This is a genomic window from Flavobacteriales bacterium (assembly GCA_020635795.1).
Classification (GTDB): Bacteria; Bacteroidota; Bacteroidia; order Flavobacteriales_E; family Vicingaceae; genus Vicingus.
The window spans coordinates 1,232,622-1,290,292 of the sequence record JACJZD010000001.1; the positions used below are offsets into that span (position 1 = coordinate 1,232,622).

Sequence of the window (57,671 nt, forward strand, 5' to 3'; positions counted from 1 at the left end):
CAGTACGACTTCATTAAAGAGCTCCATTCGTTAGAAAAAGACAAGGCTTATTTTATTGAAGAACTTAAACAAACCAAGCAAGAACTGAATGATTTAACTACTAATCCAGTAACGCTTGAAAAATTTGCGAGAGAAAAGTACTTCATGAAAAAAGACAATGAAGAAATTTTTGTCTTTGAAGAAGAAAAATAACGCTGCTTTTAATCGTACAACCTTTAAGTAATATCAATCATTTTGTTAAATTTGTAGTTAAACAACTTATTTAGCATGGGGTTATTTGATGATTTTGATGAGGTTTCTCATCAACACTGGACGGAAAAAATTATTAAAGACTTAAAAGGAAAAGACTTTAATGAGAATTTGATTTGGAACTCGATTGAGGATATAGCCGTTCAACCTTTTTACAACCAAGAAAGCTTAACCAATAATCGTTCGAAGGACTACACCGTCCCAAACAATACAAACCATTGGAAAATAAGAAGCCAAGTAGATACTACAAACATTAGTGATGCAAATTCAAAAGCGTTGTTTCTATTGAGTAGAGGTTGTAATTCAATTCAGTTTAACGGACAAATTTCTTCTCAAAACGATTTTAATACCTTGTTAAAGGGAATTGATATTGACATCATTCATGTACATTTTTACAATTCAAACCCAACTCAAACACTTGTATTTTTGACTCATTTCTGCGAATTAAATAGGCTTAACCTGAAAGATATAAATTCTTCAGTTGGTTATGATTATTTAGGAGAGTTACTTCTATCAGGAAATTGGAATACCAATGAAAAAGAAGATTTAGAGCAGTTTTACCAGTTAAACCTTCAAAAAAATCAATTTAAAACAATCCTTGTTAACGGTTTGTACTTTAATAATGCAGGAGCAACCATTACACAAGAGTTGGCATATTCGTTTTCTCAAGCAGTATTTTACCTGAATACTTTATTGGAAAAAGGTATTGATATAAACGCTGTTGCAAATAAAATCAGTTTTAATTTTGGAATTGGTTCAAACTATTTTTTTGAAATAGCCAAAATAAGGGCAGCAAAAATACTTTGGAAACTAATACTTAACGAATATGGAGTGACTAATGCTGATGCACATATTCATGCTACAACATCATCAACTAACTACTCTAGTTTTGATGCACACAACAATATTTTAAGAGCAACTACAGAGGCTATGTCGGCAATTATTGGAGGAGCTAATTCCATTTCGGTTGTTCCGTTTAATGTAAACTATGAAAGTAGTTCTGATTTTTCTGAACGGATTGCCATTAATGTTCAACACATCCTTAAAGAAGAAGTTTTTTTAGATAAAGTTGCTGATGCTTCAAAAGGTGCTTATTATATCGAAAATTTAACCGACGAAATAGTAAATAAATCGTTAACACTTTTTCAAAATATAGAACAAAATGGAGGGTTCTTAGCCAACATTAAAAACGGTGTTATTCAAAATAGCATTCACAAAGTAGCTAATCAGAAACAAGAAGAATACAAAAAAGGAACCCGTATTTTATTAGGTGTAAATAAGCATCAAAATAAATCGACAAACAAACACATTTTATCTAAATCTAAAAGTTCAACTAATCAAACATTAATCACTGTATTAGAACAAGTTGTATTTGCTAATAAGATTGAATCTACTTTTCAAGCAACCAATGCTTAATTCGGTAAAAAATATCGAAATCATTGAATCTATACCATTGGATTTTGGAACTGTTGAGCTTAGATCGGATGATATTTTAACCTTTGAACCTGCAAAAGGAATTACTACCGTAAATAAACAACAATTAGAAGTGATGTTGGAAAATTTAGTAAAGCTTTCGAAAGGCAAACCTAAACCGTTTATAAGCGATAATAGAAACGTTAAGTCGTTCGGTTATGAAGAACGTGACTACGTTGCTAAAAACATCCATCTTTTTGCTACTGCTTCTGCAATTATTGAAGATTCGTTTGTGATTCGATTTATTACACACACCATAGTTACCATGTTTAAACCTCAAATTCCTTTAAAAATGTTTAAAACAAAAGAAGACGCTATAGCTTGGCTACATTCATTACATTAATCATTTTGACGAACAATCCAAACATACCACCAATAGTTACTGCTCTAAAAACCATTCAGCTGGATTTTGGAACAATCGAATTACGCTCCGACAACATTATTTCTTTTGAACCAATTGAGGGTTTGACCACTTTTACAATGGATCAATTAACTGTTATGTTAAATGTTTTTTTAGAAATTTCAGAAGGTGAACCTCGCCCCTATTTTTCTAACAACTACAACTTAAAATCATTAGGCGGCAAAGAAAGAATTTACATTACCGAAAATTTCCATCGTTTTGCTTGTGCTTTTGCTATGACAGAAAATTCTGCCGTTACACGATTTATCACACACACGTTTATGGCAATATCACGACCACAAATACCAGTAAAAATGTTTAAAGAAAAAGAACCTGCGTATGCTTGGTTAAGGACTTTTAATAAATAATTCAAATGAAACCAGATTTTTCTAAAATAACTTATCAAAAATCAACTGAGCAGCAGCAATCTACTCAAACAACTGATAATTGGTTAACTGCAGAGCAAATTGAAGTGAAACCTTCTTATTCGTATCAAGACATTGCTAATTTACGACACGTTAATTTTGGAGCAGGTTTAGCCCCCAATTTAAGAGGTCCGTATTCTACCATGTACGTAATGCAGCCTTGGACAATCCGACAATATGCTGGTTTTAGTACTGCCGAAGAATCGAATGCTTTTTATAGAAGAAATTTAGCAGCTGGACAAAAAGGTTTGTCGGTTGCTTTTGATTTAGCTACGCACCGAGGTTATGATTCCGACCACCCAAGAGTAGTTGGTGATGTTGGTAAAGCTGGAGTTGCTATCGACTCGGTAGAAGATATGAAAATCCTTTTCGACCAAATCCCATTGGATAAAATGTCGGTATCCATGACCATGAACGGTGCAGTTTTACCCATCATGGCTTTTTACATTGTTGCAGCAATCGAACAAGGCGTTAAACCTGAAGAATTGGCAGGTACCATTCAAAACGATATTTTAAAAGAGTTTATGGTGAGAAACACCTACATCTACCCTCCTCTTCCGTCCATGCAAATTATTGCTGATATTTTTAAATATACCTCGGCAAACATGCCAAAATTTAATTCAATAAGTATTTCAGGTTACCACATGCAAGAAGCTGGTGCTACTGCCGATATTGAATTGGCATACACACTAGCTGATGGTTTAGAATATTTAAGAACTGGAGTAAATTCAGGAATGGATATTGATGCTTTTGCTCCTCGATTATCGTTTTTCTGGGCTATTGGTATGAATCATTTTATGGAAATTGCCAAAATGCGTGCTGCTCGTATGTTATGGGCGAAGATTGTACGACAATTCAATCCAAAAAACGACAAATCGTTAGCATTACGAACACATTGCCAAACCAGCGGATGGAGCTTAACCGAGCAAGACCCTTACAATAATGTAGCTCGTACTTGTGTGGAAGCGCTCGCCGCTGCTTTAGGCGGAACACAATCCTTACACACCAACGCATTAGATGAAGCTATTGCTTTACCTACCGATGCTTCTGCCCGAATTGCTCGTAACACCCAAATTTACCTACAAGAAGAAACTGAAATTTGTAGAACTGTTGACCCTTGGGGTGGCTCGTATTATGTAGAAAGTTTAACCAACGAGATTGCTGAAAAAGCTTGGAAACTGATTGAGGAAGTAGAAGAAAATGGAGGGATGGCTAAAGCCATTGAAAAAGGTATTCCTAAATTACGTATTGAAGAAGCTGCTGCTCGAAAACAAGCTCGCATTGATTCTGGTAAAGAAATTATTGTTGGTGTAAACGAATATACTGTTGAAAACGAAGGTAATTTAGATATTTTAGAAGTCGACAACCAACAAGTTAGAAAAAGCCAAATTGAACGCTTAAACCAAATAAAAGCAACAAGAAATAACGAAAAAGTAAAAGCTGCGTTAAACAAGTTGACTGAAGTTGCTAAAAGTGGAAACGGAAACTTATTGGAATTGGCTGTTATCGCAGCACAAGAACGTGCTACTTTAGGCGAAATTTCTGATGCATTAGAGGAAGTTTACGGTCGTTATCAGGCACAAATTCGCTCTATTAGTGGAGTTTATAGTAATGAATCTATGGAAGATAAAGATTTTATAAAAGCCAAAGCATTGGCCGACCAATTTGCTGAATTAGATGGCAGAAGACCTCGAATTATGATTGCTAAAATGGGTCAAGATGGTCATGATAGAGGTGCTAAAGTAGTTTCTACCGCTTACGCCGATATGGGTTTTGATGTTGACATTGGACCATTGTTCCAAACTCCTGCCGAAGCTGCTAAGCAAGCCGTAGAAAACGATGTGCATATTCTTGGTATTTCTTCGTTAGCAGCTGGACATAAAACACTTGTTCCACAAGCAATTGAAGAGTTAAAAAAACTGGGTAGAGAAGATATTTTAGTCATTGTTGGTGGTGTTGTACCTCAGCAAGATTATGATTACTTATTTAAAGCTGGAGCAGTTGGTATTTTTGGCCCTGGTACTAAGATTAGTAAAGCAGCACAAGAAATTTTGCAGTTGATGATTGAAAGCTACGCTTAATTCCATTCCTGCGAAGGCAAGAATCTAGTTTTTTGTAACTAGCTCCAGTATTAAACTCAGGATGAGGATATTCCTACTTTTTGTAAGCATCTACGGCTTTTCGAACACTTCCATGTTTTAACAATAATTGGTTTGCTGTAGCGTAATCTACATCAATTTCTTTCATAATCATTTGTGTACCTCGGTCAACCAATTTGTCGTTGCTCAATTGCATGTCAACCATTTTGTTGCCTTTTACTTTTCCTAGCTTTATCATTACTGTAGTTGAAATCATGTTCAACACCAATTTCTGAGCTGTACCCGATTTCATTCGAGTACTACCAGTTACAAACTCAGGACCAACTACCACTTCTATTGGATATTTAGATACTTTAGCCAATTTGCTTCCTTTGTTACAAGTGATACAGCCTGTGGTAATGTGATTTTCGTTACACTTTTCTAAAGCACCTATTACATAAGGCGTAGAACCAGAAGCTGCAATTCCAATAACTACATCGTTTTCAGAAACATTATATTCCAACAAATCTTTCCAGCCTTGCCCCTTATCATCTTCAGCAAACTCTACCGCTTTTCGAATGGCTAAATCACCACCAGCAATTAAACCAACAACCAAACCATGTGGTACACCAAACGTTGGAGGGCATTCCGAAGCATCTACCACACCCAATCGTCCGCTTGTACCTGCTCCCATGTAAAACAGTCGTCCACCTATCTTTAATTTTTCTACAATTACGTTTACTAAGTTTTCGATAGCCTCCAATTCTTTTTCTACAGCAAAAGGTACCGTTTTATCTTCGTTATTAATGTTTTTGAGCAGTTCAATTGCACTCATTTTCTCTAATCCATCGTAATTAGAATCAGCCTCGGTTGTTTTAATTGTCATATTCGTCAATAATAAAAAACGAATTTACAAAATCTAGTTTTGCTTTAGCTTAATAATTACTAAATTTAGGGCAAACTTACTTTTATGTCTAAAAATTTAAGCGAATTATCTGGTAGAAAGGGCTTGACCAATAATTTATTCGAAAAAATTGGCAATGCTGCTCAAGAAACTGGTACTCCATCAACTGAAACATTAGAAAAACTAGCCAACGAATTTCTTATTGGTAAAGGAAACACATACGGAACTGCATCTTTTTACGATTTTACCAAAGAAGAAAACAAAGGTAAAAAAGTGTATATCTGTAACGGTAGTGCCTGTGTTTGTGCTGGAAAACAAGACGAGGTTAAAACCAAACTCGAAAAACAATTTAATAGTGATGAAATTGGTCACATGACTTGCTTGGGTCGTTGCTACGAGAACAGTGCTTTTTATTACAATGGTAAAAATTACTCTGGTGATGATATTAATGAGATAAAGAATATACTCACCACTCACCACTCAAAACCCCTATCTAGATACCATGTAAAAGCAACCAATGAGGTTCTTACTGCACCTTATGACGGTTTTGATAAACATTATTCGTTATTGAAAACTGCGTTAAATAAAAGCCCAGCAGAATTGTTAAACGAAATTAAAAAATCGAACATTCGTGGTCGTGGTGGAGCTGGTTTCCCCATGGCATTTAAATGGGAGGCTTGTAAAAACGAAAAAAGCGATACCAAATTTATTATTTGTAATGCCGACGAAGGCGACCCAGGAGCATATTCCGACCGTTATTTGTTAGAGGAACAACCACATTCCGTATTGTTTGGAATGATGATAGCTGGATACATTACAGGTGCCGAATGGGGAGTGTTGTACATCAGGGCAGAATACCCTGAAGCAGTTGAAATTGTACAAGCTGCCATTGATGAACTTCGAGCAGCAAAATTGTTAGGTAAAAACATTGCTAAATCAACGTTTAATTTTGATTTTAAAATTATAAAAGCACAAGGAGCATACATTTGTGGTGAAGAAACTGCTTTAATCAATTCTATTGAGGGGCAGCGACCAGAAGTTCGTACTCGCCCACCCTTTCCTACTCAACAAGGTTTGTTTAATAAACCAACTATTGTAAACAATGTAGAAACCTTGGCTGCCGTTTACGCTATTATTAAAAACGGTGGCGAGGCTTATGCTAAATTGGGTACTGAAAAATCGAAAGGAACGAAATTGGTTTGTTTGGATAGTTTCTTTAAAAACCCTGGTATTTACGAAGTAGAAATGGGCACTCCATTAGATACTGTGGTAAATAAATTGGGTGGTGGTTTTAAATCTCCTGTTAAAGCCATGCAAATTGGTGGTCCGTTAGGAGGAATTGTTCCTATTTCTAAAATTAAGGACTTGAGTATTGATTTTGAATCGTTTGCTCAAAACGGTTTTTTATTGGGCCATGCTTCTATCGTGTGTATTCCTACTGATTTTTCGATGATGAAATACATTGAACACTTGTTCGATTTTGCATCTTACGAAAGTTGTGGAAAATGTTTTCCTTGCCGATTAGGAACCAAACGTGGACACGAGTTAGCTACGAAAGCGATAAACGAAAACTACAAAATTGACCGTGAACTGTTTAACGATTTACTTACAACGTTACAACAAGGTTCGTTGTGTGCTCACGGCGGAGGAATTCCTTTGCCTGTAAGAAATGCTTTAGACTATTTTTACGACGAACTAAACCCTTATTTTATATAATTGTGGGATTTTTTTCGAAAGATATTGAAATAGACGACTTCTACGAAAGAGGAAAATATACGCTTGCTTTACGCTTGTGTTTTCTTTTTTCTGGTTTGTTTGCCTTGCTCACTATTTTTGAGTCGTTTAATTCTGTTAGAAACAGCATTGTTTATGCTATTTGCACCATTATACCAATAACAGAACTCATCTACCTTAAAAAAACTAAGAAGTATCGAATAGTTTACCTAACCCTTTGTTCTTTAGGAACAATTGTGGCATTTTACACCTTAAATTTTTTCGTTGAAGAAATCCATTATGGCGATTTATTATGGATGATACTAATTATACTACTGGCTTATTGGGGTGTAAGTATTAAAATGGGGGTGGTTTTCCTGATAATCAACTTATTGATAATTGCTAACTACTTTGCATTTAATATGCAAACCAACTTAACTTCGTTACGTGAATTTGATTTAATTTCTACCATATCTGTTTATGCCGAAGTTACGGTTGCTTTTATCTCTATAAGTGCCATTATTCATCAATTTGTACGATTTTACAAATATTCGTACGAAACCCTTTTAGAAAACAAATTAATGCTTGAAAAAAGCAACAAACTCATTTCTACAAAAAACGAGGAAAACATTGTGTTAATGAAAGAAGTACATCATCGGGTAAAAAACAACTTACAGATTATTACTAGTTTATTGCGTTTACAAAAACAAAACCTTACACCAGAAGTTCAGGAAAAATTTGATGAATCGATTAGCCGAGTAATGACTATGGCTTTGATACACCGAAAACTTTATCAATCGACCGATTTAACCAACGTAAATTTAGAATCGTACATCAATGATTTGGTAAATGAAATATTTGCGAGTCTTACCATGGACGACAATGTTAAAACAACCATACAATCGGATTACAACAACATTGGTTTAAAAACCATTGTACCACTGGGTTTATTGCTAAACGAATTGCTATCCAACTCGTTTAAACACGCTTTTAAACAAATCAACAACAATGAAATAAACATCCAAATTAGAAAATCAAACGATAACACCTTTGAATTAAAATACCAAGATAATGGTAACTGGAAAATCATCAACGACAACGACCATCATTTTGGATTAGAATTGGTAGAAACCCTTACAGAACAAATGGAAGGCAGTTATTATAGAGAGGATTCTAGTTACACTTTTACTTTAAAAAATTTAGACATTTAAATATCTCCTTATTATGAAGATAGCATACATCAATAACCAACCGTACCATTATAAAAATGGCGAAACCATTTTAAATTTTGTAAAACGTATTGAAGGAAAAAAATCCATTCCTACCCTTTGCGATGCGCCAAATCTTGATCCTTTTGGTGCTTGTAGGGTTTGTAGTGTTGATGTGGCTTTAGAAAAAGACGGTAACACCAGAACGGTAGCATCGTGCCATACACCAGTTACCGAAAACAGTTACATCTATCACGAAACGGAAAACGTACAAAAACTACGTAAAAACATCGTTGAATTAGTTATAACCGACCACCCACTCGATTGTTTAATTTGTGAAGTAAACGGCAATTGCGAGTTACAAGATGTGGCCGCAAGAGTTGGAATAACTGGCGTTCGTTATCCTGCTGGAGCAAACCACTTAGATAGAGAAAAAGACGTATCACACCCTTACATGCGTTCGGAACTTTCGAAATGTATCAATTGCTACCGTTGTGTAAGGGCTTGCGACGAAGTACAAGGAGAAATGGTACTAACCATGGCTGGTCGTGGTTTTGATGCACACATTGCAAAAAGTTTCGACAACTCTTTTATGGATTCCGATTGCGTGAGTTGTGGCGCTTGTGCACAGGCTTGTCCAACCAATGCTATTTCTGATGTTTTCCAATCTAAATCCATACAAGCTACCAAGAAAACCAGAACCGTTTGTACTTATTGTGGTGTGGGTTGTAACCTCGAAGTAGCAACGGTTAACGGTAAAATAAAATCCATTCAAGCACCTTATGACGCCGAAGTAAATGCTGGACACACGTGTTTAAAGGGCAGATATGCTTTTAAGTTTTACGACCATCCCGAAAGGTTAAAAACACCCATGATTCGTAAAAAAGGCAAGTTAGAACCTGTGAGTTGGGATGAAGTGTACGATTACATGGCAAAACAATTTACCAGCATAAAAAAAGAATTTGGACCAGATGCTATTGCTGGAATTTCGTCGGCACGTACCCCAAACGAAGAAAATTACTTGATGCAGAAGTTTATTCGTGCGGTAATAGGTACAAACAATATCGACTGCTGTGCAAGGGTTTGCCACTCTCCTACTGCTTTGGGCATGCAAAAAACTTTTGGTACTGGTGCAGCTACCAATTCGGTAATCGATTTAGAGTTTACCGATTGTATTTTTATTGTTGGAGCTAACCCAACTGATGCTCACCCAGTCACGGGAGCACGAATCAAACAAAAAATGATGAAAGGTGTAACCAGCATAGTGGTTGACCCTCGAAAAATAGAATTAGCAAAATACGCTACCTACCATTTACAATTACGTCCAGGAACCAATGTAGCCTTGTTAAACATGATGTTGTATTACATCATCAACGAAGGTTTGGAAGACAAAAACTTTATTACTTCTCGTTGCGAAGGCTATGAAGAGATGAAAGAAGAAATTCTAAAGCTCGACATGAACGAACTGGAATTGATTACTGGTGTAGACAAAGCCTTGGTTCGTGAAGCAGCAATGGCATACGCTAAAGCACATGCAGCCATGGAGTTCCACGGTTTGGGAGTTACCGAACACACACAAGGAACTTATACCGTTCAGTTGATTGGCGATTTAGCCATGATTACGGGTAACATTGGTAAAAAAGGTGCTGGAGTAAATCCGTTACGTGGACAAAACAACGTACAAGGGGCTGCCGACATGGGGGCTCAACCACATCAAGGTGCTGGTTATTTGGATGTTACCGATGCTAACGTAAACAAACAGTATAATGCTTTTTACGGTGCTAAAGTACCAAGCCATGTAGGTTATAAAATACCTGAAATGTTTGATGCAGCCATTAGTGGCGACCTGAAAGCATTGTGGATTATTGGTGAAGATGTGGTGCAAACCGACCCCAACACGCAAAAGGTAATGAAGGCATTATCGAATTTAGATATGTTGGTGGTTTCAGAGTTGTTTATGACCGAAACCGCTAAACTAGCCACCGTTGTACTTCCTGCTTCTTCGTTTTTAGAAAAAGAAGGCACTTTTACCAACGGTGAACGACGAATACAACGAGTACAAAAAGTTGTTGAACCAATTGAAGGCACTAAACCTGATGGACAAATAATTGTTGAAATGATGCGTAAAATGGGTTACGACCAATGCGATTACACAGCAGACAACATGCTGCAAGAAATTTCTCAAATTGTACCGTTTTTTGAAGGTGTAAAATGGAACGCTTTAGGCAATAGCGGTAAACAATGGCCAGTATTACACGATGGTAAAGGCACTAAACGTTTGCACCTCACTCAATTTAAACATGGTAAAGGACAATTTTTCTTCTACCCGTTTGAAGAAAGCAACGAGCTGCAAACACACAGCAAAGATTACCCTTACATTATAACCACCAACCGAGAATTGGAACACTACAACTGTGGAGCCATGACCAGAAGAACAGGCAACGTGGATATTTTAACTGAAGATGTGTTGTTGATTAATCCTGCTGATGCTAAAAGCAATGCCATTAAAGATGGCGACATGGTTTGTGTTGAATCGCCACGAGGAAAAGTAGATATTAAAGCAAAAATTACTGACGAGGTAAAATCGGGTATTTTAAGCTCTACTTTCCACTTCCCAGAAATTATGCTAAACAACATTACTTCTGATGAGCACGATAGCGAAGCCATGTGCCCTGAATACAAAGTGGTAAGTTGTAGAATACGCAAAAGCAAAGGCAAAAAAGTATTGAATTAACTAAACTGTCAATTCGAGTATTCCGCTTTTCTGCGGAATATATCGAGAATGGCTTTTTAGCAAATCATTGGTTTTCGATACGTCCCGCAGAAAAGCGGGACACTCAAACTGACAATGATTTTAATGGAATTAATGGCACAACTATTGCTAAGTGTAAACCGAAAAATTAAAACTAAAAAGATATGAAAAATTACATCAAAACCATTGCAGTAAGCACATTAACCTTAATGTTTGTATTTGCAGGAACAGTAAACGCTCAAAACAGAGGCGTTAAAGCTCATCCAGTAAAAGGACACCCACAGTCGTTTCATAAGCCTGAAGGTAACAAGCAACAACACCAAAGTATGGTACATGCACAAAAAGTGTTAAAACGTACACATTTTGTTATTGTAAAAGCAAAAATGGCGGTGGCAAAAAACAAAAACTACACAGGCGATTTAGCCAAAGCCGTAGCACACCAAAAACAAGCCAAAAAAATGTTTGCCATGAAAAACCCGCACCGTGCCATTTTACATTCTCGACAAGCACGTATGTATGCGTTTAAATCGTTAGAAGCCAATAAAGCTGCTGCCGATGTGGACCAAAGCTACCACTTTAACAAAGAAGAAACCGCTTTAGCTGGTGTTGAAGACAAAAGCTTAAACCTAGAAAAAGAATTGGAACAAACTACGTTTGACGATAAAATGGTAACCGACAAAGAAATGACCGAAATGGAAGTGTTGGAAACTGCTCCAGAAAACTACAAAAACGATTAATACTACTCCAACAACATATACAACGGGTAAAGAAGCAATTTTTTACCCGTTTTTTTATTCGTCATTGCGAACGAAGTTATGAGCGAAGCAATCTTCTTTTGATAATGAGATTGTTTAGTACCTCGCAATGACGGATACTTCTCTTTTTAACTCCACGTCATGGCGGACTCCAAGCCGCCATCTTTCTTTCTTGTCATCCTGAGCCCGTCGAAAAATCTTATTTTTTTAATAGATTGCGGGGTAAACCCGCAATGACGACCCTACTTACCAATACCAAAAATTAAGTATAAATACTTAATTTGTAGGTGGTTACTAAAATTTATAAATACCAAAAACAACCATTTTAAGTAATTAATATTTATATTTGATAATCACATTATTTTAAATAGATATATACTTGTAGAGATATTGATACCCTACAAAAAAAACTAATTTATGACACATAACCATTATAGCGTATTTGACAACTTACTTGAAGGCGTTCAAGTTATCGACAAAGAGTGGCGATACTTTTATGTAAATAAAACAGTTACCCAACACGGAAAAACGACCGAAAAGGAATTGCTTGGATATACCATGATGGAAAAATATCCAGGTATTGAACAAACCAAATTGTTTAAACTGCTTGCAAAATGTATGGAAAACAGAAAGCCAAACAAGCTGTTAAATGAGTTCGAATTTCCTGATGGTTCAAAAGGCTATTTTGAGTTGAGAATACAACCTGTTCCCGAAGGCGTGTTAATTTTGTCTATTGATGTTTCAGAGCAGAAAAACCTTGAAAGTAAGCTTCGGTTATTTAATGATCAATTAGAAGACATGGTAAATGAACGTACACAAGAGTTAGTTAGTTCATTAGAGCGCGAAAAAATGCTCAATGAATTGAAATCTCGTTTTGTTTCAACTGCCTCGCACGAATTTAAAACCCCTTTAGGAGCAATAGAAATTAGCGTTAATGTACTTGATATTTTTAATATTCCACCAAACAAAAAAGAAAGAGATAAATACCATAAATACATTAGAACCTCCGTAAAAAACTTGCATCAAATTCTCAATGATTTTCTGTCGCTTGATAGACTAGAGCAAGGAAAAGTGTATTATAACAACCAAAAATTTGATTTACCTTCATTAATAACTTCGGAACTAGAAAAGATAAAATGTATTTGTAAGGATAAGCAAAAAATAAACTATAAACACAAAGGCAAAAAATTGGTTTGGATGGACAACCAAATTTTACGTAGTATTTTAACTAATCTTCTTTCAAACGCCATTAAATACTCCGAAAAAGACATCAACTTAACAACAGAAGTTACTAATGAAAATCTCAATTTAGTTGTTGAAGATAAAGGTATAGGAATACCAAAAATTGAACAAAAAAAATTATTTGAAAAATTTTTTAGGGCTAGCAATACCAATAGTATTCAAGGTACTGGACTTGGGCTAAACATTGTAAAACGATATACCGAACTGCTACAAGGAACTATAGAAGTTTTAAGTACTGAAGGCAAAGGCACATTGGTTCAAATAGATTTTCCAACTAGCATTGAGAACTAAAACAACCACTCAATAAGTATTCTATATGAACCACAATCCCCATTTTTTTTTGTCATCCTGAGCATGTCGAAGGATAACAATAACCAAAAGACACTTTTATAAACTCAATACAGGCTTACTTAATGCAATATGAAAATTAAGATGTTACGTCATGGCGGACTCCGAGCCGCCATCTTTTTAATAGATTGCGGGGTAAACCCGCAATGACGCCCCTACCCACCCAGCACCAAAAAATTAAGTATAAACACTTAATTTACAAGATGTTAATAAGATTTAATAAGTTAAATTATTAGCTGTCGTGTTATTTTTTACATTTGAATAGTAAATATGTCTTTTTTAACTATTTCTAATCATTAGTTGTTAATAAACATTATAAAATTCATATTTACCATATTAACAATAATTTGTAAATGAAAATAAATTTTAAAACACCATACGTTTCAATAACACAATTTAATAGCGTTGAAATCAAAGATTTTTCAATATTAACTGGGAAAAATGGTTCAGGAAAGACTCATTTTTTGAATGCTATTAAACTAGGAAATATTGAAATTGAAGGATTCGATAAATCTGAAATTGTCTATTATAATTATAACGATTTCACTATATATACAGGAAACCTCCAACAAAATAATCAATTTCAAAACAGATTAAATGTATGGAATAATGATAAGCAACAAATCTTACAAAAAATTCAGAACCTTAAAATTAATGCAATCCAAAGAGTAGATAAAGAACGAACTCAAATTGAACAGATTGTTTTTAAATCTTTACAACAATCAAATTTTGATTTTAATACTTATTTTGGAAACAAAAAGGATTATGTTTTATTAAATACTTGTAAAGAGAGTCCTAATATTTTAAATGAAATTGCTTCTAAACAACAACTTTTTACTCCACAATTCTTTGAGTTTATTAATGAGTATTTAAATAACACAACTGGACAAGTGGAAGATTTAACGATTGAAAAACTGGAGCCTCTATTTGAAAAACAAAAAAATTCTGTTGAAGATTTTCTAAAAGATAAAAATCAAGATTTGTTTACGTTTTTAAAAACTGCTGTAAAAGATAAAAGTATACTTTCTCTAAATGAAAATGATTTTGAATCTCCAAACCTTTTTCTTGAAGATATAGCCAATGAAGAAAAAGATTATCAATTTCAAAAGACGCAAAACATACTAAATAAGATAAGAGCATTGGAATATAAGGATTCTACTACTTTTTTAGAATCAGAAGAATTCATAAATTATAACGGTCTTTCACCAGTTGAACAAATAAATAATGTTCTATCCGAATATGATTGTAATGGTTACTTCCTTTTTACAAATCCAAATCAACAATTTTTAGGAATAGATAAGAAGAGTATTAAGGTTCAAATAAATCTTAAACATAAAGATAAAGGATACTTAACAAGTTTTGACCAATTATCTTCAGGAGAAAAGACTCTAATTGCTCTTTCACTATTTATCTATAAAACTAGAAAAAAAAGAATAGTCCCTAGGGTTTTACTTTTAGATGAAATTGATTCTTCACTTCATCCATCAATGATAGATAGATTATTAAGTGTAATCCAAAATCTATTTGTTGATCAACAAGGATTTAAAGTAATCATGGCTACCCATTCTCCAACAACTGTTGCACTAGCTAATGAGAATGCTATTTATGTAGTAAATAGAAATGAACAAACTCTAATAGAAAAGCAAACTAAACAAAAAGCATTACAAATTTTATCCGAAGGCTTCATAACTTTAGACGAAGGTTTGCAGATTTTAGACCAAGTTGCAATTAAAGAGTTAACGATTTTTACTGAAGGAAATAATATAGACTTTTTGACAAGAGCAATCGAGCTGTTAAAGCCAGAATTGCTAAATAAAATTGAAATAGTTTCTTCTTTAAAAGACAGGACTGGAACAGGACAATTGTCAACTTTATATGAAATGTTTTTAAGAATGGAACATAAAAACAATGTACTTTTCATATATGACTGCGATGTAACTAAAACATTTACTGAAAACGACAAAACAAAATATTATATTTTCTCAAAAAATGAAATAAATAATAAAGTAACTAGAGGAATTGAAAACTTATTTGAAGAAAATTTATTTGAAGATAGATTTTACCAACAAAAACCCAAAGACGATGGAGGAATACATTCAAGTTTAGACAAACAATTATTTCTATCTTATATATTAGAAAGAAATAATTCCAAAGATTTTTGCAACTTCAATGAATTAATTAATAAAATTGAAGAAATAATAAATAAATAAATGCCTCCAATCACTCGCAAGAATCTGCTTGTGAGTTTATAGATAAAGTGGTTTAATTAAATCACTTCCAAATCGGTAGCAGCTAACCAACCCACATTACCGTTAGGCAATTTAATTTTTACCCAAGTGTTGTTTTGCTCCAGCACATTTACTTTGGTGCCTTCGTGTAGGGTAAACAGTTTTTGAGAGTTGGCGTTGGGTTCGCTTTTAACGGTAACGGTTTCGGTAAAAATAATGGCTTCAGCTTGTTGGTTTACCAAGTTTTGGTTTTGGCTAGCCATAAACCAGCAAAACAAGCCCATTAACAAAAACAACAAACCACCATAAAAACCTGTTTTTTTAATCAGTACTGCCGAGCTCAACAAATAACTCACCAACAACAGCAACGCAACCGCCAACAAACCTATGGTAAAATACGCCCAGGTACTTGCTGTTTTAGAACCCACCAAGTTTTTGTACGCGTTACCAATAAAGAGTTCAGGCAAACGGTCAATTTTATCAATGGTTCTAAAATTGGCTTGTTTCAGGTTAAAAATAGCGTCTTCGTAATCGGGTTTTAGTTTTAACGCACGTTCGTAGTTTAAAATGGCCTGTGGTATTTGGTTTAACTTAAAATAGGCATTACCCAAATTGTAATAAATCTCTGGCGATAAATAATCGTCGGTAATTAAGGTGTTGTACAATTCGGCTGCTTCGGTGTATTTGCCGTTGGCATATAACTCGTTGGCTTCTTTAAACTTAATGTTGGGGTTAGCAACCGAAGTAGCGAATACTGATGAACTAATTACAAATAGTAAAAGGAATACGGTAAGATGTTGGAAGACCGAAGACCGAAGACCGAAGACTGTAGACTGTGTACTGTGAACTGAATACTTTAAACTTGAACTCATAACCTTACCTCCTTCTCTATCTGGTTAATAATATTGGCAGCTTTACCATAAATTTCTTGTTCAGAAACCGAAACTGGAGCAAAACGAGCCATTTCGCACAATTCTAAAGTAGCAATAAAATTGCTAATGGTATCTTGGCTAACGCTTACACCGTTTAGTTTTTCGGTAATGTTTTCTTTGTTTAATGCCGATAACGGAATTTTTAGCTTGTCGCTGGTATATCCAAACAAAGCTTTAGAAATGTGCTCGTAAAACGCCGCTTTTTGGTTGGCATCTAAACTCTTTTTAGCAGCAGCCAAGTATTTGTTTGCCATTTTGTTGGCTTTTCGGCTTCTCGAACCTATTACATCGCGTTGTGCTTCGCGTAGTTTGTTTCTAAAAATCAACACCAAAATAAACAACAAAGGCAAAATGGCTAAAGCAATGTAAAACCCTAGACTACCATAAAACGACGATTTGGCGTGGGTAACCACAATATCGTTGGTATGGATGTAACGAATGTCTTCGCCCAAAATTTGCACATCTTCTTTGTTTGCTCCATTAAAAGTTACGTTGGCAGCACTACCGTCGCCTTTTTCTACCTCAATGGTAAATGGTTCGCTTTTTAAGGTTTTATACGCTTTGGTGTTTGGGTCGAAATAGGTAAACTCCACTGGGTCGATGGTAAATGTACCCGCATGGCGAGGTATTAATAAATAATCGTACTCTTTTGCACCAGCAACACCGTTTGGCGATGTTTTGTAGTTATCAGCAATTTTAGGGTCGTAAGTCTCAAAATCTTTCGGGAAATCAATGGTAAAGTTTTCGATTAACGGCAAGTTACCTTTACCCGAAACTTTAATTTTTAAATTGATGGCTTCATTAGCTTTTACCTTGTTGGTAGATAAATCTGCCGTCATTTCGAACTGCCCCACTGCCCCACTAAAACTTGCTGGATTTGGTTCAGGATGTGGCAACACCTTAATTTTTATCGGCTCACTTTTAAGGTTGGCTTCTACGTTTTCTACTCGCCCAAAAAACTGGTCGAAGACCGAATTACCTCCTGAAGCTCGTCGTTGAACGATAAACTTCATTTCCAAGGGGTCAATCGTTAAAGTACCCGAACGTTGCGGAAACAATACTATTTTACGAATGGTAGCCACGTTCCAACGGAAACCACCAAACACTTCTTGGCTCCATTGTGCTTGTCCTAAATCAATTTCTTGACTCCAAAAACCGTTTAAATCGGCATTTTTTACCAACTCGTTACCAGCAATGTTTACTTTGGTGTAAAGTTTATAGGTTGCAATAATGTGTTCGCCTTGGTAAACCGTCGTTTTTGATGCACTTGATTTAATAAACAAATCTTTGGTAGCATCAGCTTTCGAAATGTTAATGCTTTCTTCGGGTTGGTTTTGTTGAGTTTGCTGTTGTTGTACGTTTACCCCTTTCGATACCGATATGTTTAAACTGTTGGTGCTGTATGCTTGTCCATCAACTGCTGCAACAGCAGGTTTAATGGTAAACATCCCTTCTTTAACTGCCATTAACACATAACTAAACGAAATACTCGTACTCATGGCTCCGTTTACAAACGACATGCTCGTACTCTGGTTAGGACCAGACAACACTCTAAAATCGGATAAATCGGGAGCTTTAAAGTTGGTTATTTTGGCATTAGCAGTAAACTGAATTTGAAAACGGTCGCCCGTTGCAACTTCGGTATGACTGGTTGCTGCTGTAAACTTTACATCTTGTGCAAAAGCCTTGCTACCCATTGCAAGTGCAATATAAAGGAATAGATATGTTAACAGTTTGTGCATACGTTTTTATTCATTTTTCTATAAATCAATTGTCAAATCAAACTAAGAAGATTCTTCACTTCATTTATTTTCATAAACCTAATAGATTTATGAATAAATTTTATTCAGAATGACAAGTAAATTAAATCATCTTCCAACTTCCAACTTCTGTCTTCCCACTTAAAACTTTACCAATCTTTTTCAATATTAAGTTTTTGTCCGTTTTCTTTTTTCTTTTTCAGTTTTGCTTGAACTTTTTTCTCTTGGTTGTTCAGCGCATCTAACATTTGTTGTGCTTGTTGTTTCGACAGCTGGTTAGGTTGTGGCTGCTGCTCTTTGTCTTTTTCGCCATCTTTTTTCTCGTCCGACTTATCTTTATTGTCCTGGTCTTTCTTTTCGTCGTTTTTGTCTTTATCCTTATTTTGTTCGTCTTTCTTATCCTGATCCTTTTTATCGTCCTGTTTGTCTTTGTCTTTATCTTTATTTTCTTGCTCCTGTTGTTGCTGAAGCATTTTTTTAGCATACGCTAAATTGTAACGGGTTTCGTTATCGTTTGGATTCAATTTTAACGATTGCTTGTAAGCATTAACGCTTTCTTGGTATTTTTCGGCTTGCAACAAGGAGTTTCCTAAATTATGGTAAGCACTGGCTTTCATTTCCTTATCGGTAGATTTTTCGGCTATTTTTTGGAATTGTTGAGCAGCTTCGGCAAACTTTTTTTGTTTGTAATAGGCATCGCCCAAGTTAAATTCAGCTTTCGCCGATTGGTTATTTTTTTCTAAGGCTTTTAAATAGTTTTCCTCTGCTCCAACAAAATCTTCTTTTTCGTACAGGTTATTTCCTTTACGGATGTAATTCCTATCTTCTTGACTAACTCCTAGAAAATAAGACAACAACAATACTATGGTTAAACAATACTTGATCATTTTTTTACTTCAAACAAATTAACACCATCTAATTTTCCACTTCTACGGGTAGAAATAAAGAACTCTACGAGTAATAATACCAAGGCTATGATTAAGAAAATCTGAAAACGACTTTCGTAATTTTTAAACACCTTGCTATCAAATTCTTTTTTCTCCATTTTACCAATTTCATTCATGATAATACCCAAACCAGCATTGGCATTGGTAGCTCTAACGTAAGTACCATTACCAGCTGTAGCAATTTGCTTCAACATGGTTTCATCCAATTTAGACACCACCGAGTTACCACTGTTGTCGGTTCTAAAACCCACTTGTTTACCACCTTTGTAAATTGGTAAAGGTGCCCCTTGCTCCGATCCCATACCAATGGTATGTACCGAAACATCCATTTCTACTGCGTTTTGAGCTGCTTGAACAGCATCGTCTTCGTGGTTTTCACCATCGGTAATCACAATAATGGCCTTACTGGTAGTTGTTTCAAAATCAAACGATTCCATAGCCAAATCAATAGCCGAACCAATTGCTGTACCTTGTGTAGGCACAATATCAGTACCAATGGTTTCTAAAAACAACTTGGCTGATGAATAATCAGTAGTTATGGGCAATTGTACAAACGATTCGCCTGCAAAAACAATAATTCCCAAACGGTCATTTTGTAATTTCTCAATCAATTGGTAAATGGCTCTTTTAGCACGTTCCAAACGGTTTGGTGATAAATCTTCCGCCAACATACTGTTACTTACGTCTAAAGCAATCATCAAATCCACCCCTTCTTTCTTAGCTTCTTCCATAGTTGTACCATATTGTAAATTGGCTAAACCCAACAATAAAAACAAAAACGCCAACGACAACAACACAAACTTAACAACAGGCAATTTGAACGATACATTTGGCATCAGGCGCTTAATGACCGTTTTATTGGCAAATTGTTTCAAGCGTTTATTTTTCCATCGCTGTATAAAAATAAACACGAGTAGCATTAGCGGTATTACAGCTAACATCGCCCACAAGTAAATGGTATGTTCGAATCTAAACAACACTTTTAAATACGGTATTTTTTAATAAAAATTCTAACAACAAAACAACGGCTGCCAATAAAGCAAAAGGCCAAAAATGTTCTGATTTTTTTCTGTAATCGGTTACGTTAATTTTTGATTTTTCCAACTTATCAATTTCTTGATAAATGCTTTCCAACTTACTTTTATTTAATGCTCTAAAATATTGTCCATCAGCCATTTTAGATATTTCATTTAAAGTCTTTTCATCAATACGAACAGGTACGTCTTGGTACACAGTTCTACCAAATTGATCTTGGTAAGGTGTAGGTGCTGTTCCGTTTGTTCCTACCCCAATGGTGTACACTCTGATTCCAAATTCACGAGCAATTTCGGCAGCCGTAACAGGTGGTATAGAACCTGCATTGTTTACCCCATCGGTTAACAAAATCACTACCTTACTTTTTGCTTCGCTGTCTTTTAAACGATTAACAGCCGTTGCCAATCCCATACCTACTGCTGTTCCATCTTCTATCATGCCGTTTTTCACATCCTTAAACAAATTCAGCAACACATCGTGGTCGGTAGTTAGAGGACATTGCGTAAAACTTTCGCCAGCATAAATCACCAAACCTATTCTGTCATATGGTCGTTCCGAAATAAATTTCATCGCTACATCTTTTGATGCTTCTAAACGGTTTGGCTTAAAATCTTCTGCCAACATACTCCCCGAAATATCCATGGCAATAACAATATCAATACCTACGGTAGTAACATCTTGCCAACTCGAGGAGGTTTGCGGACGAGCTATAGCAAAAACCAACGCTGCTAATCCTAACATTCTTAACAAAATGATGGTGTGTCTGAAATACGGAAACTTGGTTTTACCAAAACTAGAAACAGACGAAATTTTAAATGTTCCTTGTAATTTTTTATTTCTAAAAATGTAATACGCCAACATTAGTGGTAATACCAACAATAGCCAGAAATATTCAGGGTTTTGAAATGATATGTCGTTCCAATACGCTAACATTAGTTAATTACTTGTTCCTCTATTTTGGTGCTTTGTACAAACGCAATAGCATTGGTTAAACTTTGTTCGTTTTCTTGAGGTAATGGTTGCTCTTTGGCAAATTTCACTAAATCAGCCAAGGTTAAGGTTTGTGTTAATTTATTGGTCATCTCAGGCGTAATTTGTTGTAAACGTAAGCCGTGCATAATCTCTGCCGTAGTTTCTTCTAACGCATTAACCTGATAACGATGCTCAATGTACTCTCTTAATATTTCTGAAATGTGTGAGTGGTACAATTTCACCTTTCCGCTCTGCCACAATTTTTCTTGTCCAAGTTTTTCTAGTTTCTCCAAAGTAATAATGTGATAAGGAATAACAGGAACAACTTCTTCAACAACTTCTTTTGGTTTTCTGTTTTTCAAGTAACGAATCAATACCACAATAGCAATAGCTAACACCAATATGGCAGCCATCCACCACCAATTTTCTTTCAGCCAATCGATAAACGAAAATGGCTCTGAAATGGGTTGTTTAATATCAAATATTCCTTGTGCAGTATCTACTTCAAGCGTATTGACTTCCAATAAAAAAGCTTCGGTCTCAACCGTATCATTGTTTACCACAAACTGAAACGGTGGTATTACATAATAACCCGAATCAAAAGAAGTTAAAATGATGGTTTGCTGTTGATACACTTGATAAGGGTCATCTTTATCAGGAACAACAGTATCAATTTTTGATTTGCTTACAACCTCTACAAACTCGTTAATGGTATCGTAAACAGTTGGAAAAGCAATGGTTATGCTGCCCAAATCTCTACGGTAATCAATTTTAATGTTCACTTTTACTTGCTCACCAATTAAAATTGATGAAGTATCTGCTTTCGCTTCCACCTTGTATTGTTGAGCATTTGCTTGAAAGCTAAAGGCTAGTAGAAGCAATATGTAGAGTAATCGTTTCATTTTCAAATTGAACGCTGATGACACTGATTTATATGATTATTAATGATAATTTATTTTATGATTCTTTATAGTTTTTAATATTTGAAAATACTTTCCTTTTAAATTCAGGTTCTTTGCCAAAATTAAGCAACAACCCCACTTCTATTTCACTCGCTTTTAGATAATTAATAAGCTGAAATTCATGTTCCTCACAAAGTGATTCTGTAGCTTTCAACTCAACAATTACTTTATTGTTAATTACTAAATCTGCATAATACACACCTACTTCTACTTCATCATAAAAAACTTTAATCTGTTTTTGAGATACAACTTCAAATCCTTCTTTCTTTAATTCAATAATCATCGCATTTTCATAAACTTTTTCTAAAAACCCATACCCAAGTGTATTATATACTTTATAGTATATTTTTATTAATTCTTTTGTTAATTCGCTATGTAAATAATTATCATACATGATTATTATCTTTTTTTATCATAGTAATCAGCGTTATCTGCGTTCCAATGTTCATTTATTTTGCTCCTCTCCGTTTAAACAAGTTCATCAATGGTTTAATATAATTTGCTTCTGTTGCTATTTCTGCATTATCAACCCCAGAACGTCTAAACGTATTTTTCAATTTATCTTTTCGTTTTAATGCTGCTGCTTTGTAATGGATTTGAACATCTTTGTTGGATGAGTTCACCCATTTTAACTGATTGGTTTCTGCATCTATCAATGGTATTAGTCCTAAACTAGGCAAATCCTCTTCAGCTTTATCGTAAATGTGTAGAGCGATTAAATCGTGTTTTTTGTTAGCAATTTTTAAGGCGTCTTCGTAATTTTTTTCATCAACAAAATCGGAAATTAAAAACGATGTGCTACGCTTCTTAATCACGTTGGTAAAATATTTCAACGCTAAACCAATATCTGTTCCTTTACTTTGAGGTTGAAAATCCAACAAATCTCTAATAATCATTAAAATATGGCTCTTCCCTTTTTTTGGTGGTATAAACTTTTCGATAATATCTGAAAAGAAAATAACCCCCACCTTATCGTTGTTTTGAATAGCAGAAAATGCTAGAACTGCACAAATCTCGGTAGCCAACTCTTGTTTACTTTTTTCTTGTGTACCAAACTCTTTAGAACCACTCACATCCACCAACAACATTACGGTCATTTCACGTTCTTCTTCAAACACTTTAATATATGGATGTCCAAAACGAGCGGTTACATTCCAATCAATGGTTCTAATTTCATCGCCGTGTTGATACTCTCTAACTTCACTAAACGCCATACCTCTACCCTTAAAAGCTGAATGGTATTCGCCAGAGAAAATTTGATTGCTCAACCCCCTGGTTTTAATCTCAATCTTTCGTACTTTTTTTAGAAGCTCAGAAGTTGAGCTTGAGCTAGAAGACCGATGACCGAAGTCAGAAGTTTCCGCTTGAGTAAAACCTTTGGATATAGAAGACTTGTTAGTTTTCATTGAATTTTCTTTTTAAACGCCGTCATCATGTTCATTAGGCTAAAAGCATCTTCATAAAATTGATTGAATTCTAATTCAGAAATATATTGTCGTCTTGAAGCTTTATGCAAACAGGTTACAACTTCAGCTAAGAAGCGAATAGCGTAACCCATAAACTTTTTAAACTCTAGAGTTGATTGTCCAATTGAACCTTCAGAAATATTTAAAGCAACAGAATCGGCAGCTCTTCTAATTTGTGAAGATAAATTGTATAATTCGGAAGCCGGGAATTTTTTAGATAAGGAATCTATTCCTTCACCAAAATCCATAGCTTTTTGCCAAATAATCAATTTTTCGAATTTAAATCCTTTCTCCATTTGATAAACTTATTCTACTTCTGTCTTCCCACTTCCCACTTCTATCTTCCTACTTTAAGGTATTTCCACATTATTTAATATCCCATTGATAATTTCCTCTGAAGTAATGTTTTCGGCTTCAGCTTCGTAACTTAAACCAATTCTATGACGCATTACATCATGACAGATAGCACGAACATCTTCTGGAATTACATAACCTCTTCGTTTAATAAACGCATAAGCTTTCGCCGCCAATGCCAAGTTTATACTTGCTCTTGGAGAACCACCAAAACTGATTAGGTTTTTGTACTCGGCAAGGTTATAGTTTTCTGGATTACGGGTAGCATCAACAATATCAACAATGTATTGCTCAATTTTCTCATCCATGTAAACTTCTCTTACCACTTCTCTTGCTCTTAAAATATCGGCAGGCTTAAGCACAGTATTGGGCGTTGGAAAACCTGCTTGAGAAATATTATGTCTGATGATTACTTTTTCATCTTCTTTTTTAGGATACGTTAACACCACTTTTAACATAAACCTATCCACTTGAGCTTCTGGTAAAGGATAAGTTCCTTCTTGCTCTACAGGGTTTTGTGTTGCTAAAACTAAAAATGGTTCAGGTAGTTTAAAGGTTTCTTCGCCAATGGTAATTTGACGCTCTTGCATCGCCTCAAGTAAAGCACTTTGTACCTTTGCGGGAGCACGGTTAATCTCATCAGCTAATACAAAGTTGGCGAAAATTGGTCCTTTTTTTACCGAGAAAGCTTCTTGCTTTTGGTTGTAAATCATGGTACCAATAACATCGGCAGGCAATAAATCGGGTGTAAACTGAACACGGCTAAATTTTACATCCACAATTTTAGCCAACGTATTGATGGCTAAAGTTTTTGCTAAACCAGGCACACCTTCTAACAAAATGTGTCCGTTTGATAACAAACCAATTAAAAGTCGTTCGGTCATGTGTTTCTGACCAATAATTACTTTATCCATTTCCATGGTAAGTAATTCTACAAATGAACTTTCTTGTTGTATTTTTTCGTTTAACGCTCTGATATCAACATTTGAAGTTGGATTTGGCGTTGATACTGGGTTAGTAAAATTTGTTTCTTCCATTTTTGTCTGTTTTTTTTAGCTGCTCAAAGTTAAACACAGCTTTTGTTCCTACCTATTATTTGTTAGGTTTACTTTGTTAAAAATTGTTAACGAATTTAGAAGATACATCACCTTCTCTCTAGTTGTTTAAAATATAACCACATAGGCACATAGACTACTTAATTATAGGTTAAAAGCATAACAAAGCACAACATAGTTCTCCCGATAAATCGGGAGAAAACACTATGAAACCTAGATTATCTATTATAACATCAGTAAAAAAACTATGTACCTATGTGGTAAAATTTACTTTCAATATGGTAACTGTTAAAACTTCTCGAAAACACCTAAACCAAACAAACTAAAATCATATTTAACAGGATCGTTGGCGTCGAATTTTCTAAGCGTATTGGTAAGCTCTGCTGTGGCTTTCCAATCGTTTTGAGTACGATTTAACAAACCCAATTTACGCGCTACATTGCCAGAGTGTACATCTAACGGACACATCAAATGTTTCGGATTTATGCTTTTCCATAAACCAAAATCTACTCCCCTGTTGTCGTTACGCACCATCCAACGCAAAAACATGTTAATTCTTTTGGCAGCTGAATTGTTAAAGGGGTCGGAAACATGTTTTTTGGTTCTTTCGAGGTGGTCAATTTCAAAAAACATCGCTCTAAAATGATGTATGCTTTTTTGCATATCGGTTGAATGGTTTGCAAAAACCTGTTCCAACCCTCCTTTTGTGGTATAGATGTTTTTTAACGATGTAATAAAAAAAGCAACATCAACTGCATTAAAGGTACGGTGTTTAAATAACTCAAAGCGTTTTAAATCGTTAGCCGTGTGGTTCATTACAAAATCATAAGGGGCTAAATCCATCAGTTGAACCAGCTTGTTGGCATTTTTAATAATGGTAACACGTTGCCCCCAAGCAATGGTAGCTGCTAAAAACCCAGCAATTTCAATGTCTTCCTTTTTAACAAACAAGTGTGGTACAGAAATTGGGTCAGACTCGATAAAAGATACCCGATTGAATTTATCGTACTTATCTTCCAATAAATCAATTATTTCCTGATTGTTTAAACTCATTTGTGTAATAATTGATTGTAAAGGTCTAATTTTATTTCCAAAATTTACGCATTGAAACCAACAACCCACATATTAACCCTTGCTTATTTGTTGATGAGCTTTTTCGGATATGCTCAAAACATAACGGATTCGTTGAGTACAGACACCTCTTCGTTTAAAATTTTTGAAAATAAATTGGCAAACGGTAAAGTAATGCAAATGTTGGTAATTGATGGCGACACCTCGTACATCTTTAATTTACCAGTAGTCCGTATTGTGGGCGAAAAACTGTATGGCGATGCTGAAAAAGACAAGCAATTTAGACGACTGAGATACCATGTTACCAAAGTTTACCCTTATGCAAAATTGGCTTCTCAAAAATTTAGCGATTACAACGAAGAATTAATGAATGTAGGCTCCAACCGAAAAAGACGTTTGTTGTTAAAACAAAAAGAAAAAGAGTTAAAAGAAGAATTTGCTGATGTAATTAAAAAAATGACCGTTACTCAAGGTCGAGTATTGGTAAAATTAATTGATAGAGAAACGGGAGAATCGACGTACGACATTATAAAAGAAATGCGTGGCGGATTTAAAGCTTTTATTTATCAAGGCATTGCCAAACTTTATAGTGGCGATTTAAAAGAGCGTTACAACCCTAAAGAAAACGAAGAAGACGAAATGATTGAACGTATTGTGTTGATGATAGAAGCTGGTCAGATTTAACCAATAATGGCGTGCAAATCGCCTACTTGTGTTTCCCAAAGCAATTTAGCCTCATCCAATTCATCTTCATAAGCAAAATCGGTAACTATTAAAGCTACATCTTGTGTTAAATCGTCAATTTGTATTCTTAATTCAAAATAATATTCATCGTCTTGCTCCAACCATTTAAACTTAACCGATTGGTTTGTTTTTTTACTTACTAATTTAGCTTGTTCTTCCGAACCATCCCAAATAAAAGTGAACAACTCCCCTCTTGAATTTACATTGTCGGCAAACCACTGACTTAAACCACTTGGCGTAGAAATATAATTAAACAATAGTGATGGTGATGACTTAACCACAAACTCCATTTGATATTTTACTTTCTCTGACATAATGCTTCAATTTAGTATAAACTATGGCTTGCAAGATAGTAAAAAAATTGTTTTTAAAAATTATATAAAAAAAAAATCGCTTTATATGTTGATAAAATAACAAAACTACTATATTTGCACCCCAATTACGGCGAGGTAGCTCAGTTGGTTAGAGCGCCGGATTCATAACCCGGAGGTCGAGAGTTCAAATCTCTCTCTCGCTACAAAATAAAAGCCCCAAACGAAAGTTGGGGCTTTTTTGTTTCCTGTCATGCTGAACGAAATTTTATGAATGCTTTAGCGTTCAATAAAATAACGGGATGAATCTTTTTTAGTTAAGAAGATTCTTCAGTTTAGTTTAGTTTATTTTCATATTCTATTCCATCCATATAAAAGAATTGTTTAATAAGATCCCCTTGTTCATTATAGTAGAACCAGTAACCATTTTTTATGGATATAGCTTCTGAATCAAGAATATAATTCCCTTTAATTTTTGTATTTCCATTTGAGTAATATTCTTTATACTCACCATCTAATTTGCCAAATGTATAACTCTCACTTTTGATTAACTTTTCATTATCGTCCCAGTAATTCCATTGCCCATTTTTTTCACCATTTAGAACATGCCCATTAGCTTTAGTTTTTCCATTATTGTGATATAGAACTAATAATTTAGCTTTAGTTGAGTCATTTTGACCAAACCCACTTTGAGCAAACAACAAAACAATTAATATGGTTAGGAGGTTTTTCATCATACTAAAAGTAACTATTTTAATTGTTATCTATTGCAGCACTAACAAAAATTAATTGCAAACTATGGCTAACACAATAATTTAATTGGTTTAGAAGTTACTTCAATAACCCCCTAAACCCAATAGCCATGAGAAAACTAGCAATCCTGCTTGTAATTTCCTTTAGCTTAAGCTATAGTTTACAAGCCAAAAAAACCACTACCACCACCACTGTTTTATTTGAAACAGACAAACACCAACTTACCACCGAATCGGTAAACACGCTCAAACGTTTAATTGAAGCCCTACCCAAACAGTTAGATTTTGAAATTACCATTGCAGGGCACACCGACAACCGAGGCGACTTGAAGTACAACAAAAAATTGTCGTACAACCGAGCCGAAGAAGTAAAACAATTTTTAATTAAAAACGGCATCAACAAAAACATTGTTAAGGTCGATTATTTGGGCGAGTTAGCTCCCATTAAACCCAACAAAACCGATAGCGACAGAGAAGCCAACCGTAGAGTTGAAATAAACCTTACCACCTACTATTTTGATAACATCAAAGAATTGGAAAGTGCGTTGGTAAACAACAAAACCAACACCTTTATAATAGAGCCTAAAAAGGAAAACATTATTGAAGGAAAAAAAGGCGTTAAAATTTTAATAAAACCCGAAGCCTTTACTTATGCCGACGGTACACCTGTTACAGAACAAGTTAACCTTGAACTTGTTGAGGCATTAGATGTAAAAAGCTTTGTTTCGTCAGGCTTGCTTACCACAAGTAAAACGGACATACTTGAAAGTGGTGGCATGATTAAACTTAGTGCAAAAACCCTTAGTGGCAAAGATGTAAGTATTAATCAAAAAACACCTTTACGAGTAGTAATACCAACTGCCAACCGAAAAGAAGGTATGGAGCTTTTTGTATCGAACCAAGGCGACGATTGGACTCCGCTTAATCAACCCATAAGTAAAACCAGCTTTAATGCTTACAACAATTCTTTTCCACAAATGAATTACAAAAACATTAAACTACCAGAATTTATTATTGATTACAAAACCAAACCTCAAGCACCAAAAATGCCGAGAGCAATAAGAGAACCAAGTGCACCAAAAGCAGAAAATTATTTTAGAAAAATACATTGGTACCAGTTTTTAAACAAAGAAAAAATAATAGCTCGACAAAAAAGTTGGTACGAATCGGCTGTAAACAACTACAACAACCGAATGGATAAATACGAGTCGAAACTAAGTAAATACAATACTTACATGAATGCATATACCGCCTACATGATAAAATTCCAAGATGATTTAACCAAATGGGAAGAAAAAATAAAAAAAGATAGAGAAGATTTTAAGAAAACAGCTAAATATCAAACAGCTTTAAAGAAGTACAACGAAATATACAACCGCAATTTGGCAAAGTATGAAGCAGATGTAAAACAATGGAAATTGCTACGAAAACAACGCATAACCGAAGAAGCTGAAGATATGGAGAAATTGGGCATAACTAGTGTTAATCTCATGAACAATTACATTTTTGCTTCGGTTGATTTACAATGGATTAATGTCGATAAATTTTATAAAAACCCTTCACAGCAAGAACTCTTAACGTTAAAATGCAACAGTATTGATGACGAAAGGGTATTGGTTGTTTTTAAACGAATAAAAAGTATTGTACCTATGGATGTGGATTCTTTAGGCTTACAATACACAAGAGGAGGCATGCCTACAACGGAGCCTGCTGCCATTTTTGCCTACAAAGTAAAAGATGGAAAACCCATGGTTTTTTATCGTGATTTAGATGGTTCAAACAACTATCGTTTAGACTACATCCCTACCTCTTTTGCTGATATTAGAGAACTGTTGAGTCAATTTGATACTCAAACTGAAAGTTGATTAACACTATTTGATAAAAAAGCCTCTCCAGTTGGAGAGGCTTTACGTAGTTTAAGTAGTTATACTCAATAAAAATAAGGCTCTACGCCTATTAAAAATTGGGTAATTATTTTTTAAAATTACCAGCAAACACCGTTTTTTTATATCAATTTCTGGAGGAAATTTATTCTATCATTAATTAAAATTCCTTACCATGAAAAAATTGATACTTACTCTTCTAGTTTTAATGATAATTTCAACTAGTACTATTTTTGCTCAATACACCAATGCATTACGAATTACAATAAGTGGTTATGGCTATAACGATGAAACTATAATTAGATTTATTGACGATGCCACCCCCGATTTTGACGGACAATATGATGCTTGGAAGTTATTAAGCCCCAACCCTATGGCAAATTCAATATATACCACCATACCATCTAACGATAAATTATCTATTAACTCGCTTCCGTTATATGATACAGATACAACCATAGAAGTACACACAAAAGTTGCTGCATCTGGATTATACACCATAACCATTGAAGAAATTTTTACTTTCGATAATGATTTTAGCTTAAGTTTTACTGATGTTGATGCTGAAGTAACTTATAACTATTCTGGAGGCACATTAACTTTTGACTGTGTATTGCTGCCAAACACTCCAACAGCCGCCTTAACTTTTAACGTTGCCAAAACATTTAGCACAGCTATTAATCCAATTCTAGAAAATAATGATTTTACATTGGCAACAAAAGGAAATGGTAATTACGGATTGATTTTTAACAATAATCAAGTAAAAACTATTACGGTTTATGATATTACTGGTAAATCTGTATTGAATGACAAGATAAATAGCTCAAACTATCAGTTAAATTTGGCAAACAATCCTGCTGGATTATATATTATAACGATAAACAATGGTACAGAATCCATTACAAGAAAAGTTTTCAGGTAAAGTAAGTAAGTTGTTAATGAAAAAGGCTGTAATTTTATTTACAGCCTTTTTCTTTTTTATAATTTCAACACCCAACCGTGAGTGTCTTTTTCTCTACCTTTTTTAATATCTAAAAGCTTTTTAGAAATGTTGTTTGATAAAACTCTTTCTTCAACATTTGGCAAAACAAATCGCTCATCACCCAATGTAATGGTAGCTATTTGAGCAATAGTAGCAGCAGTACCTGTTCCAAAAACATCTTTTAACTCGCCTTTTCGAGCAGCGTCAATAATTTCAGCTACAGAAACTCTTCGTTCTTGTACATTTATTCCCATTTCTTTAGCTAAGGTTAATACACTATCTCTAGTAATTCCAGCCAAAGTTGTCTTAAAATCAAGGTTTGGAGTTATCAAATTATTTCCTATTTGAAACATCACATTCATGGTTCCTGATTCTTCAATGTATTCATGAGAAATTGAATCTGTCCAAATTAATTGTTGGTAACCATTGTTCTGACCAACTTTTGCAGGATATAAAGCTGCGCCATAATTCCCAGCCACTTTTGCGTAACCAGCGCCACCCTCGGTAGCTCTAGAAAATTCGGTTTCTACTTTAACATTTACTGGTTCGGCATAATACGAATTAACAGGAGCTGTAAAAATAATAAACTTGTATTCATCAGCCGGACGAACACCTAAAAGCTGCTCACTAGCAAACATATATGGGCGAATGTATAACGAACTTCCTTCGCCTGAAGGAATCCAATCAGCATCTAATTTAACCAATTGTTTAAGCCCTTCCATAAAAATTTCTTCAGGAATTTCGGGCATACACATTCTTTTAGCGGAAACATTGATACGTTTAGCATTATCGTACGCTCTAAATAAAAATATTTCGTCATTTTCATTTTTGTAAGCCTTCATTCCTTCAAATATGGCTTGTCCATAATGTAATGCAGCACAAGCTGGGCTTAATGTTATTGGTGCATAAGGTACAATTTTTAAATCCTGCCACTCTCCATTTTTGTAATCGGCAACAAACATGTGGTCGGAAAACTGTTTCCCGAAAATTATATTATCGAAATCTACCCCTGGTAATTTTGATTGAGTTGTTTTTTCAACACTTATCTTACTCAAAACTTCTATCATCTTCTCTATTTAATGTAACTATAGAAACGCGAATTTACTGATTATTTCTATTATTTACGATTTTCTACACGATAAGGGATAATAATTATCTTCAATTTATATTGGTAAAAAAATAAACCACATAGACACATAGCTTTTAATTTTTCGATTAAAAAAGTATAATAAAAGGAAAATAAATCATCAAGCAACGACATTAAATTAGAAGGATACTATTTATATAAAGCACCTCATAGTTGTTTTCACGCTTAGCGTGAAAGTTATGTTAAACTATCATCTTCTTTTTAGTCTAAATCCTATGTAACTATGTGGTTTAACAGTTATTAAAATTAACCGTTTATGATGTTTTGAGCCAAGTTTAAAGCTAATTGGTATTGATCTACTTGAGTCATTTCAGAATTATCAATAACCACGGCATTATCAGCTTTTATTAATGGGTTCTCAGAACGAGTGGTATCATCGTTATCACGCAAGGTAATGTTGGTAAGCACTTCTTCAAAAGTAACCTTATCTCCTTTTGCTATTAATTCGTCAAACCTACGTTTTGCTCTAATTTCAGGACTGGCAGTCATAAACAATTTTAGTTCTGCATCAGGAAAAACTACTGAGCCAATATCTCTGCCATCCATCACCAAGCCTTTGCTTTTTCCCATTTCACGTTGTAAATCAACCATTTTATCCCTCACCTCTTTTATTTGAGCAACTCTACTTACTTTATTAGAAATATCAATGGTTCTAATAAATTGTTCAATATTTTTTCCATTTAAACACGTTTCAGAGGTGTTTAGTGCTGTATTGAAAGAAAAGGTAATGTTTATTTTGGGTAAGGCTGCAAGTAACTTAGATACACTCAACACATTTTTATCAAAAAAACCTTCTTGACTAGCATAATAAGCTACTGCTCTATACATTGCACCTGTATCTACATATACATAACCCAATTGTTTTGCCAATTGTTTTGCCAAGGTACTTTTGCCGCACGAAGAATATCCATCAATGGCAATTACAATTTTCTTCATTCTTTATCGGCTTTTTTGGTCTTTACTTTCTTTTCTTTAACTGGTTTAACCTTTTTTTCACGAGGCTGTACGGGTAAACTTTCTTTTTTGTAGAAATCAGCGATATTGGTAGTAACCGTAAAATGATTGGACGAACCCGCCAAGTGATAACGAGCACTACCATAACTAAAGTAAAATTGCTTAACCCTAAAACCCAAGCCCCAACTAAAACCTGCCAAACCTGCTCTATCGTCTAAACCTAGTTCTGCTCTACGTTTAATGTTTAAACCAAAACGAACACTAAAACTACGTGAAGGAATAATTTCTGTTCCAACAATCACATGTCTTAATGCTTCATCAACAAACGAAACTTTGTTTCGCTCGTCTTTATCTTCTTGAGTCAATTTTTTATTGGTATTGGTGATATACGTGGAATCGTTAAACGCCAAGTTCCAGTTTTCGAGATGTACCAAATCCACTGATAATCGAATTGGAACATGTTTTAAACGTTTAGAAACACCCATCTGTATTTCAAAAGGAATGGGTTCTCGTTCAGCTCCCTCAACATAAGTAGTTAATTGAGCTCCAATATTTTTTACAATAGCAGAAACTCCAATGTTCGATTTCGGATTGTAGTACGTTACTGCAACATCAGCAGCTAAACCAAATGAGTTGTATTCGTACAAGTTACTGTAAATAGGTTTTATGTTTGCTCCTACACTAAACAACGAATCGATACTTTTACCCCAACCCAGTACAAATGCATATTCAGCTGCCGTAAAATTTCCAAATTCATTACCGCCTTCATCGGTTTCTAAAAAAGTACCATAATCGATATAATTTAAACCCCCAGAAAATGTTCCCCACTTTTTAAAATCGTGTATGTATGATACATAACCATAGTTAATATCAGCAAAGTAATTTAAATACGTTAACGTTACGGATGTACTCATTGGTTTAGTTAACAACGAGGGGTTGTTTAATGTTAAATTAGGATCATCATCACGAATAGAAATTGCACTACCACCCATTGCCCCAACACGCGACGAAACAGGAACGTTTAAAAACTGATAAGTACTGTTACCTCCTATTTGAGCATTGGAAATAAACCCAACAAGAAGGAAAATCATTACTAAAATTAGTCTCATTAATACAATTTGGTTAGTGATGGCTAAAGTACGTATTTAAACAATAAATATTGTGCAGAACAAGGAAAATGACATTAATTATTAAACCCTAACCCCCATAATACATACGTCATCAATTTGTTCATTTTCTCCTTTCCACCTGTCAAATTCTGCAGCAATCATTTCATTTTGCTCTAGCATTGGTAAATGAGCTATTTGTAAAAACAAGCTTTTAAGGTTTTTAATCATGTATTTCTTTCCTTTTTCTCCTCCAAATTGATCAGAAAAACCATCGGTTAAAATGTAAATAACATCGCCTTTTTGTAGCAATGAAGTATGTAAAGTGAACAACTCTGTATCTTTTTCATGTTTACCTACAGGCATTTTATCGGCTTTAAATTCAATGAGGTCATTTTCTCTTACGATAAACACAGGGTTGTTTGCTGCTGCCATTGAAATTTGAGTATGCTCCTTATTGATAACCAACAAACAACAATCCATTCCATCCTTTCCTCCATCCTTACTTCCATCATTCTTTAACCTTTCAATAATTATTCGTCTAGTTTTATCTAATATTTTATTCGGATCCGATTCATTTTCAATAGATTTTTCTAAGCTGGAAATGTTTAAAATACTCATAATAGCACCTGGCACACCATGACCTGTACTATCTGCAACCGAAAAAGCAAAGTTACCATCCTTCAGTTCACTAGCCCAATAGAAATCTCCACTAACTGCTTCTTTTGGTCTAAAAAAAACAAAATAATCTTTTAGATTTTTATCTAATATGTCGTTGGTAGCTAAAAAACTACGTTGAATTCGTTCGGCATAATTTATAGAATCTGTTATTTCTTTGTGTTTTTCTTCTATAATACGTTTCGATTGTTCTACCTCTTCCTTTTGATGAGTAATAATGATGTTGGCTTTTTGCTTTTGTCGATAACCCCTATATATAAATGTAGCCAACAATAAAACTAGAAGTAACCCTATACTAACAACTACTGTTATTAGTTTTTGTACTCGTTTTTCTTCTGCTACAATTGCATCTTTTCTTTCTTGTTCAGCTTTGGCAATAGCTTCTTTTTTATCAAAATCAAAGTTCATTTGAGACTCAATGGTTTTCCGCTTAGTTTCACTATTTACCATACTATCTGAAGCTGCTTTGTACTCTTCAAAATAAACTAAAGCTTGTTGGTAATTTCCTGCTGACTTGTGCAGGGTACTTAATAAGTTCGCCGCTTTATATATGGTTTCAGTATAATTATTTTCTTTTCCAAGCAGATAAGATTTTGTAGCATTTTCAATAGCTTTTTTATATTCTCCTTTAATGTTAAAGACATTAGCAAGTAGATAATAAGATAAAGATATTCCTTTCTTTTCGTTGGTTTCCAATCTATAATTCAACCCAATTTTAAAATTAGCTATAGCAGAATCCAGTTGATTTTTTTTCAAGTAATATGAACCTATGCTTGAATAAGAAAAACCCAGTCCATTAATACTTTTAGCAAGCAACCGGTATTTTATACTTTCTCTAAAAAAATCGAGACAAGAATCATTGTTCGCTTCTAAATACAACATACCTAGCTCATTAAGTGAGGCTCCAACCCCTCCCAAATCTTTTATGTTTTTTCTAATTTGTAAACTTTTTAATAAGTATTCTTTCGATTTCTTAAAATCTTGTTGAATGTTATGAATTATACCTAACTCATAATACGCATGACCTAATCCTAATGAATCGCCTATAGAATCGCGAATTTGTAAACTTTTATGATACAATTCTATGGCACTTTTCATGTTGCCATTGTTTTTATAAATAAGGGCTTTATTCTGAATTGCCATAGCTTTTCCTTCAAAATGTTCGCCTTCGGTAAAATACTTTTCAGCCAAATCAAATAATTCAAAAGCCTCTGAAAGCCTTGCATCATTCATGTAAATAATTCCTGTGTTATTATAAATGGTTGCAGCACTAGTCATTTCATTCAATTCCACAAAAATATCAGCCGATTCTTTGTATCTTTTTGTTGCCAATTCCACATCACCATTACCATCATCTAAATAGCCTAAACTTCCCAATGCTTCAGCTTTATTGATTAAAAAAGCAGTTTTTTCGTTTGGCTTTACATTTTTTAAATTTTTGTTAGCTAACTCTAACGATTTTCCCCAATAATAATAGGCACTATCTGGTGCAAACAAGTAGTAATTCATGCCCAAATCATTGTAAATTTGTCCTTTAAGCGTGTCGTGTTTGCAGTTTTTTAAAGCAAGTTTTAAGGAATCAATTTCTTGCGCTTTAGCATTTGTAATAGCTATAAAGCTTATTAATATAAGAAGTATATGGTTTGCCACAATTCTTTTCATTTAGCTAAAATATAAAATTTCTTTTTGATAAGTACTAAGTTCCAACATCAAACCTTGATTGTATTTTTATTATTTAACTTTACCACATGACCAAAGAAACCCTTTTCATAGACGTTATATTGCCTCTTTCGGTACCAAATCTATTTACCTATCGGTTACCTTTTGAGTTAAATAACCACATTCAAATTGGTCAGCGTGTGATAGTTCCGTTTGGAAGAGGCGGGAAATTATACACCGCATTAGTTAAACACATTCATCAAAAACCACCAACCGAATATCAAGCAAAATACATTGATTCCTTATTAGATGAGTCACCCATAGTAAACCAACACCAACTCAAATTATGGGATTGGATTGCCGATTATTATTTAGCCAATCCTGGAGATGTGTTTAATGCCGCTTTACCGGGAGCATTTAAATTGGCAAGCGAAAGCAAAGTCGTTCTCAACCCCACTTTTGAAGGCAACGCTGTAGCTGATTTAACAGATAAAGAATTTCTTATTTATCAAGCATTGGAAGTCCGCAATGTACTTTCGTTGCAAGAAATTGCTGAAATTTTGGATGTAAAAAACATACACCAATTTGTAAAAGCATTAATAGAAAAACGAGTTATTGTTGTTGAGGAAGAAATTAAAAACAAATACAAACCCAAGATTATTGCATACCTTAGACTGACTGAATACGCTGATAACGAGAAAAATTTAGAGCAAATTTTTCATCAGTTGGGCAAAGCAAAAAAGCAACTCGAAGCCTTAATTACCTTTATAAAACTAAACAACCGCTATAATAAAACACCTAACGAAGTAAAGAAATTAGACTTACAAAATGCTGCTAATGTTTCGTCTGCCATTATTAATCAATTGGTAGAAAAAAACGTGTTTGATGTGTATGAAATGGAAGAAAGTCGTTTAGGGAAATACAAAAACGAGTTGCTTTCGGAAAAAACGCTTAATGAACATCAAGAAAAAGCCTATTTAGAAATTAAAGAAAGTTACAAAACCAAAGATGTAACGCTATTGCATGGTGTAACAGGCTCAGGTAAAACCGAAATTTACATTAAACTGATACAGGAAACCTTAGCTAAAGGTAAACAGGTGCTGTATTTGTTACCCGAAATTGCCTTAACCACTCAATTAATTGTGCGTTTAAAAAAGGTTTTTGGCGACAGCATTGGTGTTTATCACTCCAAGTTTAACGAAAATGAACGGGTTGAAGTGTGGAACGAAGTATTGAAATCGGAAAGAACATTAGCTGAAAAACCACGTTTCCAAATTATTATGGGAGCTCGTTCTGCCTTGTTTTTACCATACAACAACTTGGGGTTAATTATTATTGACGAAGAACACGAAAACACCTTTAAACAATACGACCCATCGCCACGTTATCACGCCAGAGATTCGGCAATTGTATTGGCTAAAATACACAACGCAAAAGTCTTATTGGGTTCTGCAACACCATCGGTAGAAAGCTACTACAACGCTCACGACGATAAATACGGTTATGTAGAATTATCGAAAAGACACGGAGGAGTTCAATTACCTGAAATATTATGTGCCAATGTAAAAGAAGCTACCCGAAAAAAGAAAATGAAATCGCACTTTACTCCTGAGCTACTTAAATTTATGGAAGAAGCTTTTGAGAACAAGGAACAAGTAATTTTATTTCAAAACCGACGTGGCTATGCGCCTTTTATGATTTGTGAGGAATGTGGACACGTGCCTGAATGCAATAATTGTGATGTTTCGTTGACTTACCACAAGTTTAATCATTTATTAAAATGCCACTATTGTGGAAGCAACAAAAAAATGCCGCCAAATTGTAATGCTTGTGGCAGCACACGACTTACACTAAAAGGCTTTGGAACAGAACAAATTGAAGAAGAATTGGCGATTTATTTTCCTAAAATAACCATTTCGAGAATGGATGCCGACACCACTCGAAGCAAAAATGCTTACCACCAAATTATTGCCGATTTTGAAGATGGCAATGTTGATGTTTTGGTAGGAACCCAAATGGTAACTAAAGGACTTGATTTTGACAATGTAGCCTTGGTAGGTATTTTAAATGCCGATACCATGCTAAATTTTCCTGATTTTAGAGCTTTTGAGCGATCTTATCAGTTAATGAGTCAAGTAAGTGGACGAGCAGGACGAAAAGCTAAGAGAGGTAAAGTGTTGATACAAACTTACGACCCTTTCCACCCCATTATCAGACAAGTGGTAGAGCACGACTACATTGGCATGTACAATTACGAGATTTTGCAACGTAAAAATTTTAAGTACCCGCCCTTCTATCGCATTATTCATTTTAATTTAAAACACAAAAACAAAGATGTGTTAAACGAAGGTGCTACCGAATTTGCCGATAAATTAAAACAACAATTTGGTGAGCGTATTTTAGGCCCCGAATACCCCGTTATTGCCCGAATTAAGAACTTGTATCAAAAAGACATTTTACTAAAAATTGAAAAAAGCCTTTCGGTAGTAAAAACCAGGGCCATTATTGTAGCATTGAAAAACCATTTCGAGGTAAACAGCAAAAACAAATCCATCAAGATTACCATTGATGTTGACCCGATGTGAGTCACTATTAATTCTATTCTTTACACAAAACAGCCTAAAAAACTACCGTTCAAGGAAAAACCAACTCATTTAGTATTTGTAATGTTTATTCTTTTATCTTTGATTTAAAACTTTAAAACAATGAGATTTTTTTTTATTCTTTTAATATACTCATTTACCTCCTCAGTTATCTTTGCCCAAGATTATATTATCATTAATGGCAAAGACACTATTAATTGTAAAATAAATCTAATAACGTCAACTGAGATAAATTTTACCGTTATTCAAAATAACATACCAATAAATTCCTCTATATCAATGAGTAATGTAAACTCATACTATAAAAACAACAGTATAGATGATAAAGACACTTCGCTTGAACAAACTACAGAGAGTTATAATTCGGAAGAATATGTAAAAGTGAAGACAGAAAAAGTTAAAGCTCCAGAAGTTATTTTTGATAGGTTTAGAATCAATGCAGAATTTGGATCAGGACACCTAGTCGCCGACATAGACCCAAGTGCCCCTCAAGAAGTAAAAACTTATTACGAACAATTAAAAACCGGAACTCATTATTCGTTTGGGGGGATTTATTTTCCAAAAAAGAGCTATGGAATTGGTGCTAAATTCTCCTCTTTTTACACTAAAAATCAAATGCAAATTACTGTTTTTGATTTTTATGGAAACATTATTAATGGCACTATGAAAGATGAAATATCTATTAGATATTTTGGAGCGTTTGTTGCCGCTCGTTCTTTAGCAAGAAATAAAATCAGCGGGTTTTATTTTGAATTAGGTTTTGGAAAGACCATCTATGAAAATAAAGCAATGTTTATTGATAATTACACTATTAATGGAGATAAAATTGGGATTGATTTTACAATTGATTACGACATTAAAGTAGCTAATTCATTAGCCATTGGTTTAGGATTAAACTACAATATTGCTGTTTTAGATAATATAACAGTAAATGGAAGGAAATATGTTTTAAGTGGTAATGAAAAGGAAAATATTTCGAGACTTAACTTTATTGTTGGATTAAGATATTTAATTCCGTAATAGCACTAAACTATCAAACAAAAAAGCCTTCTTTCGAAGGCTTTTTTTTTCTTACTTAATCTTTCTCATTCTCAAACTTAGCGGTGTTACTTCCAAGTATTCATCAGCTTGAATGTATTCCATTGATTCTTCTAGCGAGAATTTGATTTTTGGAGCAATTTTAGTTCCTTCATCCGAACCAGAAGCACGCATGTTGGTTAATTGTTTTCCTTTAATTACGTTTACTTCTAAATCGTTATCACGAGTGTGCTCTCCAATTACTTGTCCTTTGTACAAGTTTTCACCTGGATCAACAAAAAATCGTCCTCTATCTTGTAAACGGTTAATAGCAAAAGCTGTTGCAGGACCTGCCTCCATAGAAATTAACGAACCTTTGTTTCTTTCTGGAATAGGACCTTTAAATGGACCATATTCTCTAAAACGGTGAGTCATTACAGCATTACCAGCAGTAGCCGTAAGCATGTTGTTTCTCATTCCAATCAATCCTCTCGAAGGAATATCAAATTCTAAATGTTGTAAATCGCCTTTAGGCTCCATTACCAACATATCACCCTTACGCTGAGTTACAATATCAATAGCTTTACTTGCATACTCCTCTGGCACATCAATAACCAATGTTTCAAAAGGCTCGTGTTTAACCCCATCAATTTCTTTATAAATTACTTGTGGTTTACCAACTTGTAACTCATAACCTTCTCTACGCATGGTTTCGATAAGTACCGATAAATGCAATACGCCACGACCAAAAACATTAAATTTATCTTCAGAACCAGTATCTTCAACACGTAAGGCTAAGTTTTTCTCTAATTCTTGATACAATCTATCTCTTAAGTGACGAGACGTAACAAATTTACCTTCTTTACCAAAAAATGGAGAATTGTTAATGGTAAACAACATGCTCATTGTTGGTTCATCAATATCAATTCTTTTTAACTCTTCTGGGTTTGTAACATCAGCAACAGTATCTCCAATTTCAAAATCATCTATACCAACAATCGCACAAATATCACCACTTCTTGCTGTTTTTACTTTTGCTCTACCCATTCCTTCGAACACGTACAACTCTTTAATTCTAACTTTTTTCTTGATTCCACCTTTTTTACATAAGATGTAATCTTTATTTTCTTCTAAATCGCCTCTAAAAATACGTCCAATAGCAATTCTACCTACAAACTTAGAGAAGTCTAAAGAGGTTATTTGCATTTGAGGAGTACCTTCAAAATAAGGTGCTTCTGGAATGGTTTCAATAATAGCATCCAATAAAGGAACAATGTTATCTGTTGGTTTTTCATGATCAGTACTCATCCAACCTTGTTTTGCCGAACCAAAAATGGTTGGGAAATCCAACTGGTCTTCAGTAGCACCAAGGCTAAACATTAAATCAAATATAGATTCTTGAACCAAGATTGGCGTACAGTTTTCTTTATCCACTTTGTTTACGACCACAATCGGCTTTAAACCCAATTCCAAGGCTTTACCCAATACAAATCGGGTTTGTGGCATTGCTCCCTCAAAAGCATCAACCAATAACAACACGCCATCAGCCATTTTTAATACTCGTTCTACTTCACCACCAAAATCGGCGTGACCAGGAGTATCAATAACATTAATCTTAACACCATTGTATTGCACACTCACGTTTTTAGCCAAAATGGTAATACCTCTTTCACGCTCCAAATCATTGTTATCCAACAACAACTCCGTACGTTCAACTCTGTCGTCTAGGGTTTTACATTGGTCAATAATTTTGTCTACCAAAGTGGTTTTACCGTGGTCAACGTGGGCAATAATTGCAATATTTCTGATTGATTCCATATATTTTTTTTAAGGCTGCAAAAGTAACATTGTTTTCTATACTAGAGCCTTTTAATAAATTATATTTTTTATGTTTTACAGGGATTAACAAAAACACCTGTAAAGTCTAATGTATTTTACTGAAAATTAATACACCATTTTACTCAAAAAATTAAGCTACTATTTATCGAAAAAAATATCCTTGTAGCTATTTTTTAATTTCCATTTACCACCTAAAAATTACTCAGGTTGACCTAAAAATTTGAACACTTTGTATAGCTGTTTAAGTTTGTAAACTTTACCTAAATTTTACAATTGTAACCACAATATTTAACGTAAACATCCTAGAAACTTCTATAATTTTTTACAGATGTAACCAAAAACAAATAGCTATTTTATATTTTGAATTTAATTAATTGTTAATCTGTATTTTATATTTAATTATCTAATGTTATTGGTTAATCAATACTCTATATAATATTAACTATTTACATTTGTAAATTAACATTATTCAATTATTTGTTTACATTTGTAATAAATTCATTTGTTTACAATTGTAAAAGACAAAAAAAATGCCATGGAATTAACCGAAAGATTACAATACATCATGAAGTTAAATAATTTATCCGCTTCAGAATTTGCCGATAAAATTGAAGTGCAACGCTCCAGTATTTCGCACATCTTTTCAGGTCGAAATAAACCAAGTTTAGAATTTATCCAAAAGGTATTGGTTGCCTTTCCAAAAGTGAGTCCGGAATGGTTAATTTCTGGAAGCACTTCAAACGAATCTGCTTTACCTGAGAAACAAGAAGTAAAAATTGAAGTAGTAGAAAAAATTACACCCACTCCTACTCCAACCAACATTAACGGTAAACAAGTAAAAAAAGTTGTCATTTTTTATACCGACAATACTTTTGAGGAAATCTTAAATTAAAATTCTTAATTTAGACTACAATTCATTCTTATGAAGAATCTAAATTTAATAATCTTTAGTTTTTGCTCTCTTCTTCATATTAATGCAAATTCTCAACACATTCTTACTCCAACCAAAATAAAAACTATAACTGAACAACCACAAATAAGAGCTTCAGATATATTATGGCACAAACGTATTTGGAGAGAAATTGATTTAAAAGAAAAACAAAACGAACATCTTTATTTCTCTAAAAATAATCCGCTACCAAACAATTGTCTTTTCGATATATTACTCCACTTTATTAATAAAGGTCAGTTAATTGCTTATAGTACAAAAGATGACAGCTTTACTAAAGAGCTTTCAATTGAAGATATAAAATCTCTCTTACCCTCAAACTTCAACAATAAAGATGTAGTAAAAATTTGGCTAAAAGAAGATTGGATATACAATTCCCTATATTCAAAAATCGAAGTCAGAATTACTGGAATATGTCCTGTAATATTAAATAGAGATGAGAAAGGTGCTATCACTGGTTACAAGCAACTTTTTTGGTTGTATTTTCCTAATGTAAGAACAGTATTAGTAAACTTTGATGCTATAAAAACAGAAGAAACAACTACCTCTTTTGATGATATTTTTATTCATCGTATGTTTAGTAGTTTTATAATTAAAAGAAAATCAGAAGGAAACAATTATACTAAGCAAAATTTACTTGATGAACAATTAGACTTAGAAAGATCAAAAATATACCAATTTAATGAAATTAATGATTCATGGGGTGATTAAACATTTTCTTAAAACGCTGTAATTTGATGTTTACAATACTTTTGAGGAAATTATTAAAAGCTAAAAAGCTTTAGTAACTTTGTCGAAAAGCATTTTTAATGTACAAATTTCTCATCAAGCCTGTTTTATTTTCTTTTCAACCCGAAAAGGCTCACTACATCGCAACAGGCTGGTTAACATTTTTCTGTAAAACACTTGGTTTATCCTCCTTAATTAGAGGTTTATACAGTTTTCAAAACCCTAAACTGGAACGAAAATTATTTGGATTAACCTTTAAAAACCCCGTAGGTTTAGCTGCAGGTTTCGATAAAGATGCTCGTTGGTTTAACGAATTAAGCAACCTTGGTTTTGGCTTTATTGAAATTGGTACACTTACTCCAAAAGCTCAAATTGGCAATCCACAACCACGTTTATTTAGAATACCTGAAGACCAAGGCTTAATTAACCGAATGGGGTTTAACAATCTTGGAGCCGAAGACGCTATAAAACGACTAAAAAACCGAAAAACCAACATCATTATAGGTGGAAACATTGGAAAAAACACTGCTACTAGTAACGACGACGCTCTAGCTGATTATATTTTTAACTTCAACACCCTACACGATTACGTGGATTACTTTGTGGTTAATGTAAGTTGCCCGAATGTAAAAGATTTAACCAAACTGCAAGACACTCCTTTCCTACTCTCTTTATTAGGAGAATTGAAACAAATCAACTCCACGAAAACAAAACCTAAACCTATTCTGTTAAAAATTGCTCCCGATTTAAACAACGGTCAACTGGATGAAATTATTGAAATTGTCGCCCAAACCAAAATTGACGGCATTATTGCAACCAACACCACTACATCTCGCGAAGGATTAAAAACCGACCAAAAACGAATCGAGGAAATTGCTAATGGCGGACTAAGTGGCTTGCCTGTAAAAAACCGTTCAACAGAAGTTATCCGTTATCTTGCAGAAAAATCGAACAAAGCTTTTCCTATTATTGGTGTTGGCGGAATTCATTCACCAGAAGATGCAATAGAAAAACTAAACGCAGGTGCAGATTTAGTACAAATTTATACAGGATTCATATACGAAGGTCCAGGTTTGATAAAAGCAATAAATAAAAGAATTTTAAAACAACAAAACTAACCACATAGTTACATAGAAAATGAAGTAAAACATAAACAATCATAGTTATCCCGATAAATCGGGATAAAACCTATGTAAACTATTTACTATAATAAAAAAAAACTATGTATCTATGTGGTTGAAAAACAAAACAATAAATGGTTAAACTGATTGAGTGTCCGCGTGATGCCATGCAAGGTTTGCATGATTTTATACCTACCGAAACAAAGGCAGCATACATCAACCAATTGTTAAAAGTTGGTTTCGATACGATTGATTTTGGAAGTTTTGTTTCTCCAAAAGCCATTCCTCAACTTAGAGATACTGCCGAAGTGTTGAATCAATTGGATTTATCCACCACAAAAAGTAAACTTTTAGCCATTATAGCCAATACCAGAGGTGCTGAAGATGCTGTAAAATTCGAAGAAATCAATTATTTAGGCTTTCCTTTTTCTATTTCTGAAACCTTTCAACAACGCAATACTAACTCAAGCATAACACAATCGTTAAAAACTGTTGAAGACGTTCAAAACCTTTGTGTAAAACACAATAAAGAAATGGTGGTTTATATTTCGATGGCTTTTGGAAACCCTTACGGAGACGACTGGAATAGTGATATTGTTATTGAGTGGACCAAAAAACTTGCTGATTTAGGCATTAAAATTATTGCGTTATCCGATACCATAGGAGCTTCAAACAGAGAAAACATTAGCTATTTGTTTAAAAACATTGTTCCTGAATTTAACCATGTAGAAATTGGAGCGCACTTACACACTACTCCAACCACTTGGTACGAAAAAGTTGATGCAGCTTACCAAAACGGATGCAGAAGATTTGATGGTGCTATAAAAGGTTTTGGTGGCTGCCCCATGGCAACCGACAAACTAACGGGCAACATGCCAACTGAGAATATCGTCAGTTATTTAACTGAAAATAAAATAAATACAACTATTAATCTGGACGAATTTAACACTTCAATACTTGAAGCAATAAAAGTTTTTCCTCAATAAAACAATATTATGTTAGCAAACGAATTTAGCGAAACCTGTTTTCAATACGAAAACTTTATGGTGTGGGACATTGAAAATGTAGATGCCTTTTTTAAAGGAAACGAAGTGCTAAAAACCATTTTTGAAGATTGTTACAAAATACCGTTCAAAGATTATAAAGAGCGTAGAACCGAAATTCAGGAAACAGACTTACAAATGATGACCAAACTACTAAATTACGTTGACGATAAACATTTTTTTATATTTACCATTCATGATGAAAACCACATGGAATTAGTAAAAATGCAACGTTCAAAAATAATGGACTTTGGTTTAAATATTGAAGACATCAGGAACGATCATGTTTATGTAATGATTATGGATAAGAAAACTGCAAGCTTTAGTTAGTTCATAACATCGTTGATAACCTTTTAAAAATCATATTTTTTTATAATTCATTTTATTCTACATTTGTACCGTTATTGGTTTTCAGAACTAAGCATTCTGGAATTAATAGGGAATTAGGTGTAAATCCTAGACTGTACCCGCAGCTGTAAACTCTAGTAGTTTTCACAATTAGCCACTGATTAATACTCGGGAAGGCGTGAAAATAAGGAGTGAGTCAGAAGACCTGCCTATAACGTTGAATACCTCTATGGGTATTTAGCTAGCTTTCGGGAAAAAAGGCAATTTGGTTATCATCACATTAACTATCATTGTTTACATCCCGGTTTAATTAATTTATTGTTTAACTCATTTAAAATTAAACCGATGAGAAAAATTTACAAACATTCCATTATTTTGGGATTAGGATTAATGTTGTCCTCAACTAACATTACAGCACAAACAGCCGATTTTGAAAACTTAACCCTACCAGCCGAATCCTATTGGGATGGCTCAGATTTAAGCGGTACACACAACAATGGAGAATTTCACTCTGAATTTACCAGTGGTGATTTTACCTTTCCGAATGTTTTTGATACCACTTGGGGTGCTCCAGGTTATTGGTTAGGAGGTTTTGCCTATTCCAACATGACTGATACAACGACTTCGGGTGTTGGAAATAAATACAGTGCAAAAGCTGGTAGTCAGATTGGTTCTCCAAATTATGTAGTAGCCTCAAATAATTCATCTTTTAAATCAACACAAGGCATAGATATACTTAGTCTCGAAATAACAAATTCTACATATGCCTACAATAGCATGAGAGATGGAGATGCTTTTGCTAAAAAATTTGGAGGTCCAACTGGCAATGATCCCGATTGGTATAAAATCAATATAAAAACCTATTTTCAAAGCACTTTAATTGATAGCTTGGATTTTTATTTAGCCGATTTTCGTTTTGCAGATAATTCTCAAGATTACATAATAAAAGACTGGCGTAGCTTATGGATTAGTTCGTCTAATTTTAATGTATTTGACAGCATATACTTCGAACTCAGTTCCTCAGATGTTGGCATGTGGGGAATGAATACTCCTGCATTTTTCTGTATGGACAATTTAAATATAATTATTACTTCGATTAATGAATTGCCAAAAGACAATTTTTCTTTCTACCCCAACCCAACTACTTCTGTTTTAAACATTAAAAGTGTTGAGGCAATTGAATCGGCAAAGGTTATTGACATTACTGGTAAGACTATATTAACGGTAGCTGGAAACAACCAAAATCTAATGCAAATTGGTGTAGCAGAACTGAATGCTGGAGTTTATTTTATTCAATTAAGCTCTAAAGGAACAACTAGTATACAAAAGTTTATAAAACAATAAAAAGTCTTCGACAGGCTCAGACTGACATTTTTTTGTCACACTAAGCTTGTCGAAGTGTTTTAATTATGAAACCAACATTTTTTATATTTATTCTCTTTTGTAGCAACTTGTTTGCACAAGGTCCTTATGCCCCAGCGGTTGGCCAAGCAGGAACAACTGCAATCCATAAAGATTCAACTGTTTTTACCGCTTGGGCAAGTAATTGTGAGTTAATTAGAGGTTGGCAAAACATTGCGGACACCTCTTTAGGTAAAACAACCATTGGCAACGACACTTCAGCTACGGGTAAATCTGGCGTAAATGGCTTGGTCAGTTTAGGTGATGGAGGCATGGCTACATTAACATTTAACGGTTTTATTTACAACGATGTAGGAGCTGATTTTGCGGTTTTCGAAAACTCTTTTGATGGTATGTTTTTAGAATTGGCTTTTGTAGAAGTAAGTTCTGATGGTATTAATTTTTTCCGTTTCGATGCTTTTTCGCTAACGCAAGACACCCAGCAATTAGACAACAATGCCAACATGGACGCGACCAACATTCACAATTTGGCAGGTAAATACAGAGCCAATTACGGCACTCCGTTCGATTTAGATGAACTTTCAGGTATTGCAGGATTAGATATTTCAAAAATCACCCACGTTCGTATTATTGATGTGGTTGGAAGTATAAACCCATTATTTGGAACTACCGATAGTCAAAACAATAAAATAAACGACCCTTTCCCTACTTCTTTTCCTTCAGGTGGATTTGATTTAGATGCTGTTGGAGTTATTCATTATTCAACTACATCTGTAGAAGAATTGTTTGCCGGTCAATTTAATGTTTATCCAAATCCATTTAAAGACATTATACACATTGAGAATAAGTCAATTACCGAAATCAACTACCAGCTTACCGATATTTACGGAAAGGTATTGATTTCAGAATCTGCATCAACTTCCAACTTCCAACTTCCAACTTCCAACTTCAGTAAAGGTATTTATTTTCTAACTATTTCTCAAGGCGACAAAAGAACCACCCAAAAACTTATTAAAACAAAATAACTACATAGAATCATAGCATTAATGCTGAAAAAGGTTGACATAGAAATTATATTTTTAAACATAGCTCAAAAACTATGTTTAAAGCAAGGCTTCTATCTCTTTTCTTTCAGAAACAATCAATTGTATAAAAAAAACTATGTGGTTAAGAAATTATTCACCATTCTACTTTTATTATTCAGTCAATTTATTTTTGGTAATACAGACAATATTGACACGCTTACTGTGAGTGAGTTTGAACTGGTTGATTACAAAATACCCAAGCAATACAAAAAAACAACATTCGATAGTATTTCTATTCAAGAAAGCACCAATTTATCGGACTTGATTCAGCAACACTCCTCTGTTTTTATTAAAGATTACGGACCAAGTTCTTTATCGTCTATTTCCTTTCGTGGAACAGGAGCATCACACACTCAAGTGCAATGGAATGGTATTTTATTAAACTCACCAATGTTGGGTCAGGTTGATTTTTCGTTGTACCCCACCATATTTTTTAGCGGAGCAGAATTACACCATGGTGCAGCAGCCATGATGGATAGAAATGGTGCTTTGGGCGGTAGTGTACTACTAAAAAATGATAAAAACTTTGACGGTAAAGATGCTGTACTGTTAAAACAAAGTATTGGTAGTTTTAATACCTACAGAACAGAAGCATCGGTTAGTTTTCATCAAAAAAAATGGTTGCTCGAAACCCAATTGTTTTACGCCAATGCTAAAAATGATTTTGAATTTAAAAACATCACCAAAAAAAACAACCCCGTTGAGCATCAAAAAAATGCGGAATTACTACAATATGGTATTCAGCAAGGTATTTACAAACAAACTAAAAACGGAAGTTTTGGTGGTAGAATTTGGTTGTTTGATAGCAACAGAAATCTAGCTCCTGCCATCACAAAAGATTCTGTTAGCGAAAACCAAAAAGACCTCTCTATTCGAGCAATTTTAGAATACAAAAAAACACGAAACAATTGGAATCATCAAATTAGTTCGGGGTTAATAAAAGACCGATTAATTTACGAAGACATCAGTGCTAAAATATATTCAGAAAGCAATACTTATTTGTTTGATAATTTGATAAATACACAATATTACCTAAACAATAAAATCACCTTTTTAAACAGCATTAACTTAAGGTATGAAACGGCAGAATCTGCTGGTTATACAGCACTAAAAAACCGACTACAAAGCAGCTGGATGATTGGAGCAACGTATTCCTTAAAACGATTACAGCTAAATGCCTTTAACCGCTTTATTATACAAGCCAACGAGTTTAACCCAATAGCACCAAACATTGGTGGGAAATTCCAATTGTTTGCCAAAGAGCAGTTTTTTATCAAAGCCAATGCAGGAATAAATTATCGCTACCCAACCTTAAACGATTTGTACTGGAATCTAGGAGGAAATACAGACCTTAAACCTGAAGAAGCCCAAATGGTAGAAGCTGGTTTTACTTACACCAAACCTATAAACAATACCGAATTAAGTCTTGACGCCATTGTGTTCTACAACGATGTAAACAACTGGATTATTTGGCAGCCTACAACAGCTAATTTCTGGAGCCCAAGCAATTTAAAAGAAGTAGTAAACAAAGGTGTTGAAGCTACTTTTTCGAGTACCACAACACTAAAAAACTTTTCGTTAAAACAAAGTATAAATTATGCTTACACGGCTTCAACAAATATTAAATCAAACAACGAAAGCGATTTGTCCGTCAACAAACAGTTGATTTATGTACCCTTTCACAAATTCAACTACACGCTTTCGGCTAAATACAAAAACACCAGTATTTACTACAATTACAGCTATACAGGCATGCGTTTTATTACTCCTGATAACAACTGGTATTTGCCCGAAAACTTTTTGCACAATGTGAGCATAAGTCAAGCGTTTAAGCTTAAAAAATTTACCTTAACCAGTTCATTTAAAGCCAACAACCTTTTAAATCAAGACTACCAATCGATTGCTTACCGAGCCATGCCTGGTAGAAATTATTTATTTTCATTAGCCGTTTCGTTTTAAATGTTGAAACAACTACTACATATCAGTTTAATAATGTTGCTGTTTACAGCATGCACCAAAGAAGAATTTGGTCCACAATGCTTAAATTGTGATGAAACACCTATTACACAAACTTCTGCAACCGATGTGCTAATTATCAACGAAGGTACTTTTGGCTGGACCAACGCCTCCATTTCACTTTACAACAAGAATACCAACAACGTAAACCAAAATGTGTTTAAAAACGCTAATAACGGTTTAGGTTTAGGCGATGTTGCTCAATCGTTTATGCAAATTGGCAGCAAAGGATACATTGTGGTAAACAATTCCAACAAAGTTGAAGTGGTTAACATGAGCAACTTTACCTCTGTGGCAACCATTACAGGCTTTAATTCGCCACGCTACATGCTGCCAATAAACACCAACAAAGCTTATGTAAGCGATTTGTATTCCAACTCTATACAAGTAGTGAATTTGGCTAGCAATACCATTTCAAAAAGCATTTCTGTTTCGGGCTGGACTGAACAAATGGTATTGTTTAACGATACCGCATACGTGTGCGACATGACCAACAACAACATTTTAATCATCAACACCATTACAGATGTGTTAGTGGATAGCATTAAAGTGGGTAAATCGCCCAACAGCATCGTATTGGATAAAAACAATCAATTATGGGTAATGTGTAGCGGTGGTTTTAGTGTAGAAAACCCTAAACTCATTCAACTCAATCCTGCCAACAGAAGCATAACTCAAACCCTAACCTTTCCAAACATTGCCGATTCGCCAGGCTCGTTAACCTTAAACGCAACTAAAGACGTGTTGTATTTTCTGAACTCCAACGTTTATCAAATGAGCATTTCGAGCACCGCTTTACCTTCTTCGGCTTTAATTGCAAATAGCGGTAACATTTTTTACGGTTTGGGCGTAGACCCCAACAACAATGATGTATATGTGTCTGATGCCATTGATTATGTACAAAATGGAACCGTGTTTCGATATTCGTCATCAGGTAATTTAATTCATCAATTCACCGCAGGTGTTATCCCTGGCAATTTTTGGTTTATAGAGTGAGGCAGGAAGTTGGAAGTCAGAAGACCGAAGTTAGAAGAAAAAATTATGAACAATAGAATACCCATAGTAATGTCGTGGAGCGGCGGAAAAGATTCTTCTTTTGCCCTACACCACTTGTTGAACAGTAAAAAATATGAGGTTAAATATTTGCTCACCAACATTTTCAAACCCAATAAACGGGTTTCGATGCACGGTGTACCCGAGCATTTGGTTGTGGCACAAGCCAAAGCCATAGGTATTCCACTAAAAATTATGTACATCGAAGAAAAAACGCACGCCGAGTACGAAACCAAAATGAAAGCTTTGCTACTTAAATTTAAAAAGCAAGGCATAAATACCGTAGCGTTTGGCGATATTTTTTTGGAAGATTTAAAAGAATACCGCGAAAACAAAATGAACGAAGTAGGCATGACCGCTCTTTTCCCTTTATGGAACAAAAGCACCAACAAATTAGCTACCGATTTCATTAAAAAAGGCTTTAAAACACACGTTTGTTCTATCGACAACAGCAAAATACCCAAACATTTAATTGCAGTAGATTATACTGCCGATTTTCTTAAACAATTACCCAAACAGGTGGATGTTTGTGGCGAAAATGGCGAGTTTCATACCTTTTGTTACGATGGCCCTATTTTTAGCTACCCTGTAAAGTTCGACCAAAACGGTACGGTTTTAAAAACCTACGAATTGGGTGACAAAACTTACGAATACACCTTTAGCGATATTTATTAATTTTTTAGTTATCTCCCTCCCTTTTTTTTAAGTATAAATACTTAATTTACAAACTGTTAATAAAGTTTAATAAGTTTAAAAATTAATCATTAAGTTATTTTTTACTTTTGATAAGCACATTTTATGTTTATGTGTAGAATAACATATTTTCTTACTTTATCTTTCAAATTGTATTTATGGCATTAGAGAATATAAAATTTAATCTTAAAATTTTTTCAATCGATAAACTATATTATGAATTCCAAGGTAAGAATAATGACGAAATAATTGATATTATTAAGGAAAATCACAAAAACCAAATACATGCTAAACAAACTGATTTTTCAATTGTAAAACCATCTTTAGAAAGTTTTGAAACAGGAGATTTTAAATTTTATACCTATTGTTATAATCAACCAAAAAATCAAAATTATTGGAAATTATTTCTTCCAGAGGAGTTGATAAAAGAACAAAATTTTGATGTTTTAGAATTTTCATTTGTGCTTTTTATCATATATAAGAGTAATATTTATTGTGTGATTGGAGGTAGTGGAATAAATGTAATTAAGAAATTTATAGACCCTTACTTCGGGATTGATTTATATCAATACTTTGCCAAACCAAATGATGATATATCTCTAGTAATGAATACAAGAGGTGTAACTGGAAATTTATCTGAAAGATCTGACACCTATAATTATAACCAATCTGTTAATGATTCACTAGACTACTCAGAAATACCTAAGAAAATAAAAATAATAGTTAGAAAAGACTTGCGAGAAGGTATTTTTAAAAAATATAAATTAAGCAACGATATGGCAATTATGGAGATAGGGTCATATTTCTGCTTAAAAAAGAAACTTAATTTTGAGGAATTAAAACAATTAATCGTAGATATCCATGCTATAAAACAAGACAACTCTAATTATACTCAACTTTCTCTTTTTAACAAAGTTAGTGATGAGAAACTACTAATTGAATTAGATAATTACTTAAAAGACCGAATTGTTGAAGACATTCTTCTACATTCAAATAATAATAAACTGTATCTATTAAATGATGATATAATAGAATTAGTAAATAATAATAAAATTGAAAAATTCTATGAATGCGATAAATTTAAAATACGCTTTAAAAAGAAAAGAAAAGTAAATGATCAAGTTATTAATGATAGAAATAATTTATATTATGAGTGTACTAGATTCATATATAATGATATTGATAATATTAATGATAGATTTAAAATTAAAACTGATTTATTAAGATTAAGTATTACAGGTATAATCAATGAAAAGGAATCAACATTTGGAACCTTCTATTCACACATTAATGCTGAAATTCCATACCAAAATAAAAAATATTTTAGAATAGATAATCAATGGTTTTATCTCGAAAATAAATTTATTGAGCAAATAAAAAAAGAGGCTATTAATTATTTTCAACTTTACAAATTGGAAGAAAAAATATTAAATGCTTGGCACGAAGATTTGGATGAAGATTCTTATAATAAATCACATAATCACCAAAACTATTACGTATTTGACAAAGTTATAAAAGAAAATATAGAGCTTTGCGATATATTGTATATTAATGAGGATAATCTATATTTAATCCATGTAAAGGACGAATTTAACACACAGATGAGAAATCTTTCCAGTCAGATAATTCTCTCTGCAAAAAGATTATGGAATGATCTAAATAATATTTCTGGAAGTAATTATTTTATAAAAACAATAGAATTATATAATCTTAGAAATCCTAAAAATAAGTTGGATGCTCAAGATCTTTTTGATAAAATTTCAAAAAATAAATTAAAGGTTAATTTTGTTATGGCATATAATAATCGTGCCTATAAAAATAAAACATCTATTGAAAAGATTGAAGTTAGTGAATCTAGTATTGCTAAATTTTCAGTTGTACAAACAATTAAAGAAATTTTGGTTTTTAAAAGGTTTTTAATTAAAATAATTGATATCTCGGAAATAAAATAATTGCAACAAGAATAATTATGCTCTCATCTATCGCAGCCATCCACTCCCTTCTGCTCCCGCAAGGCTCTACCTTGTGGTTTTTATAACTAACCCAGGAACAAGACGCTCGCGGTAGCACAAAAAATATTATTTTAGTTTTGTAAAAAAACAAACCATGAACAAACTACTACTCATCATCTTAACCACAGCATTAATCGCTTGTAAAAACGAACACCAACACCACGAGGCAGAACACGAAGAACATGCTCACCACGACGGGCACAACAGTGCTAACGAACACATGCACGAAAACTCTACCCAAGAGTTGATACAAAGGTTTGACTCGCCCGAACGTGATGCTTACCAACAACCAGCTAAAGTACTGGAGTATTTGGGCAACCTAAAAGGGCTTAAAATATTAGACATTGGTGCTGGCTCGGGTTATTTTAGTTTTAAACTGCTTAACGCTGGTGCTACCGTAATTGCTGGCGATGTAAACGAGGAGTTTTTAGCTCACATCAAACACAAAAAAGAAACGGAATTCGACAACAATGCTAACCTAGAGTTACGCAAATTGCCTTTCGACTCACCTGCTCTACAAGCACAAGAAGTAGACAAGGTACTGATTGTAAACACTTACCACCACATCGAAAACCGAGTGGCTTATTTTAGTCAAGTGCTAAAAGGCTTAAAACCCGGTGGCGAATTGGTAGTTATCGATTTCTTTAAAAAAGAATTGCCTGTTGGTCCGCCTGTAGACCATAAAATTGACCAAGAAACGGTTAAAAAAGAGCTGACCGAAGCAGGTTTTACCAACATCGAAATCAATACCAATTTATTGGAATACCAATACATTATTAGAGCCAAATAAGCATGCAACCCATTATCGACCACATACAAATAACCGTTAAAAATCTTAAAACTGCCGAGTTGTTTTACGACAAACTCATGCCTATTTTAGGTTTTGACATCGCCAAAAAATCGAAAGGAACGGTTAAAGCACACGATTTTGAAGTGGTAGAATATTTTCATCCCTTGCTCATTTTTGCCATCAACTCGCCACGAGAAGCATTTAAAAACGATACCATTCACCGCCGAAAACCTGGAGCATTACACCATTTGGCTTTTAAAGTAGGTTCTAAAACAGAAGTGGATGAACTTTATCCCTTAATTAAAAGCATTGGAGCCGATATTGTCAATCCGCCACAACTTTACCCACAACACGGCGAACATTACTATGCCCTTTTCTTTAAAGATTTAGAAGGCATTAAGTATGAAATTGTGTACGATGCTGGTAGAGACGCATGATTATGCGTCTCCAAACAAAGGAGACAGATAATAAAACAAACGAGACAGATAATCATCTGTCTCTACGGTAAAAAATGGAAAAATTTCAAAACAAATATCGAATTCCTTCAGCCCGTTTAAAAGGGTATGACTACGGATCACACGGTTTGTATTTTGTTACCATTTGCACCAAAGAAAAAATCCATTATTTCGGAAACATCGTAGAGACGCATGATTATGCGTCTCCAATCATTGATACCAACCCAGTAGAGACGGACGATTGTCTGTCTCCAAACAAAGCCAATTTAAAGACAGATAATTATCTGTCTCTACAGGAACATAAAAACATCAAACAGACGCATAATCATGCGTCTCTACGGGAAACGGAAATTGGAAAAGTTGCTCGTGAATTTTGGCAACAAATCCCTCAACATTTTCCTTTTGTTGAATTGGACGAATTTATTGTAATGCCCAACCATGTTCATGGAATTATATTTATTAATAAACCAGAAGAAACAACATGGATTCCAAATAATTTTGGCTCACAATCACGAAACCTTGCCTCAATTATTCGGGGCTATAAAGCATCTGTAAAACGATTTGCCAACCAAAACAATATCGAATTTGATTGGCAAAGTCGCTATCACGACAGAATAATTAGAAATTATAATGAATTAGATAATATTCGTGAATACATTATTAATAACCCAATAAAATGGTCTACCGATGAATATTACGATACTATCTAAATCAGACTACATCACCTCAAACTGGTCGGGCGGTAGCACCACTCAATTGTTTATTTCTCCAGCAACGGCTTCTTATGCCGAACGCAACTTCGATTTTCGGATAAGTTCTGCCAAAGTTGAAGTTGCAGCATCTACATTCACCCAGTTACCCAACATAAACCGTAAACTAATGGTGTTAGAAGGTGAAATAACCGTAACACACGAAAATCACCACAGCAAAACCCTAAAACAATTTGATACCGATACTTTTAGTGGCGATTGGAAAACAACTGCCATAGGTACTTGTACCGATTTTAACTTAATGACAAAAGAGTGCATTAACAGTGAATTGAGTTATTTATCACTAGAAGCCAATCAGAGTAAGAACATTGAACTCGACAATACTTTTGATACCGTTTGTTTTTATCTACACTCGGGCAGCTTAATTGCTGAAATCAACAGCAAAATGTACGAGCTTAAAAAAGAAAGTTTACTGGTTTTAACCAACGTAAGCAATTGTTCCTTTCTTTTGCGGGCACACAAACGTAGCAATGTTATTATTTCAAAAATAAGCCACTAATGGAAACTGTATTGCAATATTTAATTGATGTTTTATTGGCTACACTCACACATTTAACCATATTGCTAGCTCCAATTATGTTTCTGGGGTTAATTATGCACCTTATCTCACAGCAAATCGAAAAACTAACCGTTGGTATTATTGGTATGCCGGGGTATTTGTATTTGTTTGGCTGGATTGGTACAGCAGTACATGAACTCGGGCATTTAATTTTTGCTTTACTTTTTGGGCATCAAATTTCTAATGTAAAACTGTTTTCGTTTAATGCCAATAACCCACAGCAGGGGTATGTAAAACACAGCTTTAACAAGAAAAACATTTACCAAAATTTGGGTAATTTCTTAATTGGTATTGGTCCAATTTTATTGGGTGGTTCTGCCCTATTTATTATTGGTTATTTAATTTTTGATTTAAAATTCAACGACATCATAATCAACAATATAAAACTATCTGATTTAAGTATTACTGAAAGTATATTTCAAGTATTTTCTTCTATTTACGATGGACTAATGAGCACCATAAAAGCCATTATAAACCAAGAAAATGCTGCTTGGTGGAAGTACTTATTATTCTTCTATTTATTGTTCTCAATTGGCAGTGCCATTTCTTTGAGTCAGTCCGATATAAAAGGCTCTTTTTCGGGCTTGTTATTGTTTATTGCTTTAATCCTTTTACTTAACCTTAGCACCCTTTGGGCAGGAAATTTTGTTACCGTATTGTTTACCAAAATATCGGGCTTGTT

Annotated in this window: 51 protein-coding genes, 1 tRNA gene and 1 riboswitch (2 of these 53 cut by a window edge); of the genes, 33 read left to right on the forward strand and 19 right to left on the reverse strand. The window is 34.1% G+C overall.

Annotation, left to right across the window (positions count from 1 at the left end):
• The 5 genes from H6589_05475 to scpA form a co-directional block, all read left to right on the forward strand.
• On the forward strand, window positions 1–192 hold the 3' portion of the coding sequence (locus H6589_05475) for a septum formation initiator family protein (protein MCB9174039.1). 102 nt of this gene lie to the left of the window's left edge; 192 of the gene's 294 nt are visible here — the last part of the coding sequence; its start codon lies off the left edge, out of view; it ends in the stop codon at window positions 190–192.
• A gap of 75 nt (window positions 193–267) precedes the next feature.
• The gene (locus tag H6589_05480) at window positions 268–1,665 is read left to right on the forward strand and encodes a hypothetical protein (protein MCB9174040.1); all 1,398 of its coding nucleotides are present in this window, start codon (window positions 268–270) and stop codon (window positions 1,663–1,665) included.
• Window positions 1,658–2,065, forward strand: coding sequence for an STAS/SEC14 domain-containing protein (locus H6589_05485; GenBank protein MCB9174041.1), 408 nt, complete (start codon window positions 1,658–1,660; stop codon window positions 2,063–2,065). The genes H6589_05480 and H6589_05485 overlap by 8 nt, the downstream gene beginning before the upstream one ends.
• Window positions 2,044–2,490, forward strand: a complete 447-nt coding sequence (locus H6589_05490) for a hypothetical protein (protein ID MCB9174042.1) — start codon at window positions 2,044–2,046, stop codon at window positions 2,488–2,490. The genes H6589_05485 and H6589_05490 overlap by 22 nt, the downstream gene beginning before the upstream one ends.
• A 5-nt stretch (window positions 2,491–2,495) precedes the next feature.
• Window positions 2,496–4,628, forward strand: coding sequence for a methylmalonyl-CoA mutase (gene scpA / locus H6589_05495; GenBank protein ID MCB9174043.1), 2,133 nt, complete (start codon window positions 2,496–2,498; stop codon window positions 4,626–4,628).
• Window positions 4,629–4,701: 73 nt separating this feature from the next.
• On the opposite strand, the gene murQ is transcribed toward scpA, so the two are convergent.
• Window positions 4,702–5,511 (reverse strand): N-acetylmuramic acid 6-phosphate etherase, encoded by an 810-nt coding sequence (gene murQ, locus H6589_05500; protein ID MCB9174044.1) that lies wholly within the window; start codon window positions 5,509–5,511, stop codon window positions 4,702–4,704.
• An 84-nt stretch (window positions 5,512–5,595) separates the two neighbouring features.
• Here murQ and H6589_05505 point away from each other — a divergent pair, with 84 nt between their 5' ends.
• From H6589_05505 to H6589_05530, 6 genes are all read left to right on the forward strand, one after another.
• Window positions 5,596–7,245 carry an NAD(P)H-dependent oxidoreductase subunit E gene (locus H6589_05505; GenBank protein ID MCB9174045.1) on the forward strand — a complete coding sequence of 550 codons (1,650 nt, stop codon included), beginning with the start codon at window positions 5,596–5,598 and terminating at the stop codon, window positions 7,243–7,245.
• A 2-nt stretch (window positions 7,246–7,247) separates the two neighbouring features.
• Window positions 7,248–8,453 carry a hypothetical protein gene (locus H6589_05510; GenBank protein MCB9174046.1) on the forward strand — a complete coding sequence of 402 codons (1,206 nt, stop codon included), beginning with the start codon at window positions 7,248–7,250 and terminating at the stop codon, window positions 8,451–8,453.
• Between the two features lie 13 nt (window positions 8,454–8,466).
• A complete protein-coding gene (gene fdhF, locus H6589_05515) occupies window positions 8,467–11,184 on the forward strand; it encodes a formate dehydrogenase subunit alpha (protein MCB9174047.1) in 2,718 nt (905 codons plus the stop codon).
• A 182-nt stretch (window positions 11,185–11,366) separates the two neighbouring features.
• On the forward strand, window positions 11,367–11,939 hold the full coding sequence (locus H6589_05520; GenBank protein MCB9174048.1) for a hypothetical protein: 573 nt from the start codon (window positions 11,367–11,369) through the stop codon (window positions 11,937–11,939).
• 435 nt (window positions 11,940–12,374) lie between these two features.
• The gene (locus H6589_05525) at window positions 12,375–13,490 is read left to right on the forward strand and encodes a PAS domain-containing protein (protein ID MCB9174049.1); all 1,116 of its coding nucleotides are present in this window, start codon (window positions 12,375–12,377) and stop codon (window positions 13,488–13,490) included.
• Between the two features lie 410 nt (window positions 13,491–13,900).
• On the forward strand, window positions 13,901–15,757 hold the full coding sequence (locus H6589_05530; protein ID MCB9174050.1) for an ATP-binding protein: 1,857 nt from the start codon (window positions 13,901–13,903) through the stop codon (window positions 15,755–15,757).
• A gap of 56 nt (window positions 15,758–15,813) precedes the next feature.
• On the opposite strand, the gene H6589_05535 is transcribed toward H6589_05530, so the two are convergent.
• From H6589_05535 to H6589_05585, 11 genes are all read right to left on the reverse strand, one after another.
• The gene (locus H6589_05535) at window positions 15,814–16,647 is read right to left on the reverse strand and encodes a tetratricopeptide repeat protein (protein ID MCB9174051.1); all 834 of its coding nucleotides are present in this window, start codon (window positions 16,645–16,647) and stop codon (window positions 15,814–15,816) included.
• Window positions 16,644–18,449: a protein BatD gene (locus H6589_05540; GenBank protein MCB9174052.1), complete on the reverse strand. Its 1,806-nt coding sequence runs from the start codon at window positions 18,447–18,449 to the stop codon at window positions 16,644–16,646. The genes H6589_05535 and H6589_05540 overlap by 4 nt, the downstream gene beginning before the upstream one ends.
• A gap of 167 nt (window positions 18,450–18,616) precedes the next feature.
• Window positions 18,617–19,354, reverse strand: coding sequence for a tetratricopeptide repeat protein (locus H6589_05545; GenBank protein MCB9174053.1), 738 nt, complete (start codon window positions 19,352–19,354; stop codon window positions 18,617–18,619).
• Window positions 19,351–20,391, reverse strand: a complete 1,041-nt coding sequence (locus tag H6589_05550) for a VWA domain-containing protein (GenBank protein MCB9174054.1) — start codon at window positions 20,389–20,391, stop codon at window positions 19,351–19,353. Before H6589_05550 ends, H6589_05545 begins: the two co-directional genes overlap by 4 nt.
• A complete protein-coding gene (locus tag H6589_05555) occupies window positions 20,384–21,361 on the reverse strand; it encodes a VWA domain-containing protein (GenBank protein ID MCB9174055.1) in 978 nt (325 codons plus the stop codon). The genes H6589_05550 and H6589_05555 overlap by 8 nt, the downstream gene beginning before the upstream one ends.
• A gap of 20 nt (window positions 21,362–21,381) precedes the next feature.
• Window positions 21,382–22,323, reverse strand: a complete 942-nt coding sequence (locus tag H6589_05560) for a hypothetical protein (GenBank protein MCB9174056.1) — start codon at window positions 22,321–22,323, stop codon at window positions 21,382–21,384.
• A 55-nt stretch (window positions 22,324–22,378) separates the two neighbouring features.
• Window positions 22,379–22,777 carry a GxxExxY protein gene (locus tag H6589_05565; GenBank protein MCB9174057.1) on the reverse strand — a complete coding sequence of 133 codons (399 nt, stop codon included), beginning with the start codon at window positions 22,775–22,777 and terminating at the stop codon, window positions 22,379–22,381.
• Window positions 22,778–22,832: 55 nt separating this feature from the next.
• Entirely contained in the window at window positions 22,833–23,789 is a 957-nt protein-coding gene (locus H6589_05570) for a DUF58 domain-containing protein (protein ID MCB9174058.1), read from the reverse strand.
• Window positions 23,786–24,145: a four helix bundle protein gene (locus tag H6589_05575; GenBank protein MCB9174059.1), complete on the reverse strand. Its 360-nt coding sequence runs from the start codon at window positions 24,143–24,145 to the stop codon at window positions 23,786–23,788. The genes H6589_05570 and H6589_05575 overlap by 4 nt, the downstream gene beginning before the upstream one ends.
• A 54-nt stretch (window positions 24,146–24,199) precedes the next feature.
• Window positions 24,200–25,240, reverse strand: coding sequence for a MoxR family ATPase (locus tag H6589_05580; protein MCB9174060.1), 1,041 nt, complete (start codon window positions 25,238–25,240; stop codon window positions 24,200–24,202).
• 306 nt (window positions 25,241–25,546) lie between these two features.
• Window positions 25,547–26,311 carry a TIGR02757 family protein gene (locus tag H6589_05585; GenBank protein MCB9174061.1) on the reverse strand — a complete coding sequence of 255 codons (765 nt, stop codon included), beginning with the start codon at window positions 26,309–26,311 and terminating at the stop codon, window positions 25,547–25,549.
• A 51-nt stretch (window positions 26,312–26,362) separates the two neighbouring features.
• Between H6589_05585 and H6589_05590 the strand changes: the two genes are divergently transcribed.
• Complete coding sequence (locus tag H6589_05590) at window positions 26,363–27,013, forward strand: DUF4294 domain-containing protein (protein ID MCB9174062.1); 651 nt, start codon at window positions 26,363–26,365, stop codon at window positions 27,011–27,013.
• On the opposite strand, the gene H6589_05595 is transcribed toward H6589_05590, so the two are convergent.
• Entirely contained in the window at window positions 27,010–27,387 is a 378-nt protein-coding gene (locus H6589_05595; protein MCB9174063.1) for an SRPBCC domain-containing protein, read from the reverse strand. The two genes, H6589_05590 and H6589_05595, sit on opposite strands and share 4 nt — an antisense overlap.
• Before the next feature lie 129 nt (window positions 27,388–27,516).
• Between H6589_05595 and H6589_05600 the strand changes: the two genes are divergently transcribed.
• A tRNA-Met gene (locus H6589_05600) sits at window positions 27,517–27,590 on the forward strand.
• 129 nt (window positions 27,591–27,719) lie between these two features.
• Here the strand turns inward: H6589_05600 and H6589_05605 are convergent.
• On the reverse strand, window positions 27,720–28,121 hold the full coding sequence (locus H6589_05605; protein ID MCB9174064.1) for a hypothetical protein: 402 nt from the start codon (window positions 28,119–28,121) through the stop codon (window positions 27,720–27,722).
• Between the two features lie 125 nt (window positions 28,122–28,246).
• On the opposite strand from H6589_05605, the gene H6589_05610 reads away from it, so the two are divergent.
• Window positions 28,247–30,001 (forward strand): OmpA family protein, encoded by a 1,755-nt coding sequence (locus tag H6589_05610; protein MCB9174065.1) that lies wholly within the window; start codon window positions 28,247–28,249, stop codon window positions 29,999–30,001.
• A 193-nt stretch (window positions 30,002–30,194) separates the two neighbouring features.
• Complete coding sequence (locus H6589_05615; protein MCB9174066.1) at window positions 30,195–30,941, forward strand: T9SS type A sorting domain-containing protein; 747 nt, start codon at window positions 30,195–30,197, stop codon at window positions 30,939–30,941.
• A gap of 56 nt (window positions 30,942–30,997) precedes the next feature.
• On the opposite strand, the gene H6589_05620 is transcribed toward H6589_05615, so the two are convergent.
• From H6589_05620 to H6589_05635, 4 genes are all read right to left on the reverse strand, one after another.
• Window positions 30,998–32,068, reverse strand: coding sequence for a branched-chain amino acid aminotransferase (locus tag H6589_05620; protein ID MCB9174067.1), 1,071 nt, complete (start codon window positions 32,066–32,068; stop codon window positions 30,998–31,000).
• A gap of 326 nt (window positions 32,069–32,394) precedes the next feature.
• Window positions 32,395–33,084, reverse strand: coding sequence for a (d)CMP kinase (locus H6589_05625; protein ID MCB9174068.1), 690 nt, complete (start codon window positions 33,082–33,084; stop codon window positions 32,395–32,397).
• The gene (porQ, locus tag H6589_05630) at window positions 33,081–34,211 is read right to left on the reverse strand and encodes a type IX secretion system protein PorQ (protein MCB9174069.1); all 1,131 of its coding nucleotides are present in this window, start codon (window positions 34,209–34,211) and stop codon (window positions 33,081–33,083) included. Before porQ ends, H6589_05625 begins: the two co-directional genes overlap by 4 nt.
• Before the next feature lie 81 nt (window positions 34,212–34,292).
• Window positions 34,293–36,548 (reverse strand): tetratricopeptide repeat protein, encoded by a 2,256-nt coding sequence (locus H6589_05635; protein ID MCB9174070.1) that lies wholly within the window; start codon window positions 36,546–36,548, stop codon window positions 34,293–34,295.
• An 86-nt stretch (window positions 36,549–36,634) separates the two neighbouring features.
• Here H6589_05635 and priA point away from each other — a divergent pair, with 86 nt between their 5' ends.
• Together priA and H6589_05645 are read left to right on the forward strand one after the other, a co-directional pair.
• On the forward strand, window positions 36,635–39,130 hold the full coding sequence (gene priA / locus H6589_05640; protein MCB9174071.1) for a primosomal protein N': 2,496 nt from the start codon (window positions 36,635–36,637) through the stop codon (window positions 39,128–39,130).
• 297 nt (window positions 39,131–39,427) lie between these two features.
• Window positions 39,428–40,168 carry a hypothetical protein gene (locus tag H6589_05645; protein MCB9174072.1) on the forward strand — a complete coding sequence of 247 codons (741 nt, stop codon included), beginning with the start codon at window positions 39,428–39,430 and terminating at the stop codon, window positions 40,166–40,168.
• A gap of 51 nt (window positions 40,169–40,219) precedes the next feature.
• Here the strand turns inward: H6589_05645 and typA are convergent, their stop codons facing one another.
• Window positions 40,220–41,983, reverse strand: a complete 1,764-nt coding sequence (typA, locus tag H6589_05650) for a translational GTPase TypA (protein MCB9174073.1) — start codon at window positions 41,981–41,983, stop codon at window positions 40,220–40,222.
• A 556-nt stretch (window positions 41,984–42,539) separates the two neighbouring features.
• Between typA and H6589_05655 the strand changes: the two genes are divergently transcribed.
• The 16 genes from H6589_05655 to H6589_05730 form a co-directional block, all read left to right on the forward strand.
• Window positions 42,540–42,896: a helix-turn-helix transcriptional regulator gene (locus tag H6589_05655; GenBank protein ID MCB9174074.1), complete on the forward strand. Its 357-nt coding sequence runs from the start codon at window positions 42,540–42,542 to the stop codon at window positions 42,894–42,896.
• 30 nt (window positions 42,897–42,926) lie between these two features.
• Window positions 42,927–43,664 carry a gliding motility protein GldN gene (gene gldN / locus H6589_05660; protein MCB9174075.1) on the forward strand — a complete coding sequence of 246 codons (738 nt, stop codon included), beginning with the start codon at window positions 42,927–42,929 and terminating at the stop codon, window positions 43,662–43,664.
• Window positions 43,665–43,762: 98 nt separating this feature from the next.
• On the forward strand, window positions 43,763–44,800 hold the full coding sequence (locus H6589_05665) for a quinone-dependent dihydroorotate dehydrogenase (GenBank protein ID MCB9174076.1): 1,038 nt from the start codon (window positions 43,763–43,765) through the stop codon (window positions 44,798–44,800).
• Between the two features lie 137 nt (window positions 44,801–44,937).
• Window positions 44,938–45,789, forward strand: a complete 852-nt coding sequence (locus tag H6589_05670) for a hydroxymethylglutaryl-CoA lyase (protein ID MCB9174077.1) — start codon at window positions 44,938–44,940, stop codon at window positions 45,787–45,789.
• Window positions 45,790–45,798: 9 nt separating this feature from the next.
• On the forward strand, window positions 45,799–46,176 hold the full coding sequence (locus H6589_05675; protein ID MCB9174078.1) for a hypothetical protein: 378 nt from the start codon (window positions 45,799–45,801) through the stop codon (window positions 46,174–46,176).
• Window positions 46,177–46,234: 58 nt separating this feature from the next.
• Window positions 46,235–46,422, forward strand: a riboswitch (cobalamin riboswitch).
• Between the two features lie 117 nt (window positions 46,423–46,539).
• Window positions 46,540–47,538: a DUF4465 domain-containing protein gene (locus H6589_05680; protein ID MCB9174079.1), complete on the forward strand. Its 999-nt coding sequence runs from the start codon at window positions 46,540–46,542 to the stop codon at window positions 47,536–47,538.
• A gap of 65 nt (window positions 47,539–47,603) precedes the next feature.
• A complete protein-coding gene (locus H6589_05685) occupies window positions 47,604–48,581 on the forward strand; it encodes a T9SS type A sorting domain-containing protein (protein MCB9174080.1) in 978 nt (325 codons plus the stop codon).
• A gap of 138 nt (window positions 48,582–48,719) precedes the next feature.
• Complete coding sequence (locus H6589_05690) at window positions 48,720–50,600, forward strand: TonB-dependent receptor plug domain-containing protein (GenBank protein MCB9174081.1); 1,881 nt, start codon at window positions 48,720–48,722, stop codon at window positions 50,598–50,600.
• 3 nt (window positions 50,601–50,603) lie between these two features.
• Entirely contained in the window at window positions 50,604–51,653 is a 1,050-nt protein-coding gene (locus H6589_05695; protein ID MCB9174082.1) for a DUF5074 domain-containing protein, read from the forward strand.
• A 45-nt stretch (window positions 51,654–51,698) separates the two neighbouring features.
• On the forward strand, window positions 51,699–52,385 hold the full coding sequence (locus H6589_05700) for a diphthine--ammonia ligase (protein MCB9174083.1): 687 nt from the start codon (window positions 51,699–51,701) through the stop codon (window positions 52,383–52,385).
• Window positions 52,386–52,561: 176 nt separating this feature from the next.
• On the forward strand, window positions 52,562–54,355 hold the full coding sequence (locus H6589_05705) for a TIGR04141 family sporadically distributed protein (GenBank protein ID MCB9174084.1): 1,794 nt from the start codon (window positions 52,562–52,564) through the stop codon (window positions 54,353–54,355).
• 154 nt (window positions 54,356–54,509) lie between these two features.
• A complete protein-coding gene (locus H6589_05710) occupies window positions 54,510–55,205 on the forward strand; it encodes a class I SAM-dependent methyltransferase (protein ID MCB9174085.1) in 696 nt (231 codons plus the stop codon).
• Window positions 55,206–55,207: 2 nt separating this feature from the next.
• Window positions 55,208–55,642, forward strand: a complete 435-nt coding sequence (locus H6589_05715; protein MCB9174086.1) for a VOC family protein — start codon at window positions 55,208–55,210, stop codon at window positions 55,640–55,642.
• A 74-nt stretch (window positions 55,643–55,716) separates the two neighbouring features.
• Window positions 55,717–56,370, forward strand: coding sequence for a transposase (locus tag H6589_05720; GenBank protein ID MCB9174087.1), 654 nt, complete (start codon window positions 55,717–55,719; stop codon window positions 56,368–56,370).
• A complete protein-coding gene (locus H6589_05725; protein ID MCB9174088.1) occupies window positions 56,348–56,929 on the forward strand; it encodes a HutD family protein in 582 nt (193 codons plus the stop codon). The genes H6589_05720 and H6589_05725 overlap by 23 nt, the downstream gene beginning before the upstream one ends.
• On the forward strand, window positions 56,929–57,671 hold the 5' portion of the coding sequence (locus H6589_05730; protein MCB9174089.1) for a hypothetical protein. 112 nt of this gene lie beyond the right edge of the window; the window shows 743 of its 855 coding nt (coding positions 1–743); its start codon is at window positions 56,929–56,931; its stop codon lies off the right edge, out of view. Before H6589_05725 ends, H6589_05730 begins: the two co-directional genes overlap by 1 nt.

Excerpts from the sequence above, each read along its gene's own strand:
- H6589_05625 (MCB9174068.1), bottom strand. The coding sequence starts at position 33,084 with ATGAAGAAAATTGTAATTGCCATTGATGGATATTCTTCGTGCGGCAAA.
- H6589_05675 (MCB9174078.1), top strand. The coding sequence starts at position 45,799 with ATGTTAGCAAACGAATTTAGCGAAACCTGTTTTCAATACGAAAACTTT.
- H6589_05620 (MCB9174067.1), bottom strand. The coding sequence starts at position 32,068 with ATGATAGAAGTTTTGAGTAAGATAAGTGTTGAAAAAACAACTCAATCA.
- H6589_05710 (MCB9174085.1), top strand. The coding sequence starts at position 54,510 with ATGAACAAACTACTACTCATCATCTTAACCACAGCATTAATCGCTTGT.
- H6589_05605 (MCB9174064.1), bottom strand. The coding sequence starts at position 28,121 with ATGATGAAAAACCTCCTAACCATATTAATTGTTTTGTTGTTTGCTCAA.
- H6589_05575 (MCB9174059.1), bottom strand. The coding sequence starts at position 24,145 with ATGGAGAAAGGATTTAAATTCGAAAAATTGATTATTTGGCAAAAAGCT.
- H6589_05560 (MCB9174056.1), bottom strand. The coding sequence starts at position 22,323 with ATGAAACGATTACTCTACATATTGCTTCTACTAGCCTTTAGCTTTCAA.
- H6589_05580 (MCB9174060.1), bottom strand. The coding sequence starts at position 25,240 with ATGGAAGAAACAAATTTTACTAACCCAGTATCAACGCCAAATCCAACT.
- H6589_05715 (MCB9174086.1), top strand. The coding sequence starts at position 55,208 with ATGCAACCCATTATCGACCACATACAAATAACCGTTAAAAATCTTAAA.
- H6589_05525 (MCB9174049.1), top strand. The coding sequence starts at position 12,375 with ATGACACATAACCATTATAGCGTATTTGACAACTTACTTGAAGGCGTT.
- H6589_05585 (MCB9174061.1), bottom strand. The coding sequence starts at position 26,311 with ATGAGTTTAAACAATCAGGAAATAATTGATTTATTGGAAGATAAGTAC.
- H6589_05535 (MCB9174051.1), bottom strand. The coding sequence starts at position 16,647 with ATGAGTTCAAGTTTAAAGTATTCAGTTCACAGTACACAGTCTACAGTC.
- H6589_05530 (MCB9174050.1), top strand. The coding sequence starts at position 13,901 with ATGAAAATAAATTTTAAAACACCATACGTTTCAATAACACAATTTAAT.
- H6589_05645 (MCB9174072.1), top strand. The coding sequence starts at position 39,428 with ATGAGTAATGTAAACTCATACTATAAAAACAACAGTATAGATGATAAA.
- priA (MCB9174071.1), top strand. The coding sequence starts at position 36,635 with ATGACCAAAGAAACCCTTTTCATAGACGTTATATTGCCTCTTTCGGTA.
- H6589_05485 (MCB9174041.1), top strand. The coding sequence starts at position 1,658 with ATGCTTAATTCGGTAAAAAATATCGAAATCATTGAATCTATACCATTG.
- H6589_05700 (MCB9174083.1), top strand. The coding sequence starts at position 51,699 with ATGAACAATAGAATACCCATAGTAATGTCGTGGAGCGGCGGAAAAGAT.
- H6589_05615 (MCB9174066.1), top strand. The coding sequence starts at position 30,195 with ATGAAAAAATTGATACTTACTCTTCTAGTTTTAATGATAATTTCAACT.
- H6589_05505 (MCB9174045.1), top strand. The coding sequence starts at position 5,596 with ATGTCTAAAAATTTAAGCGAATTATCTGGTAGAAAGGGCTTGACCAAT.
- H6589_05670 (MCB9174077.1), top strand. The coding sequence starts at position 44,938 with ATGGTTAAACTGATTGAGTGTCCGCGTGATGCCATGCAAGGTTTGCAT.
- scpA (MCB9174043.1), top strand. The coding sequence starts at position 2,496 with ATGAAACCAGATTTTTCTAAAATAACTTATCAAAAATCAACTGAGCAG.
- H6589_05665 (MCB9174076.1), top strand. The coding sequence starts at position 43,763 with ATGTACAAATTTCTCATCAAGCCTGTTTTATTTTCTTTTCAACCCGAA.
- typA (MCB9174073.1), bottom strand. The coding sequence starts at position 41,983 with ATGGAATCAATCAGAAATATTGCAATTATTGCCCACGTTGACCACGGT.
- H6589_05565 (MCB9174057.1), bottom strand. The coding sequence starts at position 22,777 with ATGTATGATAATTATTTACATAGCGAATTAACAAAAGAATTAATAAAA.
- H6589_05685 (MCB9174080.1), top strand. The coding sequence starts at position 47,604 with ATGAAACCAACATTTTTTATATTTATTCTCTTTTGTAGCAACTTGTTT.
- H6589_05680 (MCB9174079.1), top strand. The coding sequence starts at position 46,540 with ATGAGAAAAATTTACAAACATTCCATTATTTTGGGATTAGGATTAATG.
- H6589_05720 (MCB9174087.1), top strand. The coding sequence starts at position 55,717 with ATGGAAAAATTTCAAAACAAATATCGAATTCCTTCAGCCCGTTTAAAA.
- H6589_05595 (MCB9174063.1), bottom strand. The coding sequence starts at position 27,387 with ATGTCAGAGAAAGTAAAATATCAAATGGAGTTTGTGGTTAAGTCATCA.
- H6589_05480 (MCB9174040.1), top strand. The coding sequence starts at position 268 with ATGGGGTTATTTGATGATTTTGATGAGGTTTCTCATCAACACTGGACG.
- gldN (MCB9174075.1), top strand. The coding sequence starts at position 42,927 with ATGAAGAATCTAAATTTAATAATCTTTAGTTTTTGCTCTCTTCTTCAT.
- H6589_05570 (MCB9174058.1), bottom strand. The coding sequence starts at position 23,789 with ATGAAAACTAACAAGTCTTCTATATCCAAAGGTTTTACTCAAGCGGAA.
- H6589_05635 (MCB9174070.1), bottom strand. The coding sequence starts at position 36,548 with ATGAAAAGAATTGTGGCAAACCATATACTTCTTATATTAATAAGCTTT.
- H6589_05545 (MCB9174053.1), bottom strand. The coding sequence starts at position 19,354 with ATGATCAAGTATTGTTTAACCATAGTATTGTTGTTGTCTTATTTTCTA.
- fdhF (MCB9174047.1), top strand. The coding sequence starts at position 8,467 with ATGAAGATAGCATACATCAATAACCAACCGTACCATTATAAAAATGGC.
- H6589_05655 (MCB9174074.1), top strand. The coding sequence starts at position 42,540 with ATGGAATTAACCGAAAGATTACAATACATCATGAAGTTAAATAATTTA.
- H6589_05610 (MCB9174065.1), top strand. The coding sequence starts at position 28,247 with ATGAGAAAACTAGCAATCCTGCTTGTAATTTCCTTTAGCTTAAGCTAT.
- murQ (MCB9174044.1), bottom strand. The coding sequence starts at position 5,511 with ATGACAATTAAAACAACCGAGGCTGATTCTAATTACGATGGATTAGAG.
- H6589_05705 (MCB9174084.1), top strand. The coding sequence starts at position 52,562 with ATGGCATTAGAGAATATAAAATTTAATCTTAAAATTTTTTCAATCGAT.
- porQ (MCB9174069.1), bottom strand. The coding sequence starts at position 34,211 with ATGAGACTAATTTTAGTAATGATTTTCCTTCTTGTTGGGTTTATTTCC.
- H6589_05725 (MCB9174088.1), top strand. The coding sequence starts at position 56,348 with ATGAATATTACGATACTATCTAAATCAGACTACATCACCTCAAACTGG.
- H6589_05540 (MCB9174052.1), bottom strand. The coding sequence starts at position 18,449 with ATGCACAAACTGTTAACATATCTATTCCTTTATATTGCACTTGCAATG.
- H6589_05520 (MCB9174048.1), top strand. The coding sequence starts at position 11,367 with ATGAAAAATTACATCAAAACCATTGCAGTAAGCACATTAACCTTAATG.